Below are 54,867 nucleotides of genomic sequence, written 5' to 3' on the forward strand. Positions count from 1 at the left end.
CAGCCCTTCAGCCCGGAGGTCGCCGCGCCCTCGACCAGATAGCGCTGGAAGGCGAGGAAGAACAGCAGCACCGGCGCCAGCGCCACCATCGACATGGCGACCATGCCGCCGTAGTCCGCGACGGTGTCCTGGTCGATGAACATCTTCAGGGCGAGCGAGACCGTGTACTTGTCCTGGGTGTTCAGATAGAGCAACGGTCCGATGAAGTCGTTCCAGGCCCAGATGAAGCTGAAGATCGCGCTGGTGATCAGAGCCGGGCGGCACAACGGCAGCACGATGTTCCAGTAGATGCGCAGATGGCCGCAGCCGTCGATACGGGCCGCCTCGTCCAGCTCCCTCGGGAGGTTGCGCATGAACTGCATCAGCAGGAAGACGAAGAAGGCGTCCACGGCCAGGTATTTGCCGAGCAGCAACGGCACAAAGGTGTTGATCAGATCCAGCTTCTGGAACAGCACATACTGCGGAATGATCAGTACCTGGAAGGGCAGCAGCAGCGTGGCGATCATGACCGTGAACAGCAGGTTGCGCCCGGCGAAGCGGATCCTGGCGAAGGCGTAGGCCGCCAGGGAGCAGGAGAAGAGCACCCCGATCACCGAACCCACCGCGATGATCAGCGAGTTGTAGAAGAAGCTGGTGATCGGGATGTCGGCGATGCCCTCCGACAGCCGCCGGTAGTTGTCGGTGATGGGGTCGGTGGGCAGCAGCTCCAGGCTGCCGACGATCTTGTCCCCGGGCTTGAAGGAGGCCCCGATCACCCACACCACGGGGTAGAGGATCACGGCCAGCAGCGCGAGCGCGCCCACATGCCAGCCCACGGACCGCACCCTGCGCCGAGCCGCACTGCTCACAGAGCTCACCGGGCATCCTCCTCGTAGTGCACCCAGCCGCGCTGGGTCTTGAACAGCACCACCGTCACCAGCCCGATGCCGAGCATCAGCATCCACGCCATCGCGGAGGCGTAGCCCATGCGCAGATTGCGGAAGCCCTGCTCGTACAGGTACCAGGTGTAGACCAGCAGCGAGTCGGCGGGACCGCCCGCCCCGGAGCCTCCGGTGCCGCCGATGACCACCGCCGAGGTGAAGACCTGGAACGAGTGGATGATCTCCAGCAGCAGATTGAAGAAGAGCACCGGAGAGATCATCGGCAGGGTGATGGAACGGAACCGACGCCAGCGCCCCGCGCCGTCCATCTCCGCTGCCTCGTACAGCTCGCGGGGCACCTGCTTGAGCCCGGCCAGGAAAATCACCATCGGGGCGCCGAACTGCCAGACGGTCAGGGTGATGAGCGTGGGCAGCATCCAGTCCGGGTCGCCGATCCAGCCGCCCACGTCCCAGCCGAAGAGACTCATCGACTTGTCGACGATCGCGTCGTCCTGGAAGATCGACCGCCACACGATGCCGATGCTGACGCTGGCGCCGATCAGGGACGGGGCGTAAAAGGCCGAGCGGTAGAAGCCCTGCCCCTTACGGGGCTTGACCAGCAGCAGCGCCACGCCGAGCGCGAACAACAGCTTCAGCGGGGTGCCGATCAGGACGTATTTCACCGTCACGTCGACCGAGTTCCACCACCGGTCGTCCTGGAACATCTCCCGGAAGTTCTTCAGGCCCACCCACTTGGGCGGGTCGAAGAGGTTGTAGTCGGTGAACGCCAGGTAGAGCGAGACGAGCATCGGGCCGAGGGTGAGCAGCAGGATCCCGATGCACCACGGCGTCAGAAAGAGATACCCGGCCAGCGTCTCCCGCCGCCCCCGCCGCCGCGCGAGGGCGGCGGCGGGGGCGGAGTGCGGGGCCTCGGCCGCCCGCGGCGCGGGGTCCTTGCGTGTGAGATCAGCCGCCGCAGGGGTCTTGGTAGGGGTCACGGGGGATCTCCTCAGGAGCCGAGCGCGGTCTTCGCCTCGCTGAAGAACTGGTCGACGGCGTCGTCCACCGAGGTCTTACCCTGCGAAACCTGGCCGTAGATGCGCAGGAAGGCGGCCTCCGCGACATCCGCGCCGGCCGGGTGCGGAGTGATCGGCTCCAGCTTGCCGGTGACGCTCTCCTCGTACTGGGCGATCTTGGCGTTCACTCCGGTGGGCTTGAACGCGTCGTACTGCGCATTGGTGGGCAGCACCCCTCGGTTGTAGCCCATGATCTTGCCGACCTCGGGGTCATGGGTCATGAAGTCGATGAACTTCGCGACTTCCTTGGGGTGCTGGGTACGCGCGGAGCCGCTCAGCATCAGGGAGGACAGGTACTGCCCGGTCTTCTTCCCGTCCAGGGTCGGGATCGGGCCGAGGTCGAGGTCGGTCTTGGTCTCCGCCGCGAAGCGGACCAGGAAGTTGTCCCAGGTGAACTCTGCGGCGGCGAGGTCGGCGCTGATGGTCGCCTTGGGCTTGACCTGCTCGCTCTTCTTGGCCGGGACCAGCACGCCGTCCTTGTTCTTCCCGTACCAGTCGCCCCACCACTTCTTGAGGTCGTCCTCGGTGAATCCGAGCTTCTTGTCCTCGGTGAAGAAGGCCTTGCCCTCCTGGCGCAGATACAGGTCGTAGAGGTACATCACCCCGGCGTTGTCACTCGCGCCGAAGAGGGATCCCTTGTCCTTCTGGCTGATCTTCTCGACGGCGGAGAAGTACTGGTCCCAGGTCCAGCCGTCCTTGGGGGTCACCCCGACCTTCTTGAACTCGGCGGGGTTGTAGAACAGGGCGAAGGTGTTGGCGCCGACCGGCACGCCGTAGAGCTTGCCGTCGACCTCGCCGGCCTTCTCCAGACCGGCCCGGAAGTCCTTCATGCTGAGGTTTCCGGCCTTCACCTGCTGATTCAGGTCGAGCAGGATGTTCTTCTCGCCGTATTTGCGCAGGAACGCGACCGAGTTCTGGAAGACGTCGGGCGGGTTTCCGCCCGCGGCCTGGGTATTGAACTTGCTCCAGAAGTCGGCGTACTCGGCGAAATCCGTCTTCACCTCGATGTTCGGATACTTCTTCTCAAACAGCTTGACCGTCTTCTGGATCAGCTCGGCGCGGTCCTTCGCGCCCCACCAGGAATAGCGGATGGTCACCTTGCCATCGCCCGAGCCGCTGCTCCCACCGCATCCCGAGGCCAGCAGCCCCAGCCCGAGCAGACCCACCGCGGCCGCTCGCAGCCTTCTACTCCCCCGCACCCATCGAGCACTCATGAGACGCCCCTCCCGGGCAGGTCGTCACGACTGCCCAACGAGCCTTGACACAACGATCCTTGAAACGTTTTAGGCAAGCGCTTGCCGGGCTAAGTTATGGATGTACTCGACGGACGTCAACGGTTCAGACAGGATCGATCGAAGCGCTTCACCAAAAGCGTCTCGATCCAGTCGTCACTGCGCGTAACGACGCCGAGGGCCCGGAGGCATCAAGCCTCCGGGCCCTCGATCAAGGGTGGGCGATACTGGGTTCGAACCAGTGACCTCTTCGGTGTGAACGAAGCGCTCTTCCACTGAGCTAATCGCCCCGGCGCACGCCCAACATTAGCGCATGCCGCACCGTGCCCCCGACCACCCCTGCCCGCCCTCCGGGGGCGGGCGGCCGCTGCCTACTCCTTGATCTTCCAAGGCATGACGATCCCGAACTTCCACAGATACACCGCCACGGCCGCGGCGCAAATCACCAGGGCGATCGTGGTCAGAATGATATTCCGCTTGCGCACCCGGGGGTCCAGGGCGCGCTGCGCCGCCTCCGTGACCTTCCGCTTGGTCCAGCGCAGCACCAACTGGGCCCAGACGAATTCGGTGCCCCAGATCGCCATACCGGCGAAGATCACCAGCCATCCCGGACCCGGCAGCGGCAGCATGATGATGCCGATGACCACCACCGCGAGCCCGATGAGGAACACCCCGACCTGCCAGCTCAGATGCAGCGCCCGGGACCTCTGGATGAACTGCGGCGCCCGTGAGCCGAGAACCGGCTCATCGGAGGCGCCCTCCCCCGCTGCGGCCCGAGGAGCCGCCGATTTGGCGACTTCCTGCCGCTCGTCACTCTCCGCGTTCATGTGACCCAACCTACCTGATCGAAAAGAGTCACCGGAATGGCGGTACCGACCGCCCGGAGGCTCCGCTGCTAGAGCTACTAGAAGGCCCACAAAACGGGCAGAGGGGTTTACAACGGCACCGTAGGTGGCATGTCGATTTCGCCGACGTGCGAATCCCCGAGCGCACACTGAGCGAAAGGCCCTGGCGCTTATGAACACCACGGTCAGCTGCGAGCTGCACCTGCGCCTCGTTGTGTCGAGCGAGTCGTCACTGCCTGTACCCGCGGGCCTGCGGTACGACACGGCCGATCCCTACGCCGTGCACGCTACCTTCCACACCGGAGCCGAAGAGACGGTCGAATGGGTTTTCGCCCGCGACCTGCTCGCCGAGGGCCTGCACCGGCCCACAGGCACCGGCGACGTCCGCGTGTGGCCGTCCCGCAGCCATGGGCAGGGCGTCGTCTGCATCGCCCTGAGCTCCCCCGAAGGAGAGGCTCTACTCGAAGCCCCGGCGCGGGCCCTGGAATCGTTCCTGAAGCGAACCGACGCCGCGGTGCCACCCGGCACCGAGCACCGCCATTTCGACCTCGACACGGAACTCTCCCACATCCTGGCGGAGAGCTGAGCCCCGGCGAGCGCTGAGCGCGGCCGTCCGACTCGGGGAGACGGCGCGAGCCCGGCCGCGGCATGAAGACAGCGACATCAACGGCATCGCGACAACGGCATATGGCAGGCGACGGTGCCGTCGCCGCGGAGTGGTCCGCGGTGACGGCACCGTCGTGTCGTACGGCGTCGCCGGTTGCCAGCCGTCACCGGTTGTCAGTGGTCGTCAGTGGTCAGTGGTCACCAGTTGTCATGGGTGGCTGTCACACGGGCCGTAGTTGTCACACTTGTGGGTTAACGCCGCTAGAGTCGGTCAGATCGAAAGGCAGGCGAGAGCAAGCCGCCGATCCGGCCGGCCAGGGAGCCAACCGTGCTGATCAACCACGACACCCGGTGCGCGCTCGACGCGGTCGTCGCTCTGGTGAACACCACGCCCGAAGGCGAGGGCCAGGACGGCCTCGCGGACGTCGCCACGCTGCGCCGCTTCGTGGCGCAGCACGCCATCAGCGACGTCGGCACGCTCGGGGAGCGGGACCTGGCGGCCGTGCGGGCGGTGCGCGCCCGATTCGCCGAGGTCTTCGCCGCGGCCGATTCCCGGCGCGCCGCCGAGCTGCTCAACACGGTGGTCGCCGCGGCCGGCACCACCCCCCGGCTCACCGACCACGACGGCTACGACTGGCATGTGCACTACTTCGCCCCAGGTGCGTCCCTGGCCGAGCACCTCGCCGCCGACGGCGGCATGGCGCTCGCGTTCCTCGTGGTGGCGGGCGAGCGGGAGCGGCTGCGGCGCTGCGAGGCGCCGGACTGCGGACATGCCTTCGTCGACCTCTCGCGCAATCGCTCACGTCGCTACTGCGACAGCCGCACCTGCGGGAATCGCCTGCATGTGGCCGCCTATCGCGCCCGGCGCCGGGAGGCGGCCACGGGCTGAGGCCGCGCCGGCGGTTGCGGTCACCACCGGTAGAGATCGTGGACGGCGGTGACGAAGAGCAGGGTGCCTATGAACGCGAGGAAAAGCATCAGCGGTGGCTGGGAAAGGGCGAAGAGACAGCCACGCGGCTTCTCGCTCGGCGGTGCGGGGGGTCCTTCGATAGGGGATCGCTCCCCGGGTGATTGCAGCATCTCGCGGAAGATCATGGCGCAGGGCAACCCCGCCTGCGACCAGAGAGCTGTTATTGACCGGTTGGGCGTCAGATTCCGTGCTTTTTGAGAATGGCCTCGATATCCGAGAAGTCGTCCGTGCCCGCGCTGCCTCCGGACTTGGCCGCGCCCCTGGCTCCCCGCGCTCGGCCGCCCACGCCCAGCGCGGGCGCCGCCCCGCCTCGCTCCGCGGCGGCGGCCCCACCCCGCTCCGCGGCAGCGGCGGCGCGCCGCTCCTTGCGGGTGCCACCGCCCCGGCGCTCCACCGCCCGGCTCACCATGAACAGCAGCCAGGACAGGCCGAGCACCCCGAAGCCCAGCCAGACACTCGGCTTGAAGACCAGGTCGGCGATCCAGTCCAGGATGCCCGTCATCGCCAGGCCCACCGGCACCAGCGCGTAGGCGGCGATACGGGTCGCGGCCAGGAAACGCTTGCGGTACGCCGTCACAAAGGCGACAGCGAGGCCCGCCGCGGACGCCGCGGCGCAGACGGTGTCGGTCAGCATCGGGTCCTCCTGGCGATCGGACACCGCGGATCGGGTCCGGGTATCCATCGTGCACCCTCACGGCGGCATACCGACCAACCTGGGACGAGGATCAGGGACATCTCCGGGGAACGGCTCCTCCCCTGGGCCGAGTCGGCCGAGTCCGCCGGCTCGGGTCCGCTGGGTCGAGTCCGCTCCGCGGCTCCCCCGGCCGAGGCGCCCGGTCCTGATTCGGAGGACGCGGCTCCGGCTGGAAGACTGGTCCCATGAGCGACCCCCAGCCTGCCGACCCATCCGTCGGCGCCACTCCCGGCGAAGGCGCCGAGTCCCACCGCCCCGAGCCCGCCGAGCCCGCCGAGCCCGCCGAGCCCATCGTGCTCGATGTGTGGTGCGAGCTCCAGTGCCCCGACTGCCGTAGCTCGCTGACCGATCTGCACGCGCTGCGTGCCCGCTACGGCGACGCCCTGGAGATCCGCATACGGCACTTCCCGCTGGAGAAGCACAAGCACGCCCACGCGGCCGCCCAGGCCCTCGAGGAGGCCATCGTGCAGGCCCGGGGCTGGCCGTACGCCGAGGCCGTCCTGGCCCGCGCCGAGGAGCTGAGCGTGCGCGGCGAGGTGCTGCTGGTGGAGGTCGCGCGGGAGCTGGGGCTGGACGACGAGGAGATGGACACCGCGCTGATCGACGGGCGGCACATCCTGATCGTGGACGCGGACCAGGCCGAGGGGAAGGCGATCGGGGTGACCGGCACCCCGACGTATGTGATCGGCGAGGAGCGGCTGGACGGCGGGAAGAGCCAGGAGGGCCTGCGCGAGCGCATCGAGGCGATCGCCGACCGGCTGCTCGCCGGGTGAGCCCACGCCTGGGCTGGGGTCTGGGGCTCAGAGCAGCTGCTTGAAGAGGTGGTACTGGGTCGGTCGGTAGCCGAGCGACTCGTACAGCCGCAGCGCCGGGGCGTTGCCGCCGAAGACATGCAGCCCGATCGTGCGGGCCCCCGCCGCCAGGCTGTCGCGCTCGGCGGCGAGCATGAGGGTGCGGCCGTGGCCGCGGCCGCGGTGCTCCTCCGCGACCTCGACACCGTAGACATACGCCTCCAGGGCGCCCCCGGCATGCACCGCGTCCCCCGCGTCCTCCGCGTCCTCCGCCTCTTCAGTGGCCTCCTCAGTGGCCTCCTCGGGGCGTATCGCCACCCATAGGGTGCCCACGTCCGTGCCGCCGTGGGCGAGGACGCGCAGCAGGGCGCCGGGCGTCGCGGGGCCGTCCGGCAGCAGGGTCGCGTAGGCGGCGTCCGCCTTGGCCCGGGCCGCTTCCTCGGTCAGCCCCCGGTCCGTCCAGCTGCGGATGTACTCGACCCGCTCGTGCTCGAACCAGGCCGGGTACTCCGCCTCCCCCATGGCCCGCACCTCGCTGCCGGGCGGCAGCTCTGGCGCCTCGGACAGCTCCTTGACCATGTTGCGGCCGCGCTCGCCGAAGCCGAGTGCGCCCGCGAGCCCGAGCCCGGGGGTGGCCTGCGCCGGAATGCTCACCGCCACCTGCGTACAGCCCCAGCCACGCAGCACCTCCTCGGCGGCCAGCGCGGCGACCGTGCCCCGGCCGCGGTGCCGGTCCGGCTCGTCGATGTCCAGCCGCGCGATCCGGCCGACCTCCGGGCCCAGCCGGTCGTCGGTGGCCAGGTGGAGTGAGCCGACGGGGCGGCCGTTGACGCACACCTCGTACGAGCGGGTCCGCCCGCCGGTCTCGGTGCGCTGTTCCGGCCCGGTGGGCCGCAGGGTGGTGGTCACGATGGTGTTGTACCTGCCTCGCGGGCGATCGTCACCATCTTTTCCGTGCGGGCCGCGCGGAAAGCCGCCCGCCGCTCAAGTACCGAGGCCTGCTCAGGGATCGAGGTCGTCGGCCGCCCGCTCGGTGAAGATCCGCGCCGCCTCCGCGGTGACGGGCCCCGGCACGCCCGGCAGCGGCCGGTCGTCCAGCCGGTGGACGGCCTGGACGTCCCGGGTGGTGGAGGTCAGGAAGATCTCTTCCGCCCGTTCCAGTACGCCGAAGGGCAGATCGGTCTCCTTCGCCCCCACCCAGTCGAGCACAAGCTGCCGCGTGATGCCCGCGAGGCAGCCGGAAGCCAGCGGCGGGGTGTGCAACTCCCCGTCCAGGACCACGAAGACATTGGACCCGGTGCCCTCGCACAGCCGCCCGACCGTGTTGCCGAACAGCGCCTCGCTCGCGCCGTGCTCCCGCGCCCGGGCGAGCGCCACGACGTTCTCGCCGTACGAGGTGGTCTTCAGTCCGGCCAGCGCCCCGCGCTCGTTGCGGGTCCACGGGACGGTGACCACCGCCGTCGTATCGGGCCGCCGCTCGGTCTCGACGAACGCGACGACCAGGGTGGGTCCCGCCGTGCCCCGGTCGGAGCCGAGCGGTGAGACCCCTCCCGTGTAGGTGATCCGCAGCCGCCCGAGCGGCGCCGGGCCGGCTTGCAGCACCGCCTCGCAGCCCCGCCGCACCTCGTCCAGGTCCGGTTCCGGCAGCCCGAGGCCGCGGGCCGAGCCGGCCAGCCGGTGCAGATGGCGGGTGAGCGCGAAAGCGCGTCCGTCGACCGCCTTGACCGTCTCGAAGACGCCGTCGCCGACCGTCAGCCCATGGTCGAAGACGGACACCTGTGCGCTGCCGGCCTCGCGCAGCGAACCGTCGAGCCAGATGGCAAGCGTCATCGTGCGGTGCCTCCCGTCGGCTGGTACGCCCCCGACGCTACCTTGAGCAGCCGGGCGGCCTTGAGTTCGGTTTCGTCCCATTCGCGCTCGGGATCGGAGCCCCAGGTGATGCCCGCCCCGGTGCCGAAGCGCAGCGCGGGGCCACCGGCGGCCGTACGGTCGATCCAGAAGGTGCGGATTCCCACCGCCAGCTCACCGGTGCCGCGGTCGGCGTCCACCCAGCCGATGCCTCCGCAGTACGGGCCGCGGGGCGCCGTCTCCAGCTCCTCGATGACGCGCAGCGCGCTGGACTTGGGCGCCCCGGTGACGGACCCGGGCGGAAAGGCCGCCGCGAACAGCTCCGGCCAGCCCGCGCCGGCCGCCAGCTCGCCGCGCACGGTGGAGACGAGGTGGACCAGACCGGGGTGCGGCTCGACCGCGCAGAGCGCGGGGACGGTCACCGTCCCGGTGGCGCAGACCCGTCCCAGGTCGTTGCGGACCAGGTCCACGATCATCACGTTCTCGGCGTGGTCCTTGTCCAGCAGGTCCGCCACCTCGCGCCCGGTGCCCTTGATCGGGCCGGATTCGAGGACCCGCCCATCCCGCCGCAGAAAGAGCTCGGGCGAGGCCGTGGCGACCTCCACGCCATGGGCGGGAAGGCGGACGGTGCCGGCGTACGGGGCGGGGTTGCCCAGAGCCAGCAGCGCGCTCAGCTCGTCCACGTCGGCGCGGTCGGGGTCGGGCAGCGGCGCGGACAGCACCCGGCACAGGTTCGCCTGGTACACCTCGCCCGCCGCTATGTACCGCCGGATGCGCCGTACACCCTCGATGTAGGCGGCGCGGTCCAGCGATGTGGTCCAGTCCGCGGGGGCGGGACCGGCCCAGCGGCCGGGCGTCGGGGCCGGTACGGGCTCGGGCCGTACGTCCGCGAAGCGGGCGCAGACCAGACCGCCTTCGAAGTCAGCGACCACCGCCCAGAAGCCCTCGGAGTCCAGGGCCGCGGGGTCGCTGGTCACATCGCGCAGATCGGTGGCGACGAGGCCGCTGAAGCGGGCCAGAGGGGGCAGCTCGTACACGGTTGCGAGTCTATGGCGGGCGCCTCACCGGTGTGGCGGGAGGGCATGCCGACCGCGGGCTACTGCGGCACGCTGCGGAAACGGAGGGAGCACGGTGCGCAAACGGAATTTGAGCTGGCCCCGGAATCCGCTAGAGTTCAACACGTCGCCGGGACGCGGAAGCGCCCCGGAGAAACGACACCTGCGGACGTGGCTCAGTTGGTAGAGCATCACCTTGCCAAGGTGAGGGTCGCGAGTTCGAATCTCGTCGTCCGCTCGGAGTGGGGGTTTCGGCCCCTGCGTCTGGTGGAGTGGCCGAGAGGCGAGGCAACGGCCTGCAAAGCCGTCTACACGGGTTCAAATCCCGTCTCCACCTCGGACGATTAGCTCAGCGGGAGAGCGCTTCCCTGACACGGAAGAGGTCACTGGTTCAATCCCAGTATCGTCCACTCGGGCCTTCACGGGCCCACTCGCGCGATTAGCTCAGCGGGAGAGCGCTTCCCTGACACGGAAGAGGTCACTGGTTCAATCCCAGTATCGCGCACACTGTGGCTCTGCGATCTTCGTCGCGGATCCCCAGGACGATTAGCTCAGCGGGAGAGCGCTTCCCTGACACGGAAGAGGTCACTGGTTCAATCCCAGTATCGTCCACATGATCGGCCGAGGGCCGGGGCATCTCGCCCCGGCCCTCAGTCGTGTGCGCTCAGGAAGAGAAGAGCATGCGCCCGAAGCTGCGGTGCTGCTTGTGGTGCCCGTGGTGACCGTGCTGCGGGGCACCCCAGGCGGGGGCGGGGGCGGCCGGGTACGCCTGAGCGGCCGGCGGCGCCGGAGGTGCGGGCGGAGCCTGCGTGGACCACTGCGACTCGAGCCGGGTCAGCGCCTCCAGCTCCCCGTAGTCCAGGAAGATCCCCCGGCAGCCGCTGCACTGCTCTATCTGGACACCATTGCGGTTGTACGTGTGCATCGGTGCACCGCACTTGGGACACTGCATGGTCCGCTCAACTCCTCAGCTTTCAGACAAAAGCGCTGCCGGAACGGCCGTCCGGCGGCGTTGACTTCACCCTACGCTCCGGCAAGCCGCGCGATGCGCAGACAGGCCTCCACCATCGACTCCTCCGCCTCGTCCAACGGACGCCCCTCCCGCGCCGCCTTGGCGAGCGCCAGCGCGGAGATCTGCACGGTCAGGGCGCGGGCAGGCACGTCCAGCCGCGCCCACGGGTCCTCTTGACACTCCCGTACGGCCGGGCCGCCCGCCGCGCGGTACGCCCCCAGGAAGCGCCCCCAGTCGTCCGGGGCGAGCAGCCCGGCGGCGAACCAGGCGGCAGGGCGGGCGAGATCCCACGCGGGGTCGCCGAGGCCGAGGTCGTCGACGTCGATGAGCAGCCAGCGGGCGGCGGGGTTGGAGGGTTCGGCTGACCTCACCAACTGGCCCAGGTGGAGATCGCCATGGCACAGCGCACCACCCTGCGGCGCCGCCCCTTCACCCCGCGCCCAGCCCGGCAGCGCGCCCCACGCCCGCAGCACCGCCTCCACGACCGCCTCCGCTCCGGCCCCCGCGCGCCGCAGCCGGGCGACGGCGCGGGCGGCCTTGGCCGGCCCGCGCATCGGCGGCAGCGGGCCGGGCAGCGCAGCGGGCTCCACGGAGTGCAGCCGCGCCAGCAGCGCCCCGGCCTCCGCCCACGGCGCGGCCTCCGGGTGCTCGGGCGACACCGGCTCCCCGTACGGCCACAGGGTCACCGCCCGCCCACCGGGCAGCGCCTCGGGCCCGCCCAGCGGCGGGAGCAGAATGCCGGTACACCTCGGATGCCCGGCCACCCGCACCCTGACGGACAGCTCATCCGGGTCCGTGTCGGGGGCGTGCGCCTTCGCGACGACCGAACCATGGCGTATGACGGTGGCGTCGCGGCGGTCCGCCAGCACGATCGGCTCGCCGACGGGTCCGTGATGCGGCGCGGACCGGCTGCGGACGACGTCGACCAGCTGCGGGACGACGTCCTCCCGTACGGTTCCGCTCACGGCTTCCCATCTCGTATAGCGCGGTAGCCCCTCCGAGCTGGATCCTAGGTCAGGCCGTATCCGCACTTTGCCGGGGCATAGCCCCCAAACGGCGCGATGCCCGGACAGCTCCCCAGCTGTCCGGGCACTCGTGCCGTCCGCCGCACCCCCGTCCCCACGGGGCTGATGACGGGATGTCCCCGCCCGGGCCGCTCTCCCGGGCCTGGGGCGCTCAGCGCCCCAGTATTCCCGCCACGGACGACGCCTGTGTGACGACGGCCTCCCAGCCGCCGAACACGATGGCCAGGAGAGCGGCCAGTGGCAGCGCCATCGCCGCCGCGGCCAAGGGGTGACGCGTGCCGGACCGCTGGCCGCCGAACACCTCCGCCGCGCGGTGTCCGCGCGCTCGGGTGGCCGTCCCTCCAGCCGGGTCCACCATCGTCTCTCTCCTGTCACATCTGGGGCGGCGAGCGTCTGACCTCGGGGGACGAGTGCTGCGCCCGCCGCTTGACCTCAACATTAGGCGCGGGGACCGGGCACGGCGTCATGCCTTCGTATCGATGCCGGGCCTCCCGGAGGATGACGTCCTACGCGGGCGACTACTCCCCTGGGTGGAGACTCGGCGTCAGGACTTGGGGTCTTCCCTGAGGGGGCTCTCCTCGCGCTCCCCGTCGTCGATCCGCGGCACCGGCTGCTCGACCAGCGCCAGCACCCTGGTGGCCATGAAGCGGGCGGTGCGCACCACCGAGCCGCTCCGGGTGACTTCGCTCACTTCCACCACGCCTCGGCGCACCGCCGTCTCCACCCGACGGCCCGCCCGGCTCGCCACCACTTCATAGGTCCGAGTCGTGTCGCCGGCGTCCACGACTATCTCCACACGATCACCCTTCACGGGCTCAATCCCCCTTCTGCGACGGTCCCTTGAGATCTCGCATCGCGGACCGGAGCGCGGATTGCCGCGATTCCGCCCCACTTCTCCAAGGATTCCACCCACCACTGACAATCCATCTGCCGACGCATGCGCGGCCTCTCAGCGCGCCGGGCCGTCAATCCGTAAGCTGTGCACGTCAGACGGCGGCAGCGGATGGGGCCTCCCGGCCAGGGGTACTGGGAACGGGCCTACCCACCGGAGGTAGGGGACGGACATGGCGATGATGCGGCTCCGGCGCGAGGACCCGCGTGTCGTCGGCTCCTTCCGGCTTCACCGGCGGCTCGGCGCGGGCGGCATGGGGGTGGTCTACCTCGGCTCCGACCGGCGCGGGCAGCGCGTGGCGCTGAAGGTGATCCGGCCGGATCTGGCCGAGGACCGCGAGTTCAGATCCCGGTTCGCCCGCGAGGTCTCGGCCGCGCGGCGGATCCGCGGGGGCTGCACGGCGCGGCTGGTGGCCGCCGACCTGGAGGCCGACCGGCCGTGGTTCGCCACGCAGTACGTGCCCGGGCCGTCCCTGCACGACAAGGTGAACGAGGAGGGCCCGCTGCCCGCCGCGCAGGTCGCCGCCATCGGGTCGGCGCTTGCCGAGGGCCTGTTGGCGGTGCACGAGGCGGGCGTGGTGCACCGGGACCTCAAGCCGTCGAACATCCTCCTGTCGCCCAAGGGCCCGCGGATCATCGACTTCGGCATCGCCTGGGCGACCGGGGCCAGCACGCTGACTCACGTCGGCACGGCCGTCGGCTCCCCCGGCTTCCTCGCGCCCGAGCAGGTGCGCGGGGCGACGGTGACCCCCGCGACCGACGTCTTCGCGCTGGGCGCGACGCTCGCGTATTCCTCGATGGCGGACTCCCCGTTCGGGCAGGGGAGTTCCGAGGTGATGCTCTACCGCGTGGTGCACGAGGAGCCGCAGTTGGCCGGGGTGCCGGACGCCCTGGCGCCGCTGCTCCACGCGTGTCTCGCGAAGGACCCCGAGGACCGGCCGAGCACGCTCCAGCTGTCCCTGCGCCTGAAGGAGATCGCGGCGCGGGAGACGCACGGACACGGGGAGCACTCCGGCCTCGGTGGGCACGGGGGGCTCGGCGCCGGTGGGTCCGGGCAGTCCGACGGGCACCACTCCGGAGGTCACCATCCGGGTGGCCAGCATCCGGGAGGCCACGCGTCCGGCGGGAACCACCCCGGGCCGCGGCAGCCGTCGGAGCGGCTGAGCGGCCGACGCGCCGACGAGTACGCACGGCAGCGCACAGAGCGACGTCCCGGTAGTACTCCTGCCCCCGCACCCCGCTCCCAGGCTCCGCGCGCCTCTTCGCCGCGGCCGGGGCCGGGGCCCGGCACGGGGGGCCGTTCCGCCGGGTCCGCCGGTTCCACCGGTTCCGCCGGGTCCGCCGGGTCCACGGGCCGTAACTCCGGCGCCCGCCCGACCCCCGCGCGCCCCTCGGGGCGCAACGGCGCGCGGCCGCCCGTCCGTACGGTCCGTACGCCGCGGAACGGACGCCGGCCCGTCGGGCCGGACCGTCGGCTGATGCGCCAGCGGCTGATCGTCTTCGTTGTGGTGACGCTGCTGGTCGCGCTGGGCATCGCGGCGGCCCAGGGCTGTGAGGGGCCGCCCTATGGGCTGGGGGCGCCGCCGCCCGCGCCTACGGCGCCGGCCCAGGGTGCCGCGCCACCGCTGTTCGGCTGACGGTGTGCGGGTGCCGTCCCGCGGCTCCCCCTCAGTCCTGCGGGCGGCCCGCCGTGACCGCGTAGAAGGCGACCGCCGCCGCCGCGCCCACGTTGAGCGAGTCGACACCGTGCGCCATGGGGATGCGCACCCATTCGTCCGCGGCCATAAGGGCCTGCACGGAGAGCCCGTCCCCCTCCGCGCCCAGCATCAGCGCGACGCGCTCGATGCGGTGGGGGGCGGCGTCGTCGATGGAGGTGGCCTTCTCGTCGGGTGTGAGGGCGAGGATCTTGAAGCCGGTGTGCCGGACCGCCTCCAGACCGCGGGGCCAGGCCTCCAGGCGTGCGTACGGGACAGAGAAGACCGCGCCCATGGAGACCTTGACGGAGCGGCGGTACAGCGGATCGGCGCAGTCCGGCGAGAGCAGCACCGCGTCCATGCCGAGCGCCGCCGCGCTGCGGAAGATCGCGCCGATATTGGTGTGATCGTTGACCGACTCCATGATCGCCACGCGCCGGGTGCCCTCCAGGAGCTGCTCCGCCTCGGGCAGCGGCTTGCGCTGCATGGAGGCGAGGGCGCCCCGGTGGACGTGGTAGCCGGTCACGCGTTCGGCGAGATCGGGGCTGACCGCGTAGACCGGCGCCGGGACGTCTTCGATGACGTCCCGCATGACGTCGACCCACTTCGCCGACAGCAGCATGGAACGCATCTCGTAACCGGCCTGTCTGGCCCGCCGGATGACCTTCTCGCCCTCGGCGATGAACAGGCCCTCGGCGGGCTCGCGCCTGCGCCGCAGCTCCACATCGGTCAGACCCGTGTAGTCACGCAGCCGCGGGTCGTCGGGGTCATCGACGGTGATGAGATCAGCCACAGGGTGATACTGCCTTGTCCTGGAGGTCGTGCCAATGACGCCGACGGGATGCGTTACCGATGGTTACCCGAGGCGAGGGCGGTGACCTCGCCGATCACCACGACCGCGGGCGGCCGCACCCCCTCGGCCGCGACCCGTTCCGCCACCGTGGCCAGGGTCGCGTCGACGCGCCGCTGGGCGGCGGTCGTGCCTTCCTGGACGACGGCGACCGGGGTCCCCGCGTCCCGGCCGTGCTCGATGAGCGTGGCGGAGATGGGCCCTATCTTCTCGACGGCCATCAGCAGGACCAGCGTGCCACGGAGCTTCGCCAGCGCCGCCCAGTCCACGAGCGAGCTGGGGTCGTCGGGCGCGACATGCCCGCTGACCACCGTGAACTCATGAGCGACGCCGCGGTGCGTCACCGGGATCCCGGCCACGGCCGGCACGCTGATCGCGCTGGTGACGCCCGGCACGACGGTATACGGGATGCCCGCCTCGGCGAGCGCGTGGGCTTCTTCCATGCCGCGCCCGAAGACGAAGGAGTCGCCGCCCTTGAGACGGACCACCGCCTTGCCGGCCTTCGCGTGCTCGATCAGCGCGTTGTTGATCGCTTCCTGGGCCATGAAGCGGCCGTAGGGGATCTTCGCCGCGTCGATCACCTCGACGTGTGGCGGGAGTTCGTCGAGCAGATCGCGAGGCCCCAGGCGGTCGGCCACGACCACGTCCGCCTCGGCGAGCAGACGACGGCCGCGCACCGTGATCAGGTCCGGGTCGCCGGGGCCGCCGCCGACCAGCGCGACGTGGGGCCCGCGGGCGCGGTGCCGGGGCGCGGCGAGGGTGCCGTCGCGCAGCCCCTCGACGACGGCGTCCCGCACGGCGGCGGAGCGGCGCGGGTCGCGGCCGGTGAGCACGGCGACGGTGACGCCCTCGCTGCGCCCCGTGGCCGGGGTCCAGGCGGTGGACGCCTCGGCGTCATCGCTGCGTACGCACCACACCCGGCGGGCCTCGGCCTCCGCCGACGCGGCGGCGTTGGCCTCCGGGTCGTCGGTGGTGATCAGGGCGTACCAGGCGCCCTCGAAGTCGCCGTCCTGGTACGTGCGGCGCTCCCAGCGCACCTCGCCGGCCTCGGCCATCGCCTCGACTGAGGCCGTGGCGGACGGCGAGATCAGCACGATGTCCGCGCCCGCCCCGATCAGCGCCGGCAGCCGACGCTGGGCGACCTGGCCGGCCCCGAGGACGACGACCCGACGCCCGGACAGGCGCAGCCCCACAGGGTATGCAAAGTTCTCGGACATGGCGATGCGGCTCTCCTCGTGCGAATGCGCTGCCGCTGCGGCGCTGGAGCGGCTGATCGGCTGCTGACCGGCTGCTGATCGGCTGATCGGGGCTGATCGGCTGTGGGATGTGCCCCCGCGCACACTTTACGTGGCGGGGGCGGACATCAGCTCTTCTCCGTGACTCCGGCGGAATCGAAGGTCGCCACCTCGTGCATGGCCCGGGCGGCGCTCTGCACCACCGGCAGGGCCAGCAGCGCGCCCGTCCCTTCCCCCAGACGCAGATCGAGGTCGACCAGCGGCCGCAGTCCCAGCTTGTTCAGTGCGGCCACATGTCCCGGCTCGGCGCTGCGGTGCCCGGCGATGCAGGCGGCCAGCACCTCGGGCGCGATGGCCCGGGCGACCAGCGCCGCCGCGCCCGCGCTCACCCCGTCCAGGATGACGGGGGTACGCAGGGACGCGCCGCCCAGCAGCAGCCCGGCGATGGCGGCGTGCTCCAGGCCGCCGAGCGCGGAGAGGACACCGATGGGGTCGGCCGGATCGGGCTGGTGCAGCTCCAGACCGCGCCGTACGACATCGATCTTGCGGGCGTGCATCTCGTCGTTGATGCCGGTGCCGCGCCCGGTGACCTCGGCCGGGTCCGCGTCGGTGTAGACGGAGATCAGAGCGGCCGACACGGTGGTGTTGGCGATGCCCATCTCGCCCGTGAGCAGCGCCTTGTTCCCGGCGGCCACCAGGTCGCGCGCCGTCTCGATGCCCACCTCGATGGCGCGCAGCACCTCCTCGCGGGTCAGCGCGGGGCCGACGGTGAAGTCGCCGGTGCCCGCCCGCACCTTGCGCGGCAGCAGCCCCGGGGTGCTGGGCAGCTCGCTCGCCACGCCCACGTCCACGACACACACCTCGGCGCCCACCTGGCTCGCGAAGGCGTTGCAGACCGCCCCGCCGCCCAGGAAGTTGGCGACCATCTGGCCGGTGACCTCCTGCGGCCAGGCGGTGACGCCCTGCGCGTGCACCCCGTGGTCGCCGGCGAAGATCGCGACCGCGGCGGGCTCGGGGATCGGCGGCGGGCACTTCCGCGACAGTCCGCTCAGCTGCGCCGAGATGATCTCCAGCATGCCCAGCGCGCCGGACGGCTTCGTCATGCGCTTCTGCCGCTCCCACGCCTCGCCGAGCGCCTTCGCGTCCAGCGGACGGATGCCCCGGAGGGTCTCCTGAAGCAGGTTCGCCGGGTCCTCGCCGGGCAGCGCGCGCCGCCCGTACGCCTCCTCGTGCACGACCCACGACAGCGGGCGGCGCTTGGACCACCCCGTCTTCATCAACTCCGGCTCCTCGGGGAACTCGTCGACGTACCCGACGCACAGATACGCCACGACCTCCAGATGCTCGGGCAGCCCGAGCGCACGCACCATCTCGCGCTCGTCGAAGAAACTGACCCAGCCGACACCGAGCCCCTCGGCCCGCGCGGCGAGCCACAGATTCTCCACGGCGAGCGCGGAGGAGTACGGCGCCATCTGCGGCTGGGTGTGCCGGCCGAGAGTGTGCCGGCCGCCACGGGTCGGGTCGGCGGTCACCACGATGTTGACCGGGGTCTCGAGGATCGCCTCGACCTTGAGCTGCTTGAACTGCTTGGCCCGCCCCTTGGGGAGCGACTTGGCGTACGCGTCGCGCTGGCGCGTGGCCAGCTCGTGCATGGTGCGGCGGGTCTCTTCGGAGCGGATGACGACGAAGTCCCACGGCTGGGACTGCCCGACGCTGGGCGCGGTGTGCGCGGCCTCGAGCACGCGCAGCAGCACCTCGTGCGGGATGGGGTCGGAGCGGAAGCCGTTGCGGATGTCACGACGGTCGCGGATGACCCGGTGGACGGCGGCGCGCTCGGCCTCCGCGTAGCCCTCGGCTGCGGGGGCGGCTTGGGGGGTGCGCTCGGGGGGTGCGGCTTGCGAGGTTGCGGCTTCGGGCCCGGCGGTTTCGGGAGCTCCGGTTTCGGGGGCAGGCGCGGCAACCGGTTCGGTCGCGGCCGCGTCGGCGGTTGCCGCCTGGCCCGCGGCTTCAGGGGTTGGAGGCGCTTCGCCGACGGACGCCTCGGCGCCCTCGGCGTCCGGGGCAGTGGGCGTCGCGTCGGTAGCGGACTCGTCGGTCGCGGGCGCGTTGCCGGTGCCACCGTCGGCGGCGGGCGCGGCGTCGACCAGTTCGGTGGCGGACGCGTCGGTCGCGGGCCCTTCACCGGCAGTCGGCGCGGCGGCCGAGTCGTCAGCCGAGGTCTCAGCGAGCGCGGCGGCAGCCGCTTGGGCAGCGGGATCCGTCGCCTCGGCGGGGGCTGCCTCCTGAGGCGCGGCATCGGGTGCCTGCGATTCGGCCGCAGCGGCGACGGCAGGCGCGTCCGGCGTTGCGGTCGCCGGGGCCGGGGCCGCGTCGGTCGTCGCGTCGGCGGCGTTGCCTGCGCCGGGCTCGGCGCCCGCTGACGCGGCAACAGGCTCGTCAGCCGTGGGCGTGGCGGTGGCCGTGTCACCCGCAGGGGCGGCGGCTTCCCCATCCGGCACGTCAGCAGCCGCGGGCGATACACCGGACGCGACGGCAGCGTTGCCATCCGACGCGTCTCCCTCGGCCACAGCAGGAACGGCGCCAGAGTCCCCGCCGGCTACGTCGCCAGCCGACACACCGGCAGGCGCAACAACGGCAGCACCGCCACCCGGCACGCCCCCCTCAGCCACAGCTGGAGCGGCGGCAGAGTCCCCATCGGGCACGTCAGTCGGCGGCACAGCGGTCACGCCCTCCGCCGCGTCCGTGACCGCACCGTCGGCGGCGTCCTCGTCGGCCGCAGCGGCAGACTCGGCTCCGGCTGCGTCACCTACAGCCCCCGCACCGGAACCGGCGGCCGCAGGCTCGGCCGTGGCCGCATCACCGCCCGGCACTTCGGCCACGGCGGCCGACTCCTCCCCGTCTGCCTCAATCGGGCCACCAGCCAACGCCGTAGCGGCAGGCGCATCAGCCGTCGGCGCGGCCATGGCGGCGTCGCCGCCCTGTGCATCGGCCGCAGGCCCGGCAGTGGCCGCATCACCGCCCGGCACTTCGGCCACGGCGGCCGACTCCTCCCCGTCTGCCTCAATCGGGCCACCAGCCGACGCCGTAGCGGCAGGCGCATCAGCCGTCAGCGCGGCCATGGCGGCGTCGCCGCCCTGTGCATCGGCCGCAGGCCCGGCAGTGGCCGCATCACCGCCCGGCACTTCGGCCACGGCGGCCGACTCCTCCCCGTCTGCCTCAATCGGGCCACCGGCCAACGCCGTAGCGGCAGGCGCATCAGCCGTCAGCGCGGCCGTGACGGCGTCGCCGCCCTGTGCATCGGCCGCAGGCCCGGCAGTCGCATCCCCAGCCGACACCGCAGCACCGGCAGGCGCGGCATCAGCGGCAGTTTCCACGACGGCGGCAGCGTCGCCACCCGGCGCGCCCCCCTCAGCCACGGCCGCACCGGCGGCAGGGTCCTCATCAGCTACGTCGCCAGCCAACGCGGCGGCAGGCGCGGCACCGGACGCGGCAGCAGTTGCCGCAGCGGTAGCAGCGGGACCACCCTGCGCATCCCCTCCGGCCGCAGCCGCAGCCTCAGCGGCAGCAGAGTCCTCGCCGGGCACGTCAGCCGTCGGCGCATCGGCGCCCGCGCCGCCGGGCGCCGGGGCAGACACGGCTCCAGCTACATCATCAGACGACGCGGTAGCCGCAGACCCCACGCCGGAACCGGCGGCCGCAGGCGCGGCAGTCGTCGGCGGGGCGCTCGCGGCGTCCGCAGAAGCATCGCCATCAGCAGCGGACTCGGCTGCCGCGGCGTTGCCAGCCACCGCGGCGACCGCAGGCGAAGCCGCAGCCGCGTCAGCCGTCGGCGCGGCGGTCGCGCCATCCCCAACCGACGCATCGACAACCGCGCCCTCGGCCACGGCAGAGGCGTCTTCTCCGGGCGCAACAGCAGGCTCAGCGCCCGCGGGCGCCCCAGCGTCTACGCCGGGCGCGGCGACAGCCGCAGACCCGGCCGAGGCCGTGGCGGCAGGCTCCGCGCCGGACTCATCAGCCTCAGGCTCGGCAGTCGCCCCCTCCCCGACCGACGCATCTGCGACCGCGCCCTCGGCCGAAGTCGCAGCGGCGGCCCCAGCCGCGTCACCAGACGACGCCGTGGCAGCAGACTCCGCGCCGGACGCGTCAACCGAAGGTGCAGCGGGCGCGCCCTCGGCCACAGCCCCGGGCTCGGGCCCGGCTGCGCCCGCTGAGCCATCAGCCGGCGCGGGTGTGGCCGCGCTCCCATCCGACGGATCGCCAACTGCCGCGGGCGGTGCGGCAACAGCCGCCTCAGCCGCCCCCCGACTCTGCGTCCGCTGTCCCTGCTGGCCCTGGCCCCGTGCGGCACGGCGCCGCGAGGCCCGTCCCTGCGGGGTCGGCGCCGCAGGCGCCTCCGGCGTGGCGGCCGGGCCGGCGACGGGCTCGGCCGGAGCCTCGCCCGCTGTGGACGCGCCTTGCGCGGCGGGCCGACCCCGGGCCGCGCGGCGGCGGGCGGCGCGCCCCTGCGTGGCTTGCGTCGCGGGAGCCTCCGGCGCGGCGGCGGCCGTAGCCTCCGCGGCCGCCTCCACCGCCTCCTGAGGCTGCTCGGGCTGGGCCTGCGCGGGGTCGTCGGGCGAGGGGGCCTCAGCGACTATGGCGTGGCCCGGGGCCACGAGTACGGGCTGCGGGGCGGGCTCGGCCGGGGCCGCGGCGCCGTCCGCCTGGGCCGGGATGGTGATGCCCGGCGACGGCTGCGCCGATGGCTCGGCCTGCGGGGGGCTCTGGGCCGGGATGCCCGCCACGGGGCCCGTGAAGCCCTCCGCGGCGGCTCCCGGCGCGGTGTCCGCGCCGGGGGCGTACTCCGGGTCCTGCTGCGGCGGGACCGCGTCCGGGTGGACCTGCGCGGGAATGCCGACGGCCTGGTCCACGCCCTGGAATTCGGCCACCGCGGGGATGGCCTCGGCGACGGCGGCCTGCTCCGCCGCGGGCTCGGCGAACTGCTGCGGCTCGTACGGGCCCGGCTCTTGAAGCTCCTCGGCGGGGTCGGCCACATCCTCCGCCGCGGGCACGGCCTGCGGAGCCTGGGCGTCCCAGGGGCTGCCGGGCTGCGGGCCGGGGAGCGGTCCGGCGTCGTCGTGGGGCGGATCGATGTACTGGGGTCCGGCGGCGAGCGGCTCGGCCTGGCGGTCGGGCGCGACGTGGGTGGGGGTGGGGGCGGGGGCAGGAACTCCGGCCGGGCCGCGGTCGGCGAGGGAACGCACGACGCCGTTGGTCGGGTCGGGCACCGGCGGGCCCATGTGCAGCGGGCGCCGCGGCGGGGCGGGGACGGCGTGGGCGAGCGGCCTGGGCGACGGGGTGGTGGTCTGGGCAGGGGCGGAGTAGGCGGAAGCAGCCTGGGCGGGCGTCAGCTGAGCAGGCGCGGGCTGAGCGGGCACGGGCTGGGGTTCGGGCGGCCGTACGTCCCCGTACTCGGCCGATCCCACGTCCACGTACTCAGCCGATCCCGCGTCCTCGTACTCTGCCGATACGGCGTCCCCGTACTCGGCCGATCCCACGTCCACGTACTCAGCCGATCCCGCGTCCTCGTACTCTGCCGATACGGCGTCCTGGTGCTCGGCCTGGCCCGCGTTCCCGTACTCGGCCGCCTGGCCCGCGTCCACGTACTCGGCCGATCCCGAGTCTCCGTACTCAGCCGGTCCCGTGTCCCCGAACTCGGCGGGCCTCGCGTCCACGTACTCGGCCTGTCCCGCGTTCTCGTACTCAGCCGGTCCCGCGTCCACGTACTCGACCGGTCCCGCGTCGTAGCCCCCGCCCGGGACCTGGGCATAGGTCCCGCCGGGCATCTGGTCATAGGGCCCGCCCGGTCCCTGGTCATAGGGCTCGGCCTGCCCCTGGCCGTACGGTCCGGCCTGCGCCGGGGCATAGCCCTGGGCCGGCACCGCGTCGTAGCCCGCCGTTTCGTACCCGCCGGGCAGGTGGGTCATGGGCTGCTGGTACGGGGCCTGCGGGGGCTGGTACTGCGGCTGGTGCTCGCTCCACGCGCCCTGCGCGCCGGGCATGAGGAGCAGGTCGTCCTCCTCGCCTCCGGCGTCGTGCGGGTCGAGGAAGGTGTACGCGGACTGCGGCTGCTCGATGAAGCCGGCGTCGGCAGGGGGGGTGTGGACATCCGCGGGATGCGGCTGTCCGAGTCGTCCGCCTGCGTTCTCCGGCAGCCCCTCGCCCGGGACCTGGCCGGTGTCGGTCATGCGTACCCCTCGCCCATCGCTAGTGCTCCTTCCAACCGCCTACCGCCTAGAGCAAGCCTCAGAGGCAAGAACGAGCGCACGCGGTGCGCGGCACGTAGCACGCCCGAGGCATTGCCAACCGCGGCCCGCCAAGAGGGGAGCGCATTCCGGCCATTGGCCGATAAAGCGCCGAACGCCGGGCAGCGGCACAGGCAGTACAACGATCCGCCAGCCTACCTCGGGCGCCGCCCGGCGACGCTCATAGGGGCGAGGGTCGGGGCGAACGTCACAGGGCGAAAATCACAGGTGCGGGCGGTGACCGCACACCAGGAAGGCGACCGCCCGCTCACGTTCGGCCCACACCCTGGTGTCCAGCTCCACCGACTGCACGAGGGCGCATTCGACCGCGTAGCCGCCGTCCTCCAGCGCCCGGCAGACGGCTTCCGCCTCGTCCCGTGTCGCGGCATGTGTGACGATCCGCTCGGGGCGGCGGTCGGCGCACGCGGCGACGACGGCGGGGCCTCCGGCGCCGATGCGCACCACGTCCGGCTCGGGCAGGTCTTCGAGGACCTGCGGCGCGGTGCCGTGGACGACCTGGAGCTGTACACCGAAGCGGCGGGCGAGGGCGGCCGCGCGCCCGCAGGCGTCCGGGTCGCGGTCCACGGCGATGACGGCGGCGCCGAAGCCGGCCGTCTCCACCGCCGCCGCGCCACTGCCCACGCCGATGTCCCAGACCAGGTCGCCGACGCGAGGGCCGAGGCGGGCCAGTTGGGCGGCGCGCAGCTGGGAGGACTCGCTGTCGCCGAGGACGGTCGCGTAGGCGGCGGCGGGCAGCGCCCAGCCGCGTACGGCGCCCGGGTAGCCCGGCTCGCGGCCGGCAAGCCACCCTCCGCCCTGAAGTGCGCCGCGCGCGGCGCCCGCGGCCGGGGCGCTGCGCGCCGTGGCAGCGCCGGAGCCGCCGATGACGATGACGACGTTGGGGTCGCGCCAGGTGTGGTCGACGGCCTTGTCCGAGGTCAGCACGGTGACCCGTTCGTGCCGGGTGCCCAGGGCCTCGCAGATGACGAAGGTGCGGTGCACCGGGCCGAGCAGCAGTGCGAGTTCGGCGGGGCCGGCGCCGGGCGAGGTGAGCACGGCGACCTTGGGGTGGGCGCGGCAGACGTTGACGGCGCGGCGCAGGTCGCGGCTGTGGGCAACGACGACCTGGGCGTCGTCCCAGGGCATCCCGGCCCGGGCGAAGGCGGCGGCGACGGAGGAGACCGCGGGGACGACCTCGACCTCCAGGCCGTGCTCGGGCGCGCGCAGGGCGCGTACGACGCCGAAGTATCCGGGGTCGCCGTCGGCCAGGACCACGGCGGAGCCGCGGTGCTGGGCGATACGGCGGGCAGCGAGGTCCACGCTGCCGAGCCTGATCCGCTCGGCGCCCGGCGGGACTTCGGGCAGCGCCAGGTGGTGGGCGGCGCCGGCCACGAGGGTGGCCGCGCCGAGAGCGGAGCGGGCCACGTCCGTGAGCGGGGAGCCGTCCCAACCGATCACCGTGACGCGGTCGGCCATCGTCGTGTGTCTCCCAGGGTGTCGCGGGCGGGCGGCGGGTGGCCGCGGAGATGGGTGGCGCCGGTGCGCTCGCCACGGCGCGGGGGCGCACGGTACTGCTCGGGCGAGGTGCTCGGGCGAGGTGCTCCTGCTCAGTGCTCGGGCGCGGTGCTCGGGCCTGGAGAGATTATCCCGCCTGGTCCGGACCTCCGGACGCAGGGCGCGTGCGCCCGGGGGCGGGCGGCGCGGACGAGCGGCGTGGGGCGTGAGGTCGGGGCGCGCCGGGGCCCGGGTGCGCCGAGGCCGGGGCGGGCCGAGGCCGGGGCGGGCCAGAGGCGAGGCGTGGGTTCGGGGCACGCCAGAGGCCAGGCGCGCCCGGGGCGGGGCGCGCCGGGGCGGTCAGTTCCAGTCGGAGTACGTGGGGTAGGCGCTGAAGCCGTCCGTGTCCGTCATCGGGTCGCCGTGCACGCCGTCGAGGTCTTCGGGCAGCAGGCTCCACACGATGAGGTCGGTGCGCACGTCGATCCAGCCGCCGTCCTCCGTCTGGGCGCGCGCTATCCAGGCGTGGCGCAAAACGCCCTCGCTGATGCAGCCGATCTTCTGGGCGACCTGCTGGGAAGCGGTGTTGTCGGCGGCGGTGCGCAGCTCGAGCCGTTCGAACTTCTGGTCCTGGAAGAGCCAGCGGGCGACGGCCAGCACGGATTCCGACGCGTAGCCCTCGCCGCGCGCCCAGGGGGCGGTGACATAGCCGACCTCGGTGGCCAGCACGCGCCAGTCGGTGTCGCGCAGGTGCACGATGCCGACGAGTCGCTGGGTGAGGAACTCGGCGACGGCGAAGACGATGCCACGGCCCTCGGTGCGCTCGGCGGGCGCCATGCGCAGCGCCCATTCGCGGGCGTCCCGGGTGGTGTAGGGGTGGGGCATCGAGGTCCAGGCGGTGACGAGTTCGTCGTTCATCATCTCCGTGAGCGCGGGCACGTCCGCTTCCTCGAACGGGCGCAGCACCAGCCGTTCCGTGCTGATGGAGATGTCCGGGAAGGTGGATGTCATGCGCCGCTCCATAACCGGGGGTCCAAGGTTTCGGGAAGAGCCCAGCATGCAGCATCGCCTGAGAGAAATGCAGCACGGGGTGGCCAAGCGGAAGGCTCCGTATCCATTTGTGGCGTTCGGATACGGAGCCTTCACGGGGTGTCGGCTAACCCCCGGTGACCGGAAGCACCGACCCCTTGTACTTCTCTTGGATGAATTTACGCACTTCGGGCGAGGTGAGGAGCTTGGCCAGTTTCTTCACCCGCGGGTCGTCCTCATTGCCCTTCTTCACGGCGAGGACGTTGGCGTATTCGTTTCCCTTCACCGACTCCAGCAGCACCGAGTCCTTCGCCGGGTCGAGTCCGGCGTCGAGCGCGTAATTGCTGTTGATGACGGCCAGGTCGACATCGTCGAGAGAGCGCGGCAGCTGGGCCGGCTCCAGCTCCTTGAAGGTGAGCTTCTTCGGGTTGGCGATGATATCGGCGGGGCTCGCGGTCACCCCCGCGTCCTTCTTCAGCTCGATGAGCCCCTTGGCGGCGAGCAGTTTGAGGGCGCGTCCCTCGTTGGTGGTTTCGTTGGGCACCGCGACGGTCGCCCCGGCCTTGAGGCCGGAGACGTCCTTGATGTGCTTGGAGTAGGCACCCATGGGGGGCAGATAGGCGTCCACCACGGACACCAGGTCGGTGCCCTTCGTCTTGTTGAAGTTCTCCAGGAATGGGACGTTCTGGTACAGGTTGGCGTCCAGCGAGCCTTCCTGGAGGGCGGTGTTCGGCAGGACGTAGTCGGTGAACTCCTTGACCTCGAGCTTGAGGCCTTCCTTCTCCGCCAGGTTCTTCTTGATGTAGTCCAGCACCTCGCCCGCCGGGACGGCGGTGGCCCCGACGACGAGCGTGTCGTCGTCCGAGCCGCCGCCGGAGCCCGCGCCGCACGCGGTCAGCCCGAGGGCGAGTGCGGCGGCGGCGAGAGGGACCGCGATCTTGCGCATGGTGTGGTTTCCTCCGGGGTCACGCAGTCCGGGTCCGTGGTCAGAACGAGGCGATGACGGAGCCGTCGTACTTGTCCTTGATGAACTTCTTCACCTCGGGGGAGGTGAGGAGCTTCGCGAGCTTCTTGACGCGCGGGTCGTCCTCGTTGCCCTTCTTCACGGCGAGGAAATTGCCGTACGGGTTGTTCTTGGGCGACTCCAGGACGAGGGCGTCCTTGGCGGGCTTGAGGTCGGCCTCGATGGCGTAGTTGCCGTTGATGACCGCGGCGTCCACGTCGTCCAGGGAGCGCGGCAGCTGCGCGGCCTCCAGCTCCTTGAACTTCAGGCCCTTGGGGTTGTCGGCGATGTCCTTGGGGGTGGCCTCGTTGCCGACGCCGCTCTTGAGCTTGATGACGCCGTTGGCGTCCAGGAGCTTGAGCGCGCGGGCCTCGTTGACGGTGTCGTTGGGGATCGCCACGGTCCCGCCGCTCTTGAGCTCTTCGGCCTTCTTCACCTTGTGCGAGTACAGGCCGAGCGGCTCCAGGTGGACCGTGACGACGGGCACGATGTGGGTGCCCTTCTTCTTATTGAAGTCGTCGAGGAACGGCTGGTTCTGGAAGTAGTTGGCGTCCACCGACCCGTCTTCGGTCGCCGTGTTGGGCGTGTTGTAGTCGGTGAACTCCTTGACCTCGAGCTTGAGGCCGGCCTTCTCGGCGAGATTGTCCTTGATGTAGTTCAGGATCTCGGCGTGCGGGACGGGGCTCGCGGCGACGACGAGCGCGCCGTTCTTGTCGCCGGAGCCGGAGTCCGAGCCGCAGGCGGCGAGGCCCAGGGTGAGGGCGCCGGCGGTGAGGGCGATGGCGAGGGTCTTTGTGGTGTTACGCACGAAAAGTGCCTTTCTTTTTGGGCGTACGAGACCGCTGCGGGTGCGGGACGCTCTGAGGTGAGGAGTGCTGAGGGAAGTCGAACGAGAGGGCCGGGAGGGGCTGGGAGGGGGCCGGGGCTCAGGGGACCTCGGGGGCTTCGGCGACCTTGGTCACCGGGCCGGGCTCCGCGGCCCGCCTCGGGGCGCGCGCCGGCCGCAGCCGCGAGGTGGCCGAGGAGCGGCCGCGATGCGACAGGGCGCGGGCGGCGAAGTCACCGGCGAACTGGATGATGGCGATCACCACCGCGAGGATCGCCACGGTGATCCACATCAGCTCGGTCTCGAAGCGCTGGTAGCCGTAGCGGATGGCGAGGTCGCCCAGGCCGCCGGCGCCGACCGTGCCGGCCATCGCCGAGTAGCCGATGAGCGCGACGATCGTGGTGGTGGCGCTGGAGATCAGCGAGGGCAGCGCCTCGGGCAGCAGCACCTTGCGTACGACGGTCCAGGTGGAACCGCCCATCGACTGCACCGCCTCGACGAGCCCGCCGTCCACCTCGCGCACCGAGGTCTCCACGAGCCGGGCGAAGAAGGGGATGGCGCCGATCGCCAGCGGCACGATCGCGGCCTCGGGGCCGATCGTGGTGCCCACGATCCAGCGGGTGAAGGAGATCAGCGCGACCATGAGGATGATGAACGGCATGGAGCGGCCGATGTTCACGATCTGGCCGACGAGCTTGTTCACCACGACGTTCTGGAGCACCCCGCCTCGGTCGGTGAGCACCAGCAGCACCCCGAGGGGCAGTCCGCCGACGACCGCGATCAGGGCCGACCAGCCGACCATGTAGAGCGTGTCCCAACAGGCCTGCTCCAGCAGGGGCTGCATCTCGGACCAGGTCACTTGGCACCTTCCTTGGTCAGCTTGACGTCATCCGCCCCGCGGAGCGTCGCCTCGGCGCCGCTCGCCACCTCGATCTGCAGCCCCTGCTCGCGCAGGAACCCGATCGGCACGACGTTCTCCTCGAACGGACCGGGCAGTTCGATCCGCATCCGGCCGACCTGCCGACCGCCGACGGTGTCCATGGCGGCGCCGAGGATCGAGATGTCGATGTTGTAGGTGCGCGCCAGCTGGGAGATGACCGGCTTGGTCGCGGCCTCACCGTGAAACGTGACGTCCACCACGGTCCGGGCGGTGCCCGGCAGTTCCCCGCCGACCGGGAAGAGCTCCCGCGCCAGCTCGGAGCCGGGCGTGGCGAGCAGATCGGCGACCGTGCCGGACTCCACGATCCGCCCGCCGCGCATCAGCGCGGCCGAATCGCAGATGGACTTGACGACGTCCATCTCATGGGTGATCAGCAGCACGGTCAGTCCGAGCTGCCGGTTCAGGTCGCGCAGCAGTTGGAGGATCGAGCGGGTGGTCTCCGGGTCGAGGGCGGAGGTCGCCTCGTCCGAGAGCAGCACCTTGGGGTCGCCGGCCAGCGCCCGGGCGATGCCGACGCGCTGCTTCTGGCCACCGGACAGCTGTGCCGGGTACGCCTTCGCCTTGTCGTCGAGGCCGACCAGGTCCAGCAGCTCCAGGGCCTTGCGGGTGCGCTCCTTGCCGGACACGCCGAGGATCTCCAGCGGCAGCTCGACGTTGTCCCGGACGGTGCGCGAGGAGAGCAGGTTGAAGTGCTGGAAGACCATCCCGATCCCGGTGCGGGCCTTGCGCAGCGCCGAGCCGGCCCTCGGTCCGCGTCCGGCGAGCGCGGTGAGGTCCTGGCCGGCCACGGTGACCGTGCCGGAGGTGGGGCGCTCCAGGAGGTTCACACAGCGGATGAGGGTGGACTTGCCGGCGCCGCTCTGTCCGACGACGCCGTACACCTCACCCTCGCGGACGTGGAGGTCGACGCCGTCGAGGGCGGTGACCTCTCGGCCTCGTGAGCGGTAGACCTTGGTCAGGCCTGTCGTGGTGATCACAGGGGTTTCCATCACTGTTGAGTGCACGGCGGATGGTGCCGCCGTGCACGGTTCGTTCATTGCGGAACGCGGCGTGGAATGCCCGAGGCGCACGCGAGCGCGGGCGCGGCTTCGGGGTCCGGTGACGCGGGGCGGCGCGGTCCGGCACGGATCGGTGCGGACGCGGCTCAGCTCAGCGGGTCTCGCTTCGGGGCGCGAGGCTCAGGCAGGGGCCCTCAGCGGTCACACATTCGACACATACAGCGAGCACCGGGCGTCTGGATCGCCTCGGTCGCGGTGGCGCGGCTGCTCGTCGTGGTCATGGGCGTAAGTAAAGCAGACACATGTACGGGCCGATCAAACTTGTCCGAATAGCGGACTTGTCAGATCAGTCTGTGGACAGTACGGGGCCGGCTCACTCCCCCGCCGTGATCTCCAGTCCGCCCTCGGTGGCCTGGACGGACACGGCCGACAGGTCCTTGACGACGACATCGGCGACCAGCTGCTCCCGGCCGGTCGTTGTGGTCAACGCCACGGTCCGCATCCCGGCGGCCCGGCCCGCCGCGAGCCCGGCCGGGGCGTCCTCGAAGACCACACAACGGGCCGGGTCGAAGCCGAGCTTGTCGGCGGCCAGCAGGAAGGGCTCGGGGTCCGGCTTGCCGCGTGTGATGTCGTCCGCGCTGATCAGCAGCCCCGGGGAGATCCCGACCGCGGCGAGGCGGGCCTCGGCCAGTTGGCGGTTGGCGGAGGTCACCACGGCCCAGCGGTCCAAGGGAAGCCGCCCCAGCAGCTCGACCGTGCCGGGCAGCGCCACCACCCCGCCGCCCGGTACGTCCGCCAGCTCCAGCTCGTCGATGCGGGCGCGGGCCTCGGGGATGCGGTGCGCGGGGAGCAGATCGCCGATGATGTCGGAGGCGGGGCGGCCGTGCAGCTCGACCCGCGCGAAGTCCTCCGCCGGGATTCCGTACTCCCGCGCCCAGCGGCTCCAGCAACGGTGGACCGACTCCAGGGACGAGATGAGGGTTCCGTCGTTGTCGAACAGCAGGGCGTCAGCGGAGATCTCCATGTCGGGTCAGCGTACAAAGACCCTCTTGGGGGCGGACGCGGAGGGCCCTCCCCGGCCGATTACCCTCGTCCCCATGCTTGCCACCCCCTGTGTGCGCCGCCGCACCGCGCGGAGGTCCCGTTGATCGACGCGCTGACGGTCGCGCTCGGTGTGACCGCCCTCGCACTCGCCGCGTGGTGCGGTTTCGCCACCTACCGCGACCAGCCCACCAAGGACTGGCACTTCATCGGCATGGCCGTGGTGACCCTGCTGGGCCTCGTCCAGCTGGTCATCGGGGTCGTGCAGCTGGCGCGCGGGCAGCGGCCCGACGACAGCGTGGCGATCTTTGTGGCGTATCTGGTCGGCTCGGGGCTTGCCGTGCCGATCGCGGCGTTCATGTCGCTGGCGGAGCGGACCCGGTGGGGGTCGGCGACGGTCGCCGCTGCCGCCGTGGTGCTGGCCGTGCTCGAGGTGCGGCTGTACGACATCTGGGGAGGCACCGGTGCCTGAGTCAGCGCCCGAATCCGGCACGGCCGGCCAGGCCAACCAGCCGGGTCGGGTCGGGCAGGCCCGCCCGGCCGGGCTCGGTCAGGGTCCGGGCCGGCTGCTGGTGTTGCTGTACGGGGTGTTCACCGTCGCGGCCGCGTCCCGCTCGATCTACCAGCTGGCCGCGCAGTACCACGAGGCCCCGCTCGCGTACATCCTCTCCGCGGTCTCGGCGGTCGTGTACGCGTTCATCACCGTCTCGCTCGTACGCGGCGGGGAGGGGGCGCGCAAGGCGGCGTTCGTCTGCTGCGCCGCCGAGCTGCTCGGCGTGCTGACCATCGGCACCTGGACGCTTGCGGACCGCTCCGCCTTCCCCGACCAGACGGTGTGGTCGGACTACGGCATGGGCTATCTCTTCATCCCGATCTTCCTGCCGGTCACCGGGCTGATCTGGCTGCGCAAGGCCCGCCAGGGCTGATCCCGGCGGGCCTGCGGGCGGAGCGACGACCGGCTTCAGGCGCTGCCTCGGGCGACCGACGTAGGTCAGGCGCTCGCCGCGTACGCCGAGGGCGTGGCCTCCTTCTCCAGGGTGACCAGGCTCAGTCGGCGGTTGACCTCTTCGGTGCCCACCTGCGCATAGCCGTACCGCCGGTACAGGCGCAGATTGCCCTCGCTGCGGTGGCCGGTGAACAGCCGGTACCGCTTGGCGTCCCGCTCCTCGGCCAGCCGCTCCTCGATCGCCGCGAGCAGCCTCCCGCCCAGGCCGTGCCGCTGCATCCGCGGGTGCACGATGAGCTTGCCGATGGCGGCGGTGCCCTTGTCGTCGACCATGCCGCGGACCGACCCGACGACCTCCGCGCCGAGCCGGGCCACGAGCACACAGCCCTCGCCCAGTTCGGCACGGAGGTCGTCGAGGGACTGGGTCAGCGGCTCGATCGAGTAGTCCCCGTAGAGCTCGGCTTCCCGCTGGTAGCACAAGTACTGCAACTTGAGGATCTGCTCGGCGTCGTCCGCGGTCGCCGCAGAGATGGTCACGCTCATGCCCATGTGCGCATGCCTCCCCTTGTATCGGTCCACCGGCCGCGCTGAGGGTAAGGATGCGACCGGGGTGTTGGCCTGGCTGGAGCCGTCGCGAGGATGCACGTCCGCCTCCGAGGCGCCGATTGTCTAACGCTCCTTTCCCCAGAGTTCAGGAGCCGCAATCTCCGCCGTGAGCATTCTGCGCAGGCAACCCAGACATCGGGAACGTACCGGGCCCAGGCTGCCCTGTGACATTCCCAACTCCCCCGCGATCTCGCGGTACGTCAGGTCGGAGCCGGACAGCAGCGCGCCCAGTAAAAGGGGACAGCGGCCGGGCAGCCGGCGCACCGCCGCGCGCAGCGCCCGGCCCGCCTCCGCCCTGAGCACGGCGTGCTCGGCGGGCCGGGGATCGGGGCCGCAGGGCGGGCCGTCGCCCACCGGGTCGTACGGCACCTCCCGCCGGGCGCGGCGCCTGGCCCCGCGCACCTCGGCCCTGACCGCGCCGCGCAGCCAGGCCACGGGCTCGGGCGGCGGCCCGTCCGCGCGGGTGCGCTCCAGCAGCCGCAGCCACACCGCCTGTTCGAGCTCGGCGGGCTCGATGCCCGCGCCGTAGGCCTCGGCCGCCGCCTCGGCGGCGAGCAGCGGGCGGAGTCTCTCCAGAAGGTCCATACCCGGCGGGACGTGGGCGGGTCGGGGCCGGTTTCCGGTACGCCGGTCTCTCACCCGACGGGGCGACCGCGCGGACGCGGGTTGACGGCGCGGACGCGGGTTGACGGAACCGGCCCGGGTTCACGGAAGCGCCGCGGGTGCGCGGAAACGCCGCGGCGCGCGGTGGTGTCCCCCGTGGACAGGCAGGGCACCGCCGCGCGCCGGGGCGAGGGGTCAGCGGCTCTTGCGGAAGTCTGCCGCGGCGAGCAGCGCGGTGTCCGGGTTGTCGGAGAAGATCCCGTCGATGCCCGTCTCGAAGTACTTCTTGAAGGCGCCGAAGGCGTCCCCGTAGGCGTTGGGGTCGGTGCCGCGCCGGAAGTCGGCCGGCAGGAAGGAGTTCTCGTTGCGCATGGTGTAGGGGTGCAGCACGAGACCGGCCGCGTGCGCGTCCTTGACCAGCGTGGTGGGCGTGGTGAGCTTGCCGCCGGCGTCGCGCGGGATGATCAGCGACAGGTCGGGGCCGATGCCGTCGGCGTAGCCCGCGATCCACGCCAGTCCCTCGGGCTTGACCAGATCCGCGACCGTGCGCGGGTCACCGGCCTCGACGAAGTCCCAGGGCCGGCTGTTCGCGGTGGACAGCAGCACGACTGCCGGGGTGGCGACCAGCTTGCGCAGCCGCTGGATGCTGCTCGGCTCGAACGACTGAAGGTAGGTCGGCGAGTCCTTGCGGTGGCGCCCGTAGGCGCGCAGCAGCTTGGCCAGCCGCTCCTCCAGGCCGAGCCCCAGCTTGCGGAAGTAGGTGGGGTGCTTGGTCTCGACGTACAGCCAGACGCGGCGGCCCCGCTTGCGGCCCTCCCGCTCGGCCCACTGGAGCACCTCCTCGAAGGTGGGCACCTCCCAGCGGCCGTCGTAGAGCGTGTTGCGCTGGCGGTTGCCGGGGATGCGCTCCTTGGCGCGCAGGGTCTTCAGCTCGGCGAGCGTGAAGTCCTCGGTGAACCAGCCGGTGAGCGCGGTGCCGTCGACGGTCTTGGTGGTCTTGCGGTCGGCGAACTCCGGGTGCGCCGAGACATCCGTGGTGGCCGTGATGTCGTTCTCGTGGCGGCAGACAAGGTGGCCGTCCTTGGTGGGGACCAGGTCCTGCTCGATGATGTCGGCGCCCATGTCGAGGGCGAGCTGGTACGAGCCCAGCGTGTGCTCGGGCCGGTATCCGCTGGCCCCGCGGTGCCCGATGACGGTGGGCACCGGCAGGCCGTGGCCCTTCCCGGACGCCTCCGCCGCCGTGGCCGTGCCCGCCCCGCCCAGCGCCATCGCTCCCGCGCCGAGGGCCGCGGCCCCCAGGATGGTGCGCCGTCCAGGCTGTTGCTCCCGCTCCATGACCACTCCTCGCTGTGGCGTCCGGTACCCGCCAAAACCTGATCAAATGACGGCCCGATCGTAGGGTGGAGCGGCTTTCGTACGGGAGACGTTGGACGGAACGCGTGGGAAACGTGGGTCAACAGTGCGTATCAGGTGGGTGAACCCGGTGTGCGCGGGGGCGTGACCGGCGAGTATCGTCTCACCGGCGCAAGTGTGCGGTATCGGGTTGACTCACCCTAGGTCGACCTCCCGTACCCGAGCGCTTCAGACCATGACCCCGCCCGGAGGGCCCGTTGTCCCGATTCGTGTTCCTGAAGGCAGTGCTCGGTCCGCTGATGCGCCTGATGTTCCACCCGCAGGTCGAGGGGGCGGAGCGGATCCCGGGCTCCGGCCCGGTCATTTTGGCCGGGAACCATCTCACCTTCATCGACTCGATGATCCTGCCACTGGTCTGCGACCGTCAGGTCGTCTTCATCGGCAAGGACGAGTACGTCACGGGCAAGGGGCTCAAGGGCCGGCTGATGGCCTGGTTCTTCACCGGTGTCGGCATGGTCCCGGTGGACCGGGACGGCGGGCACGGCGGCGTGGCCGCGCTGATGACCGGCCGCCGGGTGCTGGAGGAGGGCAGGATGTTCGGCATCTACCCCGAGGGCACCCGCTCCCCCGACGGCCGCCTCTACCGCGGCCGCACCGGCATCGCCCGGCTCACCCTGATGACGGGCGCCCCCGTGGTGCCGTTCGCGGTGATCGGCACGGACCGGCTCCAGCCGGGCGGCAAGGGTCTGCCGCGGCCGGGCCGGGTGACGGTCCGCTTCGGCGAGCCGCTGGAGTTCACCCGCTACGAGGGCATGGACCGGGACCGCTTTGTGCTGCGGGCGGTGACGGATGAGGTCATGAGCGAGGTCATGCGGCTGTCCGGCCAGGAGTACGTGGACATGTACGCCACCAAGGCGAAGGCCGCCTGAAGCCTCGGTTCTTCGTGAGCGAAGGCCGCCTGACGATTGCTCAGGCGGCCTCTTCGCGGTGTGTTACGCGGTAACGCGGTGTGTGACGCGGATCTTCGACTGCCGGTGGGGCAGTTCCTCCCAGTCGTCCATGAACCGCGCGGCGAGCCCGTGGTCCGCCGCGAGCCGCACCAGGGTGGCCGTGCGGTAGTAGAAGTCCTCGCGCAGCACGTGGTGCTCGGGCCCCTCGGTGCGGTTGAAGGTGAAGTCGAAGTATCCGCCCGGGGCGAGCACGCGCCCGACATGGGCCAGGCACTCGTCGATGACGTCCCGGGGCGAGTGGGAGAAGACGCTGTGCGCGTGCACCACGGTGAAGTGCGCCTCGGGCAGGGCCGCCAGGCGCAGATCGCGCACCAGACTCAGAAAGGGCAGCTTGGCCTGGAGGCCACGGCCCGCCACGACCTCCTGGGCCGCGAGGAGGATGTCGGGCGATATGTCGATGCCGTGGTAGTGGCCCGCGTCGAGATAGTCGATAAAGCGCCACCCGGCGCGCAGATTGCCGCACCCGATGTCCAGCAGCCGGTCGTCGCGCCGCAGACCGTGCCGCAGGAGGTAGTCGTGCTGCATCTTCCCCAGGGCGAGCCAACGCTCGTGGGAGGCGCTGCCGACGGCCGCCTCGGGATTCCTGGCGGTGTCGTCCCGCATCACCGCCCGGTAGTAGGCGACATGATCGCGGGTGGAGACGCGCAGCCGCAGATCCCGGGCCAGCCGCCGCACATAGCGTGGCACCCGTTCGGGATGGCGTACGGCGTACCGGACCTTGTGCAGGGCGCTCGCGCGGTTCTTGGTGCCGGGCTCCGTGGTGCTCACGGCCGTGGTGGTGCGTATGGGCATGCGGACCTCGCCTGACGGCAGGGGTTACGTCATGGTCGGCCCCATCCTCGCCGCCCCTGCGCGCCCTCGCCAGCCGCGTGTGGCGTCCGGGCTCCGCCCGCGAAATCCGGTGGTCGCCCCGGTCGGCGCGGCACTAGCGTTCGGCGGATGACCACTCCCGTTCCCGGCCTCCTCCCGTTACACGGGCGCCGCGTCGCCTGTCTGGACTTCGGCGGGCCGGGCGCCCCGGTGCTCGCCCTGCACGGCCACTTCGGCCGCGGCCGGCTGTACGCGCCGCTGGCCGCGGCCCTCGCCCCGGGCCATCGGGTGATCGCCCCCGATCTGCGAGGGCATGGGCTGACCGGGGGCGGCGGGCCGTTCTCCCTGGACGCGTACGTGGCCGACGCCGCCGCCCTGCTGCGCGCTCTGCGGCTGGGCCCGGTCCCGGTCGTCGCCCACTCCACCGGCGGGGTGATCGCCTACACCCTGGCCGCCCGCCACCCGGAGCTGGTGAGCGCGCTCGTCATCGAGGACATCGGGGCCGTGACCGACCGACCGGTGGTCGACCACCCCGTCCTCGACGTCTCCGACTGGCCCTCGCGCGCCGCGGACCGGGAGACGCTGCGCCAGGAGATCGAGTCGCGCGGGATCCCCGACGCCACGTACTTCCTGGACAGCGCGGAGCCGGATCCCGAGGGCGACGGCTGGCGGCTGCTGTTCTCGCCGCGCGAGCTGATGGAGTCGCAGCGGGCCATGTGCGGCGACTTCTGGGCTCAATGGCTGGGCTCCGACTGCCCCGCGCTGCTGCTGCGCGGCGAACACAGCACCATGCTCCCGGCCGCCCACGCGCGCGAGATGACGGCCCGCCGGGCGGGGACGGTGCTGCGGGAGTTTGCCGGGTGCGGGCACTGGATCCACGACGACGCTCCGGAGGCGTACGCGGGGGCGGTGCGGGAGTTTCTGGCGGGGCGGTAGGGGGGCGGTAGGGGGGCGGGGCCTGGGCTCGGCGTCGGCCGGGGACCGAGGGGGCTCTCAGGCCCAGGGCAGCTGCGCGCGGTGGCGCCAGTACTCCTCCGGGGACTCGGCCAGGGCCCCCAGGGCCTCCCGCTGTCCCTCGTCCAGCCGCAGGGTCGCCGCCGCCAGGTTGGAGTCCAGCTGGGCGGTGGTCGCCGCGCCCGACAGGACGACGCTCACCCACGGCTGGCGCAGCACCGCCGCGAGGGCGACCGCGTCGGGGCCCGCGCCCGTCTCCTCCGCGACGCGGCGCAGCGCCTCCGGGAGCCGGTCCGGCGCCGCGAGGCGGCCGTTGGCGACGGCCTCCTTGACGATCACCGCCCGCCCCGCCTCGTGCGCCTCGGCCAGGGCCGCCCCCGCCGAGGGCTCGAGCAGGTTGTACGTGGACTGGACCGTACGGAACAGCGGCTCCCCGTCCACGGTGACCTCGAGCGCGGCGCGGATCGCCGCCGCCTGGGCGGGCCCGCTGGTCGACAGCCCGACCGTGACGCCCTCGGCCGCGAGCCGGGCCAGCCGGCCGTGCAGCTCGGGGTCGGTGAGGGCGGGGCTGCCGGGGGTGACGGAGTGCACCTGGTAGAGGTCGAGCCGGTCGCCGAGCAGGGCGCGGCTCTCCGCGCTCTGGCGCTCGTACGTCGCGACGCCGTGGTCCTTGACCTCGTGCGTCTCGGCGTCCGTGCGCCAGTCGGCGACGTAGGTGTAGCCCCACTTGCTGCCGACCACCACGTCCCGCACCTCGGGACGGCGGTCCAGCCAGCCGACGAGGAACTCCTCGGCCCGCCCGTACGAGCGCGCGGCGTCCAGATAGCGCACGCCCCGCGCGTACGCCGCGTCCAGCACCTCGTACGTGCGGTCGCGCATCGCCTCGACGCTGCGCTCGGCCGGCAGATCCCGACGCCGGCCGAGGTTGATGTAGCCGGGACGGCCCACGGCGGCCAGGCCGAGGCCGATCCGGGCCGTGGGGGTGGTGACTTCCGCGAGGCGCGCGAACGCCATGGTCTGTCTGCCTCCTTGTGTCGGTGGCCGTCCCGGCCAGTGTGCCGTGTGTCAGCGCTCGGCGGTCAGCGCCGAGCCTGTGCCGAGTGGCCCGTCAGCGCTGGGCGTCCGCCCACTCCCGCTGCGCCGCCAGGTCCGCCTTCACCTCGGCGAGCTGCGCGGCCACCGCGGACGGGGCCGTGCCGCCGCGGCCGCTGCGGGAGGCGAGCGCGCCCGGCACGTTGAGGACGGTGCGGACCTCGGGCGTCAGGTGCGGCGAGATCTTCGCGAACTGCTCGTCGGTGAGCTGGTCCAGCTCGATGCCGGTCAGCTCGCACTCCTTGACGCACTCCCCCGCCGTCTCATGCGCCACACGGAACGGCACGCCCTGCTTGACCAGCCATTCGGCGATGTCGGTGGCCAGCGAGAACCCGGCCGGGGCCAGCTCCTCCATGCGCTCGCGGTTGACGGTGAGCGTGGCCATCATGCCGGTGAAGGCGGGGAGCAGGACCTCCAGCTGGTCGCAGGAGTCGAAGACCGGCTCCTTGTCCTCCTGTAGGTCGCGGTTGTACGCGAGGGGCAGGGCCTTGAGGGTGGCGAGCAGGCCGGTGAGGTTGCCGATCAGCCGGCCGGACTTGCCGCGGGCGAGCTCGGCGATGTCCGGGTTCTTCTTCTGCGGCATGATCGACGAGCCAGTGGAGAAGGCGTCGTGAAGGGTGACGAAGGAGAACTCCTTCGTGTTCCAGATGATGACCTCCTCCGCGATCCGCGAGAGGTCGATACCGATCATCGCGGTGATGAAGGCGAACTCGGCGACGAAGTCGCGGGAGGCCGTGCCGTCGATGGAGTTGGCCGAGGAGCCGCCCTCGAAGCCCAGGTCGGCGGCGACCGCCTGCGGGTCCAGGCCCAGCGAGGACCCGGCCAGCGCACCCGATCCGTACGGCGAGACGGCCGTGCGCACGTCCCACTGCCGCAGCCGCTCCGCGTCCCGGGACAGCGCCTGGACATGGGCCAGGACGTGGTGGGCGAAGAGGACCGGCTGGGCGTGCTGGAGGTGGGTGCGGCCGGGCATGGCGACATCCGGGTGGGCCTCGGCCAGCCCGACCAGCGCGCCCTGGAGGTCGGCGATCAGGCCGCCGATGGTCCGGGCGTGGTCGCGCAGATACATCCGGAAGAGCGTGGCGACCTGGTCGTTGCGGGAGCGCCCGGCCCGCAGCTTGCCGCCGAGGTCGGGGCCGAGCCGCTCCAGGAGGCCGCGCTCGAGCGCGGAGTGCACGTCCTCGTCGGCGATGGTGCCGGTGAACTCGCCGGAGGCGACGTCGGCCTCCAGCCGGTCGAGCCCCGCCAGCATCCGCTCCAGCTCGTCCGCGGTGAGCAGCCCGGCCCCGTGCAGGACGCGGGCGTGGGCGCGGGAGCCGGCGATGTCGTACGGCGCCAGACGCCAGTCGAAGTGCACGGAGGCGCTGAGCTTCTCCAGTGCCTCGGACGGCCCGTCGGCGAAGCGCCCGCCCCACAGGCGTACGTCACCGTTGTTGCCGTTGCTCACGCTGTTGCTCCTTGAAGGGTGTGGGTGTGCGAGCGCCTCCCCGCCGCGGCGGGGAGGCGGCCATGACATGCAGGCTACTGGCTGCCGCGGTCAGCTCTGCTCGAGATCCCGCCCGGCCGCGATCTTGCTGGACAGGCCGAAGATCTCGATGAAGCCCTTCGACAGCGACTGGTCGAAGGTGTCGCCGGTGTCGTAGGTCGCCAGGTTGAAGTCGTACAGCGACTGGTCGGACCTGCGGCCGGTGACCACCGCGCGGCCGCCGTGCAGGGTCATCCGGATGTCGCCGGAGACATGCTCGTTGGCCTCGGCGATGAAGCCGTCCAGGGCCCGCTTGAGCGGGGAGAACCACAGCCCGTCGTAGACGAGCTCGCTCCACCGCTGCTCGACCTGGCGCTTGTAGCGGGCCAGCTCGCGCTCGACGGTGACGTTCTCCAGCTCCTGGTGGGCGGTGATCAGCGCGATGGCGCCGGGGGCCTCGTAGACCTCCCGGGACTTGATCCCGACGAGCCGGTCCTCGACCATGTCGATCCGCCCGACGCCCTGGGCCCCGGCCCGCTCGTTGAGCTGCTGGATGGCCTGGAGGACGGTGACCGGCTTCCCGTCGAGGGCGACCGGGACGCCCTTCTCGAAGGTGATGATCACCTCGTCGGCCTCGCGCGGGGTGGCCGGGTTCGAGGTGTACTCGTACACGTCCTCGATCGGCGCGTTCCAGATGTCCTCCAGGAAGCCGGTCTCCACGGCCCGCCCGAAGACGTTCTGGTCGATGGAGTACGGGGACTTCTTGGTGGTCGCGATCGGAAGCTTCTTCGCCTCACAGAAGGCGATGGCCTTGTCCCGCGTCATCGCGTAGTCCCGGACCGGGGCGATGCACGTCAGGCCGGGGGCGAGCGAGGAGATTCCGGCCTCGAAGCGGACCTGGTCGTTGCCCTTGCCGGTGCAGCCGTGGGCGACCGTCGTCGCGCCGTGCTTCTTCGCGGCGGCGACCAGGTGCTTCACGATCGTGGGCCGGGAGAGCGCCGAGACCAGCGGGTAGCGGTCCATGTACAGCGCGTTTGCCTTGATCGCCGGGAGGCAGTACTCCTCGGCGAACTCGTCCCTGGCGTCCGCGACCTCCGCCTCGACCGCCCCGCAGGCGAGCGCCCGCTTGCGGATGACGTCCAGGTCCTCGCCGCCCTGGCCGACGTCCACGGCGACGGCGATGACCTCGGCACCCGTCTCCTCGGCGATCCAGCCGATGGCGACGGAGGTGTCAAGGCCGCCTGAGTAGGCGAGTACGACGCGCTCGGTCACGGGGCTCTCCTTCGGATTCATGCACTAGCTGGCATAAGTATGCACTCCTCCGTATGTTTCGTCAACGCGACCCGGCCCCCCTCACCTGGAGTCACAGGTCGGCAGTGGCGAGGATTCGATACATCCGGGTGGGTCGCAGCGCGGAGCTGGCAGCGGCCTCGTCGGCGACCTCGGGGTCCGGGTCCGACAGCAGCCGCTCCAGCAGCGCGTCCGTGACGTTGGAGTGACGGGCGACCCCGCAGCGCAGGAAGGGCTCGGCAGCGGCGGCGAGTTGCCGAAGGGCCGTTATGGGTAGTTCTGGGTCTTGCAGGGCGACGTAGCGCGCGTTCGGGCTCGGTTCGTCGACGAACGTGCGCAGCGTGTGACGGGGGAAGTTGGGGTGGTCGACGAGTAGCGGCCGGAGGTGGAATACGTCGCCGTGGGCGCGGACCAGCCGTTCCAGGACTTCCGGTGGTGCGTCCGGCCGGCGGGCGGCGGCACGGCGGACCGTGAGTTCCGGGTCGTTGTCCAGCCGATGCCATGCCTCGTCAGGCAGGTCGTGGCAGGAGGCCAGTACGCGCCGGAATGTCGTGTGCCGGCAGTCGAGGTAGGTCATCCGCTCGTCCAGGGGCGCTTCGCGCAGCCAGTCGGGTTCGGCGAAGTTCCAGTTCAGAGCGACCTCAGCCGCGATGCTTCCGTCCGCGGCTTCGGCTTCCACGAGCGCATACAGCCGGTCCCGGGTTTCGGCGTCGACGTGGCGACTCTGCGCCACCGCGACGCGCACGAGCGGGTCGTCGATGTCCAGTAGCCGGACAACCATCTCGGCCGACAGATGCGGGTTTCCGGCGACAGCCTGATTGACCTCCTCGTCCTCGCTCCGCATGAGCTGTGTGAACTGGCCCCACGTGAGCGGGGCGTAGCATGCGACGTTGACGCGCACGGCAGGGTCGGCAAGACAACGGGCCCTCCATTCCGGCGGGACACCCGGCTGCCGGTGCTCGGTGGCGGCCGCACGGACCTGTGGATCCGGGTCGGCCAGTAGCCCCACTTGCACGGCGAGAGGCCGGTCGTACCAGGCTCGCGCGACCGCGGCGCGCAGCCTCGGACCCGGCGCGCCGACGAGTGCCGTCCGAGGCCGACCGTAGGCTTCCTCCAGGTCCTTGATGCCGATCGTCACCCCGCGGTCCACCATGTCGCGGACGAAGTCCGCGTGCGCGTCACGGATCGCCGGATCGGGATGCTCGGCGATCCTGCGGCGCATCGCCGGGGAGAGCCGGTCCCCGTGAAGGCTCACCGCGGTGTTGTCGTCGCCGTGTGTCAACAGAGCCTCGACAACGGCGTCCGCCAGCCGCCCGCGACGACGCAGCGATATCCCGTGCCGGCCGGCCGCGTGTGCGGCCAGGCGCACCAGGATGTCCTGAGGGGCTGCCGGGTTTCGCCCCAGCCCGGACAATTGCGGATGATCGAGGCTCGTCATGCGCCCAACTTAGTCGGCCCCTGCGCGCCGGCCTTCCGTTGCGTTCCCCTACACCCGGGCACCGCGCTGTTCGCCTGCGGAGAGTGGCATCTCCCCCTGAAAATCCGCGAATCCTGGCCGACGTTGAGACACCCGCGCCCCCGAGCCGTACTCCTGGTCACCGGAGCCGTCCGGTGACGCGCGGACGCGTGCGGAAAGGGGACAGGCCGTTGACGACGGTGACGAACAGACCGACCGACCGGCGGGAGGTGATGCGGCGCATCCGTCCCCGCCGCTCTCCCGCGGTGCCGCTGATCCTGCTGAGCTGGGCGGGGGCCGCGGCGGTGGTCACGCTGTGGTGGCAGAACACCCCCAATGTGGTCGGCAACGCCGCGTGGCTGGTCGGCGGGGGGCGGCTGACCGGGCTGCTCAGCGGGTACTCCATCGCGCTGGTCGTGCTGCTGATGGCGCGGGTTCCGGCGCTGGAGCGGCGCGTGGGGTCGGACCGGGTCGCGCGGTGGCACGCCATGGCCGGCCGGTACACGCTGTGCCTGATCATCGCCCATATCGTGCTGATCATCTGGGGGTACGCGGCCCAGGCGCAGACGAGCGTCGTCGACCAGACCGTGACGGTGGTGACCGAGTACCCGGACATGATCAAGGCGGTGGTCGGCACCGGGCTGCTGCTGCTGATCGGGCTGATCTCGGCGGGCATGGTGCGCCGCCGAATGCCGTACGAGGCCTGGTACTACCTGCACCTGATGACGTACGCGGGCGTGTTTCTGACCTTCTGGCACCAGCTGGCCGCCGGCGCCGAGTTCGTCGCCGACGAGATGGCGCGCACCGCCTGGTACGCGCTGTACGGCACCGTCGGCGCCGCCGTGGTGTGCTACCGGGTGCTGGTCCCGGTGGGGCTGAACCTGCGCCACCGGATGCGGGTGCTGGCCGTGGTCCCCGAGGCACCCGGCATGGTGTCGGTGGTGATCGGCGGGCGGAATCTCGACCGCCTGGGCGCGGAGCCGGGACAGTTCTTCCGCTGGCGGTTCCTGGCGCCGGGGCTGCGGTGGGGATCGCACCCCTACTCGCTGTCCGCGCCCCCGCAGCCGGAGCGCCTGCGGATCACGGTGAAGGCGGTGGGCGGGCACAGCACGGCGCTCGCCACGCTGGAGCCGGGGACGCGGGTGTGGGCCGAGGGGCCGTACGGGTCGATGACCACCGGGCGGCGCAGCCGCAGCAAGGTGCTGATGATCGCGGGCGGGGCGGGGATCACCCCGTTGCGGGCGCTGTTCGAGACGCTGCCCGGCCGCGGCAGTGACATCACGCTTCTCTACCGGGCCCGCAGCATGGAGGACCTGGCGCTGTGGGACGAGCTCCAGCGGATCGCCGAGGCGCGCGGGGCCCGGCTGCTGTACGCCGTGAACGGGCCGGACGGGGCGCGCCCCGAGATCACCTCCGAGCGGCTGCGCTCGGTGCTGCCCGACATCGACCGGCACGACGTCTTTGTATGCGGGCCCCCGGGCCTGGCCGAGCACGCCTACGCGGCGCTGCGCGAGGCCGGGGTGCCCGACCGCCGTATCCATCACGAGTCCTTCGAAATGTAGTCCTTCGACATGTAGGGAGGCGGAATCATGAAGAGGAAACATCCGCTGCGCCGGATCATGCTGGGCACCGCGGCCACCGTCTCCGGGGTCGTGCTGCTGCTCGCCCTGAAGCAGCCCGGGTCGGAGCCGGTCGCCGCGGCCGGTCCGCAAAACCCCGCACAGGCGCCACAGGCGCCCGCAACCGCACCGGCCGCACCCGGCGGGGGCGGCGGCGGTGGTGGCGGTGGTGGTGGTGGTGGCGGCGGCGGGCGTACGGTCACCGGCGACGTGGCCAAGACCCAGTACGGCCCGGTCCAGGTGAGCGTCACCGTCAACGGCGGCAAGATCACCGGCGCCACGGCCGTCAAGACCCCCGACTCCGGCCCGCAGAGCGACCAGATCGCCGCCGATTCGGTGCCCAAGCTGAACCAGGCCGCGCTGACCGCCCAGAGCGCGAAGATCGACACCGTCTCCGGCGCCACGTACACCAGCGAGGGCTACCGCAAGTCCCTGCAGAGCGCGCTGGACAAGGCCGGTCTGTGATGGACGGCGAGCCGCGGCGGATGCTGCATGTCGAGGAGGCCATGGGCACGGTCTTCTCCCTCGACGTCCGTGAGGTGCCCGACGCCGACGGGCCCCGGGTGCGGGCCGCGCTGGACGGGGCGGCGGCCTGGCTGCACCGGGTCGACGAGCTCTTCTCCACCTGGCGGGCGGACAGCCAGATCAGCCGGTTGCACCGCGGCGAGCTGGACCTGTCGCGGTGCGAAGCGGACGTACGGGACGTGCTGCGGCTGTGCGAGGAGGCCGAGCGGCTCAGCGACGGCTGGTTCAGCACCCGCTACGCCGGTTGGCTGGATCCGACCGGCCTGGTCAAGGGCTGGGCGGTGGAGCGCGCCGCCCAGATGCTGGCCTCGGCGGGGGCCGGGTCGGTGTGTGTCAACGGCGGCGGGGACATCCAGACGCACGGCGGGCCGTGGCGCGTGGGGATCGCCGATCCGCTGCGCCCCGGGGAGCTGGCCGCCGTGGTGGAGACCTGCGACGAACTGGCCGTGGCGACCTCGGGCCCGGCCGAGCGCGGCTGCCACATCCTGGACCCGACCACCGGCGCGCCCCCCGCGGATCCGCTCGCCTCGGTCACCGTGGTGTGCCGGAGCCTGACGGACGCGGACGCCTGGGCCACCGCGGCGTGCGCGATGGGCGCCGAGCGGGCCCGGCCCTGGCTACAGCGGCTGCCGGGCGCGGCGGCGTTCGCCGTCACGGCCGACGGCACGACCTGGCAGACGAGCGGCTTCGCACGGTATGACGCGGCGATGTGTGTTTAGCAGCGGCGGCCGGGCTCAGCCGTCGTTTACCGCCTCGGCCAGCAGGGGCAGGTGGCTCTGGGACGGGTCCTTGGTCGCCGTGAGCAGGGTCAGCGGCCCGGTGGCCGCCAGCTCGCGCAGATGGTCCACGGCCGCCCGGCGCTCCGGGTCGGCCAGCTCGGCGCGGTAGCGCCGGCCGAACTCCGCGGACCGCTCCGGGGCGTGCCCGTACCAGCGGCGCAGTTCGGTGGAGGGGGCGGCGGCCTTGAGCCACTCGTCCAGCCGCGCCTCGTCCTTGGCGAGGCCGCGCGGCCAGATCCGGTCGACCAGGACGCGCGTGCCGTCGTCCGGGTCCGGGGCCTCGTAGACCCGCCGGATCCGGATCCCGTTCCCGATGTCGTCCCGCGTGTCCCGTGTGTCCCGCATGTCCCCATGAAAACATCGGCCGCGGCGTCCCGCCGCCCGGATAATGCGCCTCATGGGAAAGGTCCACGAACGCATTGACGGCAGGCTGCGCGCCTTCATCGACGAGCAGAAGATCTTCTTCACCGCCACCGCCCCGCTCGCCGGGGACGGCACGGTGAATCTCTCCCCGAAGGGGCTGACCGGCTCCTTCGCCGTCCTCGACGAGCTGACAGTGGCCTATCTGGACTTCGCCGGGAGCAACGCGGAGACCATCGCCCATCTGCGGGAGAACGGCCGCATCACCTTGATGTGGTGCGCCTTCACCGGCCCGCCGAACATCGTGCGGGTGCATGGCCACGGCGAGCCCGTCTTCCGTGACGACCCGCGCTTCCCGGGCCTGCTGGAGCACTTCCCGGACATCGACGTGGCCGCGCACGGGCTGCGGGCGATCATCGTCGTGACGGCGGAGCTGATCCGGGACACCTGTGGGTTCGCGGTCCCCTTCATGGACTACCAGGAGGACCGCACGCTGCACGGCGACCGCTTCCAGCGTGAGACCGACGACACGCTCAGCACGTACTTCGAGAAGAAGGAGCACGTGGCCTCGAGCCTCGACGGGCTGCCCGGCCTGCCACTCCCGCTGCCGCCCCGTACGGCCTGAGGGACCGGCTACATGTAGCGACCACATAACGAGACGGTGTTGCGCGGCGCCCCGCCGAGGGCGTTCGATCACGCGGTGCGATCCGAAGATACGAGCCGCAGGGCGGACGCCACAGCGCCGCCGACACCGCCGCAGTCCGCCACCGCCGACCGGGCGGCCAGACGGGCCGTCACCGTCTTCCCCGTCCTTGTCCTCGCCGCGGGCGCGGCGGGCCTGGCCACGCCCGGCACCTTCAGCGGGTGGGCGCCGAACGTGCCCTACCTGCTGGGAACAATCATGTTCTGCATGGGCTTGACCATGACCACGCATGACTTCACCGGCGTCGTCAAGCGTCCCTGGGCGGTGGCGCTCGGCCTGGTGGCGCACTATGTGATCATGCCGGGCCTGGGGTGGCTCATCGCCCACGCCCTCGGCCTGTCACCGCAGTTGGCGGCCGGTGTGATCCTCGTCGGCTGCGCCCCGAGCGGTACGGCCTCGAACGTGGTGACATACCTGGCGCGCGGCGACGTGGCGCTGTCCGTCTCGGTGGCGACCGTCTCCACGGTGCTCGCCCCGCTGGTCACCCCGCCGCTGACGCTGCTGCTGGCCGGGGAGTACCTGCCGGTGGACGCCGGGTCGATGGTCACCGACATCCTCAAGACGGTGCTGCTGCCGGTCATCGGCGGCCTGGTCGTACGGCTGCTGGCGGGGCGTTACCTCGCCCGGGTGCTGGGCCTGCTCCCCTGGCTGTCGGCCGCCACCATCGCCGTGATCGTGGCGGTCGTGGTGGCGGCCAGCGCGGACGCCATCAAGTCGGCGGCCGGGCTGGTGCTGCTGGCCGTCGTGCTGCACAACGGCCTCGGGCTCGCGCTCGGTTACGCGGCGGGCCGGGCCGCCCGGCTCGGCGAGCCCGCCGGGCGGGCGATGGCCTTCGAGGTCGGCATGCAGAACTCGGGCCTCGCGGCGTCGCTGGCGTCCGCGCACTTCAGCCCGTTGGCCGCGCTCCCGGCCGCCATCTTCTCCGTCTGGCACAACATCTCGGGCGCGCTGGTCGCCGCCTGGATGTCCCACCGCTCGCGCCGGGTGGCGGAGAGCTGACTGCGGGTGTCACAGGACGACCGGGTCCTCCCAGGCCCGGTCGACCACCCGCACCAGCCCCAGGTCCGTCAGCTTGATCTGGGGCGACACCGGCAGGGTCATGGTGGACACGCTCATGAAGGCGTTGCGGTGGAGCCAGCCCCAACCGTGCAGCGCCTCCCGTACGGCGCCCGCGCCGGCCGCGACCTCGGGCGCGGGCGCGGTGGACATCACCCCGCCCACGGGCAGCGGCAGATGGACGTCCGGCCGCCCGTTCACCGTCACGCAGATCCCGCCGCCCGAGCCGATGACGCGGTTCGCCGCCCGGCGTAGCGCCCCCGCGTCGGTGGCCACCACGGTGAGGTTGTGGCTGTCGTGCGCGTAGGTGGTGGCGGTGGCGCCCTCGGCGAGGTCGAAGCCCACCACGGGCGCCATCGTCCGGCGGCCGGTGCCGTGGTGGCGCTCGTGCACCGCGAGCACGGCCGTCCTGCCCTCCCAGTGCACGACGCCGCCCCGGACGGGCAGCACGACCTCGGCCGGCTCGGTGAAGGTGTCGACGGGGTTGACCCGCAGGGCCCGGAAGGTGTGGTCCCCGTCGGGGAGGTCGGCGCGCCACACGCAGTCGGCCTCCTCCAGCGGGGCGAGGCGTACGGAGTCGGCGAAGGGGTTGTCCGGCACCGCCCTGGCAGGCACCGCCCCGGCGGTGTCGTCCTCGGCCACGACCCGGCCCCCGCAGACCACCGTCGCCGGCGTCGGGTCGTCGAGGGCGCGCAGCAGGACGAGGTCCGCCCGCTTGCCGGGGGCCACCACGCCCCGGTCGTCCAGGCCCAGGCGGCGGGCCGGGTGCAGGGTCAGGGCGCGCAGTACGGTGGCCGGGCTCATCCCGGCGTCGAGCGCGACGCGGGCGATGTGGTCCAGGTGGCCGCGGGCGAGGATGGCGTCGGCCGCCAGGTCGTCGGTGACCAGGCAGAAGTCGGGCAGCACGGGGAGCTCGTGGAGGCGGCGCACCAGTTCGGGGCTCAGGCACTTCTCCTGGAGCATCAGGAGCATGCCGAGCCGCGCCTTCTCGATCGCGACCTCGGGGGTGTTCTTGGTGTGGTCGGAGTCGATCCCGGCCCACAGGTACTCGCCGAGGTCGTCGCCGGTCAGGTTGGGGCAGTGGCCGTCCAGGCGGACGCCCTTGCGCCGGGCCGCGTCGACGATCGAGCGCATCCGCGGCGAGCCCGCGACCACGGCGCGGTAGTCCATCACCTCGCCGAGGGTGGTCACCCCGTCCCAGTCCAGCATCTCGGCGATGTCCTCGACGGTCAGCCGGCTGCCCGCGGTCTCGAAGCCCTCCAGCGCGGGCACGCACGAGGGCACGGCCCACAGCATGGTCTGGGCGGCCCCGCGGCCCTGCTCGATCATCCACGCCATGGCCTCGCGCCCCGCGACGTTGACGATCTCGTGCGGGTCGGCGAGGACCGTGGTGGTGCCCCGGGGCAAGGTGATCCGGGCGAACTCGGCGGGGGTGAGCAGCGAGCTCTCGATGTGCATATGGGCGTCGATGTAGCCGGGCGCGACGATCAGCCCGTCGGCGTCCAGCACGCGCTCGGCCTCGATCCGCACACCTGGGGCGGCGACGGCGCGGATGAGGTCGCCGGTCACCACCACGTCGGCCGGCCGGATCTCTCCGGTGTGCACCGAGAAGACGCCGGCGCCACGGATGAGGAGGTCGCAGCGGCTTGGCATCGGCATGGGTCTCCCTGCTCGCTTCCTGCTCTGGGGGGGGTTGGATGAGGGGGTGTGGCCGTTACGGCGCGGGGGCGGTAGCGGCGCCGTAACGGCCGCGCAGCCGGGACATCAGGAAGGCGCGGAACGCCTCCGCGTCCACGCCGGTCGCCACGCGGGCGTTGGGCGGCAGGCCGGTGCGCCCGTGCACATCGGCCACGAGGGCGCCGCGGGTGAACTCGCCCGCGCACTCGACGGTCACCCACGCGTCCGTCCACTCCAGCAGCTCCGGGCGGACGGCGGCGGCCACGGCGAGCGCGTCGTGCACGGCGCAGGCGCGCACCTGGTGGCGGCGGGCGTAGCGGTCGATGAGGTGGCGCAGCATCTGCCCGGCCGCCGTGGTGACGGGCGCGCCGTCGGCGACGAGGGCGTCGGCGTCGGCGAGCGGGGTGAGCGCCTTGCGGGTGACGTCGAGGCCGACGATGTGCAGCGGGACGCCGGACTCGGTGACGTAGCGGGCGGCCTCCGGGTCGGCGTGGAAGTTGAACTCGGCGGCGGGGGTGGTGTTGCCCGGCGCGAACGCCGCGCCGCCCATGACCACGATCTCCTTGAGCAACCCGCGGGTGTCGGGATGGGTGTGCAGCAGCGCGGCCACGTTGGTGAGCGGCGCGGTGGCGATGAGGGTGATCTCCCCGGGGCCGGCGCCGCGCACCTGGTCGGCCATCCAGTCCACGGCGTGGCCGGGGTGGGCGGCGCGGGCGGCCGCGGGGAGTTCGACGCCGCCGAGGCCGTACGCGCCGTGCACCGGCTCGTCGGGGTGGCGCGGCACCCGGGCCAGCGGCCCGGCGTGGCCGCGGAGCACCGGGGTGGCGGCGGCGGGCCCGCCGATCAGGTCGCACAGCCGCAGGGCGTTGTCGACGACCTGGTCGAGGCCGACGTTGCCCGCGACGGTGGTCACGCCCGCGACCTCGAGCTCCGGCGACGCGTACGCCAGGAAGAGGGCGATGGCGTCGTCGATGCCCGGGTCGCAGTCGATCACGACCCGTCTGGGGGCCTGGCTCATCCGGAGACCTCGCGCTGGAAGCGGTCCACCCACGCGTCGTTGTGTTCGACGGAGTACCCCAGGTCGGGCGAGGTGAACCCGGCGGCGGCCGGGTCGCTCGCGGCCTTGCCGGACACCTTGGTGATGGTGGCGGGGACCTGGGCGTCCTTGTTGACCGGCTTGTCGCTGAAGGAGGCGGCCGCCTTCTCCTGGACGTCGGCGGACAGCAGGTAGTCGAGGAACTTCTCGGCGCCCGCCTTGTTCTTGGCGCCCTTGACGATCTGGGCCGTGTTGGCGGCGACGTAGCGGCCCTTGTCGAACGGCACCCAGCCGATGGGCTTGCCGGCCTTGGCCGGGTCCACGGCGAACAGGTCGAGGCCGGGGGCCATCTCGACCTCACCGCGGTCGAGGAGGCTGACCAGTTCGGTGGAGCGGTTGAAGAACTTCAGCACGTTGGGCTTGAGCTCGGAGAGCTTCTTGAAGCCGGTGTCGGTGTCCTTGGGGCCGGAGCCGTACGTGGCGGAGACGGCCTGGAGGAACGGGGCGCCGGCGCTGGTGGACATGTCGGGGACGGCGACCTTGCCCTTGTACTTGGCGTCCCACAGGGTCTCCAGCGTGGGCGGCTGCTTGACCTTGTCGGTGCGGTAGAGCATCCCGAGCAGCTGGTAGGTGTAGGCCGGGCCGTAGCCGTCCGCGCTCTTGGCGAAGTCGTAGATCTTCGCCATGTTGGGGACCTTCTTGGCGTCGACCTTGTCGAAGAGGCCCTGCTTCTGGCCCATGGCGGCGAACAGGTCGGAGATCATCACGACGTCGACGGTGGGGTCGTTCTTGTTGACCCGCAGCTTGGTCAGCCGGTCGGCGTTGGCGCCCGTCTCCAGGGTGACGTCGATCCCGGTCTTCTTCTCGAACGGCTTGATCACCGTCTCCTCGAAGCGGTCCGCGCCGAAGCCGAAGGTGCTCACGGTCAGCTTCTTCGGGTCGGCCTTGGCGCTCTCGGCGCAGCCGGAGAGGGCGAAGGCGATCAGGGACGCGGCCAGGGCGCCGGTCGTGAGTCTGGCGATGCGGGTCATGCGGGACACTCCTGATGAGGGGTTTTGCCGAGCCGAGCGGCGCCGTCGTCGCCGGGCAGGGGGATGGCCTGCCCCAGGGGCAGGTGGAGCCGTACGGACGCACCCGCGCGCAGGCTCTCGTCGGTGGTGATGGCGTGCAGGGTGCGGTCGCCGACGGTGGCGGTGACCGCGAAGTCCGTGCCGCGGAAGCGGACCGCCGTGACGGTCGCCTCGACCACCTCGCCGTCCGCGGGCGGCTCGGCGCCCGGGCCGAGGACGCCGATGTGCTCGGGACGGATGGTGACCGGGCCGCGCCCGGGGAGGTCGAGGAAGTTCTCGTAGCCGAGGAACTCGGCGACGAAGCGGGTCGCGGGCGCCCGGAACACCTCGCGCGGCGGGCCCTGCTGCACGATCCGCCCCCGGTCGAGGATCACCATGTTGTCGGCCAGTTCCAGCGCCTCTTCCTGGTCGTGGGTCACCAGGATGGCCGTCAGCCCGGTCTCGCGCTGGACCCGCAGCAGCTCCTGGCGCATCTGCACCCGCAGCCGCGCGTCCAGGTTGGACAGCGGCTCGTCGAGCAGCAGCACCGAGGGGCGGATGGCCACCGCGCGGGCCAGCGCGACCCGCTGCTGCTGGCCGCCGGACAGCTCCTTGGGCTTGCGCCCGGCCAGATGGGCCAGGCCGACCAGGTCGAGGACCTCGGCCACGCGGGTGCGGATCTCGGCGCTGGGCACGCCCCGCATCCGCAGCCCGAAGGCGACGTTCTTCTCGACGGTCAGATGCGGGAAGAGCGCGTACGACTGGAACACCATGCCGATGTTGCGGCGCTCGGGCGGCAGGGTGGTGGCGTCCTTGCCGTCGAGGAGGATCGTGCCGCTGCTGGGCGGCAGAAAACCGGCGATCATCCGCAGGGTGGTGGTCTTGCCGCAGCCGCTGGGGCCGAGCAGCGCGGTGAACTCCCCGCGGCGCACCGTCAGATCGATGGAGTCGACCGCCACCGAGCCCGAGAACTCCCGGGTGATGGACTGGAGTTGGACCACGGGCGTCGTCGTTGTCGTCGCCGCCGTCGTTGTCATCGTCGTCACGGGAATCCCTACTTACCGAAGACCTTGTTGAAGCCGACGAGCCGCTCGGTCACCAGGGCGACGGCCACCGTGGCCGCCAGCAGCAGGGTGGACACCGCCGCGACGACCGGGTCGAAGGAGAACTCGACGTAATTGAGCATCTGAACCGGGAGGGTGGTCACGCCGGGGCCGTTGAGCAGCAGCGACAGCGGCACGTTGTTGAAGGAGGTGAGGAAGGACAGCACGGCCGCGGAGACGATCCCGGGCGTCATCACCGGCAGGGTGATGTGGAAGAAGGTCCGCAGCGGGCCCGCGCCGAGGCCCCGCCCCGCCTCCTCCAGCGCGGGGTCGGCCATGGCGAGCGAGGCCCCGGTCACCCGCACCGCGTAGGGCAGCAGCAGCACGGTGTGGCCGATCAGCAGCGCCCCGAGGGCGGTGATCCGCAGCGTGACCATCAGCTGCTGGAACAGCGCGAAACCCAGGACCAGTTCGGGGACGATCGCCGGGGACAGGAACAGCGCCTCGGCCGCCTTGCGGCCGCGGAACCGCCGCCGCTGGATCGCCAGCGCGGCGGGGATGCCGACGAGCAGCGCGAGGAGGGTCGCCCCGGCGGCCACCAGCGCGCTGGTGGCCAGCGCCTCGTGGAAGGGCTGGTACGCCAGCGCCTTGCTGAACCACTTGCCCGACAGGCCGGGCGGGGGGAACTCCACCGTGTCGCCGGAGGAGAACGCGATGGCCACGACCAGCAGGATGGGCCCGAGGAGGAAGACCAGGGCCAGCGCGGCCACGGCGGTCAGGAAGGGACGCCCGCGCATCAGACGGCACCCACCTTCGACAGCCGGCCGGAGATCCAGCCCGCGACGAGCACCAGCGCGGTCATGATCAGGGCCACCGCGCTGGCCGCGCCCCAGTCGAGCTTCACATTGGCGTAGTCGTACAGGAGGGTGGCCAGCGTGCGGTTGCGGGTGCCGCCCAGCAGCAGCGGGGTGGTGAACGCGGTGACCGCGCCGGCGAACACCAGCATCGCGCCGACCAGCACACCGGGCAGCGCGATCGGCAGCACCACGCGGCGGAAGGCCCGGCCCGGGCTCGCCCCGAGGCCGCGGGCGGCCTCCTCCAGCTTGACGTCGATGTGCGAGAGCGAGCTGTACGAGGTCAGGATCATGATCGGAGTGAAGAGCTGGGTGAGCCCGGCGATCAGGGCGAACTCGGTGTACAGCAGCTGGGTGCCGCCGTCGGCGAGGCCGAGGGCGGTCAGCAGGTCGCTGATCAGCCCGTTGCGGCCCAGGATGACCAGCCAGGAGAAGGTCCGTACGACGGTGCTGAGCAGCAGCGGGAAGACGGCGAGGGCGAGCAGCAGCCCCTGGCGGCGGCGGGGCGCGCGGGCGATCAGATACGCCACCGGGAAGCCGAGCAGCAGACAGATGGCCGTGGTGAGGGCGGCGACCCGGATGGTGCGGGCCGCGACCTCGAGGACGTACGGGTCGCCGAGCATGCCGCCGAGCTTGCCGAGGACGTCGGGGTCCTCGGCGGCGGGCGGCGCGAACAGCGTGACGCCGAAGGGATAGAGAAAGCCGAAGGCGAGAAGTGCCACGCCCGGCAGGAGCAAGAGGCCAGAAGCCGCTCTGCGTGACACGAGCCGGACCCTCCTTGATGTTACTGATACGTCATCTGCAACCGGTTGCGGCAACCGGTTGCAGGCAAGCTACGCTGGACCCGGCGAGCCCGTCAACGGCTGCCGGTAAAGAACGTGTAACCAACAACGGGCCGGAAACCGGCAACGGCTCGACAAGATTCGACAGAATTCGACAGAGGCAGGGGCGGATGGTTCGACTGGCAGATGTCGCACGCGCCGCGGGCGTGTCCACGTCCACCGCGTCGCGCGCCCTCAGCAGGCCCGACATGGTGGCGGCGGAGACCCGCGAGCGGGTCGCCAAGGCGGCCGCCGAGATGGGTTTCACCCTCAACGCCACCGCGCGGGCCCTGACCACCGGCCACACCGGGCTGGTCGGCGTCATCGTCCCCACCCTCGCCAACCCGTTCTTCCCGCCCATCGTCACCGGCGTCCAGGAGTCACTGGCCGAGGCGGGCGGCAACGTCCTGCTCGGGGTCTCCGACCGGTCCGAGGAGCGCGAGCGGGAACTGGCGGCGCAGCTGGGCTCGCGGGTCGACGGGCTCGTGCTCGTCGCCCCGGTCAGCGGCGACGCGACACTGCGCGAACTCGCCGAGCGGCTGCCGGTGGCGACGGTCGACCGCACCACCCCGGGCCTGCCCGGAGTGGTGGTGGACACCCCCGGCGGGGTGCGGGAGCTGATGGCGCATCTGCTCGGCCTCGGCCACCGGCACATCGCCTACCTCGGCGGCCCGCCCGGCTCGTGGATGGACCGGCAGCGCACCAAGGCCGCCCGCAAGGCGGTCGAGGACAGTGGCGGCGAGCTGACCGTACTGGACCCCGTGCCACCCCAGGTCGACGCCGGCCTGGCCGCGGCCGAGCACCTGGTACGGGGTGCGGAGCGGGTCACCGCGGTCATGGCGTACAGCAGCTATGTGCTGCTCGGCCTGCTCATGGGGTTGCGCGGCGCGGGGCTGCGGGTGCCCGAGGACATCAGCCTCGCGGCGTCCGACGACCTGACCGTCATCGGGATGACCCAGCCCGGCAGCACCGCGCTGCACGTCCCCCTCCAGGAGGCGGGCGCCGCGGCCTGCCGACTGGTACGGGAGGCCCCGCACACCGGCGAGCGGCCGCCGCGCGTGCGCATCCCCACCCGCCTGGTCGTCCGCGGCTCCACCGCCGCGCCGCCGGGCAGGAGCTAGCGTTCCTTCTGGGCCAGGCGGAGCAGGTGGTCGGCGAGTGCCTGGCCGCCGGTCGACTCGCGGCTGATCAGCAGCACCGTGTCGTCGCCCGCGATCGAGCCCAGGATCGCGTGGAGCTCCGCCGAGTCGATGGCCGAGGCCAGGAACTGGGCGGCGCCGGGCGGGGTGCGCAGCACCACGAGGTTGGCGGACGCCTCCGCCGAGATCAGCAGCTCACCCGCCAGCCGCGCCATCCGGGCCTCGCTCGCCGACTCGCCGAGCGGGGCCCGGGGCGTGCGGTCGCCGCCCTCGGCCGGCACCGCGTAGATCAGCTCGCCCCCGGTGTTACGGATCTTCACCGCGC

52 protein-coding genes and 6 tRNA genes (2 of these 58 running past the window's edge) are annotated in these 54,867 nt (G+C 72.0%); 19 read left to right on the forward strand and 39 right to left on the reverse strand.

Going from position 1 to position 54,867, the window contains the following annotated elements; genetic code table 11:
* The 5 genes from ACWY4P_RS10365 to ACWY4P_RS10385 all read right to left on the reverse strand — a co-directional run.
* Positions 1-857: the 5' portion of a carbohydrate ABC transporter permease gene (locus ACWY4P_RS10365; RefSeq protein WP_456210053.1), read on the reverse strand. It extends 1 nt beyond the left edge of the window; 857 of the gene's 858 nt are visible here — the first part of the coding sequence; it begins with the start codon at positions 855-857; only part of the stop codon is in view: it crosses the left edge, with 2 bases visible at positions 1-2.
* Positions 854-1,858, reverse strand: a complete 1,005-nt coding sequence (locus ACWY4P_RS10370; protein ID WP_456210054.1) for a carbohydrate ABC transporter permease — start codon at positions 1,856-1,858, stop codon at positions 854-856. The genes ACWY4P_RS10365 and ACWY4P_RS10370 overlap by 4 nt, the downstream gene beginning before the upstream one ends.
* 11 nt (positions 1,859-1,869) lie before the next feature.
* Positions 1,870-3,150, reverse strand: coding sequence for an ABC transporter substrate-binding protein (locus ACWY4P_RS10375; RefSeq protein WP_456210055.1), 1,281 nt, complete (start codon positions 3,148-3,150; stop codon positions 1,870-1,872).
* A gap of 236 nt (positions 3,151-3,386) precedes the next feature.
* Positions 3,387-3,458: transfer RNA gene (locus tag ACWY4P_RS10380), tRNA-Val, on the reverse strand.
* 81 nt (positions 3,459-3,539) lie between these two features.
* Positions 3,540-3,995, reverse strand: coding sequence for a TIGR02611 family protein (locus ACWY4P_RS10385; protein WP_456210056.1), 456 nt, complete (start codon positions 3,993-3,995; stop codon positions 3,540-3,542).
* A gap of 190 nt (positions 3,996-4,185) precedes the next feature.
* Between ACWY4P_RS10385 and ACWY4P_RS10390 the strand changes: the two genes are divergently transcribed.
* Together ACWY4P_RS10390 and ACWY4P_RS10395 are read left to right on the forward strand one after the other, a co-directional pair.
* Positions 4,186-4,599, forward strand: coding sequence for an SsgA family sporulation/cell division regulator (locus tag ACWY4P_RS10390; RefSeq protein WP_003959770.1), 414 nt, complete (start codon positions 4,186-4,188; stop codon positions 4,597-4,599).
* Positions 4,600-4,947: 348 nt separating this feature from the next.
* Positions 4,948-5,508, forward strand: a complete 561-nt coding sequence (locus ACWY4P_RS10395; protein WP_456210057.1) for a CGNR zinc finger domain-containing protein — start codon at positions 4,948-4,950, stop codon at positions 5,506-5,508.
* Between the two features lie 259 nt (positions 5,509-5,767).
* On the opposite strand, the gene ACWY4P_RS10400 is transcribed toward ACWY4P_RS10395, so the two are convergent.
* The gene (locus tag ACWY4P_RS10400) at positions 5,768-6,223 is read right to left on the reverse strand and encodes a hypothetical protein (protein WP_456210058.1); all 456 of its coding nucleotides are present in this window, start codon (positions 6,221-6,223) and stop codon (positions 5,768-5,770) included.
* A gap of 245 nt (positions 6,224-6,468) precedes the next feature.
* On the opposite strand from ACWY4P_RS10400, the gene ACWY4P_RS10405 reads away from it, so the two are divergent.
* Positions 6,469-7,056, forward strand: coding sequence for a DsbA family protein (locus ACWY4P_RS10405; protein ID WP_456210059.1), 588 nt, complete (start codon positions 6,469-6,471; stop codon positions 7,054-7,056).
* 27 nt (positions 7,057-7,083) lie between these two features.
* On the opposite strand, the gene ACWY4P_RS10410 is transcribed toward ACWY4P_RS10405, so the two are convergent.
* From ACWY4P_RS10410 to ACWY4P_RS10420, 3 genes are all read right to left on the reverse strand, one after another.
* Positions 7,084-7,983 carry a GNAT family N-acetyltransferase gene (locus ACWY4P_RS10410; RefSeq protein ID WP_456210060.1) on the reverse strand — a complete coding sequence of 300 codons (900 nt, stop codon included), beginning with the start codon at positions 7,981-7,983 and terminating at the stop codon, positions 7,084-7,086.
* Between the two features lie 93 nt (positions 7,984-8,076).
* Positions 8,077-8,904: an aminotransferase class IV gene (locus tag ACWY4P_RS10415; protein ID WP_456210061.1), complete on the reverse strand. Its 828-nt coding sequence runs from the start codon at positions 8,902-8,904 to the stop codon at positions 8,077-8,079.
* Positions 8,901-9,959 (reverse strand): chorismate-binding protein, encoded by a 1,059-nt coding sequence (locus ACWY4P_RS10420; protein WP_456210062.1) that lies wholly within the window; start codon positions 9,957-9,959, stop codon positions 8,901-8,903. Before ACWY4P_RS10420 ends, ACWY4P_RS10415 begins: the two co-directional genes overlap by 4 nt.
* Before the next feature lie 183 nt (positions 9,960-10,142).
* Here ACWY4P_RS10420 and ACWY4P_RS10425 point away from each other — a divergent pair.
* The 5 genes from ACWY4P_RS10425 (at position 10,143) to ACWY4P_RS10445 (ending at position 10,589) form a co-directional block, all read left to right on the forward strand.
* Positions 10,143-10,215 (forward strand) — tRNA-Gly (locus ACWY4P_RS10425).
* A 28-nt stretch (positions 10,216-10,243) separates the two neighbouring features.
* A tRNA-Cys gene (locus tag ACWY4P_RS10430) sits at positions 10,244-10,314 on the forward strand.
* 1 nt (position 10,315) lies between these two features.
* Positions 10,316-10,387, forward strand: a tRNA-Val gene (locus tag ACWY4P_RS10435).
* 23 nt (positions 10,388-10,410) lie between these two features.
* Positions 10,411-10,482 (forward strand) — tRNA-Val (locus tag ACWY4P_RS10440).
* A 35-nt stretch (positions 10,483-10,517) separates the two neighbouring features.
* Positions 10,518-10,589 (forward strand) — tRNA-Val (locus ACWY4P_RS10445).
* A gap of 52 nt (positions 10,590-10,641) precedes the next feature.
* Here ACWY4P_RS10445 and ACWY4P_RS10450 read toward each other — a convergent pair.
* From ACWY4P_RS10450 to ACWY4P_RS10465, 4 genes are all read right to left on the reverse strand, one after another.
* On the reverse strand, positions 10,642-10,929 hold the full coding sequence (locus ACWY4P_RS10450; RefSeq protein ID WP_358644162.1) for a TFIIB-type zinc ribbon-containing protein: 288 nt from the start codon (positions 10,927-10,929) through the stop codon (positions 10,642-10,644).
* A 71-nt stretch (positions 10,930-11,000) separates the two neighbouring features.
* Positions 11,001-11,954, reverse strand: a complete 954-nt coding sequence (locus ACWY4P_RS10455) for a phosphotransferase family protein (RefSeq protein ID WP_456210063.1) — start codon at positions 11,952-11,954, stop codon at positions 11,001-11,003.
* Between the two features lie 211 nt (positions 11,955-12,165).
* Positions 12,166-12,372: a hypothetical protein gene (locus tag ACWY4P_RS10460; RefSeq protein WP_456210064.1), complete on the reverse strand. Its 207-nt coding sequence runs from the start codon at positions 12,370-12,372 to the stop codon at positions 12,166-12,168.
* 186 nt (positions 12,373-12,558) lie between these two features.
* The gene (locus ACWY4P_RS10465) at positions 12,559-12,825 is read right to left on the reverse strand and encodes a hypothetical protein (protein WP_456210065.1); all 267 of its coding nucleotides are present in this window, start codon (positions 12,823-12,825) and stop codon (positions 12,559-12,561) included.
* A gap of 253 nt (positions 12,826-13,078) precedes the next feature.
* Between ACWY4P_RS10465 and ACWY4P_RS10470 the strand changes: the two genes are divergently transcribed.
* The gene (locus ACWY4P_RS10470) at positions 13,079-14,542 is read left to right on the forward strand and encodes a serine/threonine-protein kinase (RefSeq protein ID WP_456210066.1); all 1,464 of its coding nucleotides are present in this window, start codon (positions 13,079-13,081) and stop codon (positions 14,540-14,542) included.
* A 31-nt stretch (positions 14,543-14,573) separates the two neighbouring features.
* On the opposite strand, the gene ACWY4P_RS10475 is transcribed toward ACWY4P_RS10470, so the two are convergent.
* The 10 genes from ACWY4P_RS10475 to ACWY4P_RS10520 form a co-directional block, all read right to left on the reverse strand.
* Entirely contained in the window at positions 14,574-15,392 is an 819-nt protein-coding gene (locus ACWY4P_RS10475; protein WP_456210067.1) for a TrmH family RNA methyltransferase, read from the reverse strand.
* A 53-nt stretch (positions 15,393-15,445) separates the two neighbouring features.
* Positions 15,446-16,666, reverse strand: a complete 1,221-nt coding sequence (gene cobA / locus ACWY4P_RS10480; RefSeq protein WP_456210068.1) for a uroporphyrinogen-III C-methyltransferase — start codon at positions 16,664-16,666, stop codon at positions 15,446-15,448.
* Positions 16,667-16,812: 146 nt separating this feature from the next.
* Positions 16,813-22,908: a nicotinate-nucleotide--dimethylbenzimidazole phosphoribosyltransferase gene (gene cobT / locus ACWY4P_RS10485; RefSeq protein ID WP_456210069.1), complete on the reverse strand. Its 6,096-nt coding sequence runs from the start codon at positions 22,906-22,908 to the stop codon at positions 16,813-16,815.
* Between the two features lie 279 nt (positions 22,909-23,187).
* Positions 23,188-24,441, reverse strand: coding sequence for a precorrin-6y C5,15-methyltransferase (decarboxylating) subunit CbiE (gene cbiE / locus ACWY4P_RS10490; protein WP_456210070.1), 1,254 nt, complete (start codon positions 24,439-24,441; stop codon positions 23,188-23,190).
* Between the two features lie 378 nt (positions 24,442-24,819).
* Positions 24,820-25,470, reverse strand: coding sequence for a GNAT family N-acetyltransferase (locus tag ACWY4P_RS10495; RefSeq protein WP_456210071.1), 651 nt, complete (start codon positions 25,468-25,470; stop codon positions 24,820-24,822).
* 145 nt (positions 25,471-25,615) lie between these two features.
* Positions 25,616-26,434: a MetQ/NlpA family ABC transporter substrate-binding protein gene (locus ACWY4P_RS10500; RefSeq protein WP_456210072.1), complete on the reverse strand. Its 819-nt coding sequence runs from the start codon at positions 26,432-26,434 to the stop codon at positions 25,616-25,618.
* 40 nt (positions 26,435-26,474) lie between these two features.
* Positions 26,475-27,299 carry a MetQ/NlpA family ABC transporter substrate-binding protein gene (locus ACWY4P_RS10505; RefSeq protein WP_456210073.1) on the reverse strand — a complete coding sequence of 275 codons (825 nt, stop codon included), beginning with the start codon at positions 27,297-27,299 and terminating at the stop codon, positions 26,475-26,477.
* Between the two features lie 118 nt (positions 27,300-27,417).
* The gene (locus ACWY4P_RS10510; protein ID WP_456210074.1) at positions 27,418-28,176 is read right to left on the reverse strand and encodes a methionine ABC transporter permease; all 759 of its coding nucleotides are present in this window, start codon (positions 28,174-28,176) and stop codon (positions 27,418-27,420) included.
* The gene (locus tag ACWY4P_RS10515; RefSeq protein WP_456210075.1) at positions 28,173-29,234 is read right to left on the reverse strand and encodes a methionine ABC transporter ATP-binding protein; all 1,062 of its coding nucleotides are present in this window, start codon (positions 29,232-29,234) and stop codon (positions 28,173-28,175) included. The genes ACWY4P_RS10510 and ACWY4P_RS10515 overlap by 4 nt, the downstream gene beginning before the upstream one ends.
* Positions 29,235-29,628: 394 nt before the next feature.
* Positions 29,629-30,279, reverse strand: coding sequence for an HAD-IA family hydrolase (locus ACWY4P_RS10520; RefSeq protein WP_456210076.1), 651 nt, complete (start codon positions 30,277-30,279; stop codon positions 29,629-29,631).
* A 120-nt stretch (positions 30,280-30,399) separates the two neighbouring features.
* Between ACWY4P_RS10520 and ACWY4P_RS10525 the strand changes: the two genes are divergently transcribed.
* Positions 30,400-30,768, forward strand: a complete 369-nt coding sequence (locus ACWY4P_RS10525; RefSeq protein ID WP_456210077.1) for a hypothetical protein — start codon at positions 30,400-30,402, stop codon at positions 30,766-30,768.
* Complete coding sequence (locus ACWY4P_RS10530) at positions 30,761-31,222, forward strand: hypothetical protein (RefSeq protein ID WP_456210078.1); 462 nt, start codon at positions 30,761-30,763, stop codon at positions 31,220-31,222. The genes ACWY4P_RS10525 and ACWY4P_RS10530 overlap by 8 nt, the downstream gene beginning before the upstream one ends.
* 65 nt (positions 31,223-31,287) lie before the next feature.
* Here the strand turns inward: ACWY4P_RS10530 and ACWY4P_RS10535 are convergent, their stop codons facing one another.
* The 3 genes from ACWY4P_RS10535 to ACWY4P_RS10545 all read right to left on the reverse strand — a co-directional run bounded on the left by ACWY4P_RS10535 (position 31,288) and on the right by ACWY4P_RS10545 (position 33,786).
* Entirely contained in the window at positions 31,288-31,791 is a 504-nt protein-coding gene (locus tag ACWY4P_RS10535) for a GNAT family N-acetyltransferase (protein WP_352139721.1), read from the reverse strand.
* Between the two features lie 120 nt (positions 31,792-31,911).
* Positions 31,912-32,433, reverse strand: coding sequence for an RNA polymerase sigma factor (locus ACWY4P_RS10540; RefSeq protein ID WP_456210079.1), 522 nt, complete (start codon positions 32,431-32,433; stop codon positions 31,912-31,914).
* A gap of 213 nt (positions 32,434-32,646) precedes the next feature.
* Positions 32,647-33,786, reverse strand: coding sequence for a glycerophosphodiester phosphodiesterase (locus ACWY4P_RS10545; protein WP_456210080.1), 1,140 nt, complete (start codon positions 33,784-33,786; stop codon positions 32,647-32,649).
* 275 nt (positions 33,787-34,061) lie between these two features.
* On the opposite strand from ACWY4P_RS10545, the gene ACWY4P_RS10550 reads away from it, so the two are divergent.
* Complete coding sequence (locus tag ACWY4P_RS10550; RefSeq protein ID WP_456210081.1) at positions 34,062-34,733, forward strand: lysophospholipid acyltransferase family protein; 672 nt, start codon at positions 34,062-34,064, stop codon at positions 34,731-34,733.
* A 63-nt stretch (positions 34,734-34,796) separates the two neighbouring features.
* Here ACWY4P_RS10550 and ACWY4P_RS10555 read toward each other — a convergent pair whose 3' ends face one another.
* Positions 34,797-35,606 (reverse strand): class I SAM-dependent DNA methyltransferase, encoded by an 810-nt coding sequence (locus tag ACWY4P_RS10555; protein WP_456210082.1) that lies wholly within the window; start codon positions 35,604-35,606, stop codon positions 34,797-34,799.
* Positions 35,607-35,753: 147 nt separating this feature from the next.
* On the opposite strand from ACWY4P_RS10555, the gene ACWY4P_RS10560 reads away from it, so the two are divergent.
* A complete protein-coding gene (locus tag ACWY4P_RS10560; protein ID WP_456210083.1) occupies positions 35,754-36,560 on the forward strand; it encodes an alpha/beta fold hydrolase in 807 nt (268 codons plus the stop codon).
* A 57-nt stretch (positions 36,561-36,617) separates the two neighbouring features.
* On the opposite strand, the gene ACWY4P_RS10565 is transcribed toward ACWY4P_RS10560, so the two are convergent.
* From ACWY4P_RS10565 to ACWY4P_RS10580, 4 genes are all read right to left on the reverse strand, one after another.
* Positions 36,618-37,592 carry an aldo/keto reductase gene (locus tag ACWY4P_RS10565; RefSeq protein ID WP_456210084.1) on the reverse strand — a complete coding sequence of 325 codons (975 nt, stop codon included), beginning with the start codon at positions 37,590-37,592 and terminating at the stop codon, positions 36,618-36,620.
* A 94-nt stretch (positions 37,593-37,686) separates the two neighbouring features.
* A complete protein-coding gene (gene argH, locus ACWY4P_RS10570) occupies positions 37,687-39,117 on the reverse strand; it encodes an argininosuccinate lyase (protein WP_456210085.1) in 1,431 nt (476 codons plus the stop codon).
* Between the two features lie 90 nt (positions 39,118-39,207).
* A complete protein-coding gene (locus tag ACWY4P_RS10575; protein ID WP_456210086.1) occupies positions 39,208-40,407 on the reverse strand; it encodes an argininosuccinate synthase in 1,200 nt (399 codons plus the stop codon).
* 91 nt (positions 40,408-40,498) lie between these two features.
* Positions 40,499-41,863 carry a hypothetical protein gene (locus ACWY4P_RS10580; RefSeq protein WP_456210087.1) on the reverse strand — a complete coding sequence of 455 codons (1,365 nt, stop codon included), beginning with the start codon at positions 41,861-41,863 and terminating at the stop codon, positions 40,499-40,501.
* Between the two features lie 251 nt (positions 41,864-42,114).
* Here ACWY4P_RS10580 and ACWY4P_RS10585 point away from each other — a divergent pair, with 251 nt between their 5' ends.
* From ACWY4P_RS10585 to ACWY4P_RS10595, 3 genes are read left to right on the forward strand one after another with little or no spacing between them, the layout of a single operon-like run.
* Positions 42,115-43,443 (forward strand): ferredoxin reductase family protein, encoded by a 1,329-nt coding sequence (locus ACWY4P_RS10585; protein ID WP_456212875.1) that lies wholly within the window; start codon positions 42,115-42,117, stop codon positions 43,441-43,443.
* Positions 43,444-43,470: 27 nt separating this feature from the next.
* Entirely contained in the window at positions 43,471-43,965 is a 495-nt protein-coding gene (locus ACWY4P_RS10590; protein ID WP_456210088.1) for an FMN-binding protein, read from the forward strand.
* Entirely contained in the window at positions 43,965-44,744 is a 780-nt protein-coding gene (locus ACWY4P_RS10595; protein ID WP_456210089.1) for an FAD:protein FMN transferase, read from the forward strand. The genes ACWY4P_RS10590 and ACWY4P_RS10595 overlap by 1 nt, the downstream gene beginning before the upstream one ends.
* Positions 44,745-44,759: 15 nt before the next feature.
* Here ACWY4P_RS10595 and ACWY4P_RS10600 read toward each other — a convergent pair whose 3' ends face one another.
* Complete coding sequence (locus tag ACWY4P_RS10600) at positions 44,760-45,149, reverse strand: DUF488 domain-containing protein (protein WP_456210090.1); 390 nt, start codon at positions 45,147-45,149, stop codon at positions 44,760-44,762.
* Between the two features lie 52 nt (positions 45,150-45,201).
* Here ACWY4P_RS10600 and ACWY4P_RS10605 point away from each other — a divergent pair, with 52 nt between their 5' ends.
* Together ACWY4P_RS10605 and ACWY4P_RS10610 are read left to right on the forward strand one after the other, a co-directional pair.
* Entirely contained in the window at positions 45,202-45,789 is a 588-nt protein-coding gene (locus ACWY4P_RS10605; protein ID WP_456210091.1) for a pyridoxamine 5'-phosphate oxidase family protein, read from the forward strand.
* A gap of 75 nt (positions 45,790-45,864) precedes the next feature.
* On the forward strand, positions 45,865-46,866 hold the full coding sequence (locus ACWY4P_RS10610; RefSeq protein WP_456210092.1) for a bile acid:sodium symporter family protein: 1,002 nt from the start codon (positions 45,865-45,867) through the stop codon (positions 46,864-46,866).
* 9 nt (positions 46,867-46,875) lie between these two features.
* Here ACWY4P_RS10610 and ACWY4P_RS10615 read toward each other — a convergent pair whose 3' ends face one another.
* From ACWY4P_RS10615 to ACWY4P_RS10640, 6 genes are read right to left on the reverse strand one after another with little or no spacing between them, the layout of a single operon-like run.
* Complete coding sequence (locus tag ACWY4P_RS10615; RefSeq protein WP_456210093.1) at positions 46,876-48,582, reverse strand: adenine deaminase; 1,707 nt, start codon at positions 48,580-48,582, stop codon at positions 46,876-46,878.
* 55 nt (positions 48,583-48,637) lie between these two features.
* A complete protein-coding gene (locus tag ACWY4P_RS10620) occupies positions 48,638-49,618 on the reverse strand; it encodes a nucleoside hydrolase (RefSeq protein ID WP_456210094.1) in 981 nt (326 codons plus the stop codon).
* Positions 49,615-50,667, reverse strand: a complete 1,053-nt coding sequence (locus ACWY4P_RS10625) for an ABC transporter substrate-binding protein (RefSeq protein ID WP_456210095.1) — start codon at positions 50,665-50,667, stop codon at positions 49,615-49,617. Before ACWY4P_RS10625 ends, ACWY4P_RS10620 begins: the two co-directional genes overlap by 4 nt.
* Positions 50,664-51,722, reverse strand: a complete 1,059-nt coding sequence (locus ACWY4P_RS10630; protein ID WP_456212876.1) for an ABC transporter ATP-binding protein — start codon at positions 51,720-51,722, stop codon at positions 50,664-50,666. Before ACWY4P_RS10630 ends, ACWY4P_RS10625 begins: the two co-directional genes overlap by 4 nt.
* Positions 51,723-51,739: 17 nt before the next feature.
* Entirely contained in the window at positions 51,740-52,525 is a 786-nt protein-coding gene (locus ACWY4P_RS10635) for an ABC transporter permease (protein ID WP_456210096.1), read from the reverse strand.
* A complete protein-coding gene (locus ACWY4P_RS10640) occupies positions 52,525-53,304 on the reverse strand; it encodes an ABC transporter permease (RefSeq protein ID WP_456210097.1) in 780 nt (259 codons plus the stop codon). The genes ACWY4P_RS10635 and ACWY4P_RS10640 overlap by 1 nt, the downstream gene beginning before the upstream one ends.
* Before the next feature lie 266 nt (positions 53,305-53,570).
* On the opposite strand from ACWY4P_RS10640, the gene ACWY4P_RS10645 reads away from it, so the two are divergent.
* Positions 53,571-54,524, forward strand: coding sequence for a LacI family DNA-binding transcriptional regulator (locus tag ACWY4P_RS10645; protein ID WP_456210098.1), 954 nt, complete (start codon positions 53,571-53,573; stop codon positions 54,522-54,524).
* Here the strand turns inward: ACWY4P_RS10645 and ACWY4P_RS10650 are convergent.
* On the reverse strand, positions 54,521-54,867 hold the 3' portion of the coding sequence (locus ACWY4P_RS10650; RefSeq protein ID WP_456210099.1) for an arginine repressor. 214 nt of this gene lie beyond the right edge of the window; 347 of the gene's 561 nt are visible here — the last part of the coding sequence; its start codon lies beyond the right edge, outside the window — the gene reads right to left on this strand; the stop codon is at positions 54,521-54,523. The two genes, ACWY4P_RS10645 and ACWY4P_RS10650, sit on opposite strands and share 4 nt — an antisense overlap.

The organism is Streptomyces sp. LZ34, from assembly GCF_053890475.1.

Excerpts from the sequence above, each read along its gene's own strand:
- ACWY4P_RS10375 (WP_456210055.1), bottom strand. The coding sequence starts at position 3,150 with ATGAGTGCTCGATGGGTGCGGGGGAGTAGAAGGCTGCGAGCGGCCGCG.
- ACWY4P_RS10385 (WP_456210056.1), bottom strand. The coding sequence starts at position 3,995 with ATGAACGCGGAGAGTGACGAGCGGCAGGAAGTCGCCAAATCGGCGGCT.
- ACWY4P_RS10390 (WP_003959770.1), top strand. The coding sequence starts at position 4,186 with ATGAACACCACGGTCAGCTGCGAGCTGCACCTGCGCCTCGTTGTGTCG.
- ACWY4P_RS10400 (WP_456210058.1), bottom strand. The coding sequence starts at position 6,223 with ATGCTGACCGACACCGTCTGCGCCGCGGCGTCCGCGGCGGGCCTCGCT.
- ACWY4P_RS10405 (WP_456210059.1), top strand. The coding sequence starts at position 6,469 with ATGAGCGACCCCCAGCCTGCCGACCCATCCGTCGGCGCCACTCCCGGC.
- ACWY4P_RS10415 (WP_456210061.1), bottom strand. The coding sequence starts at position 8,904 with ATGACGCTTGCCATCTGGCTCGACGGTTCGCTGCGCGAGGCCGGCAGC.
- ACWY4P_RS10450 (WP_358644162.1), bottom strand. The coding sequence starts at position 10,929 with ATGCAGTGTCCCAAGTGCGGTGCACCGATGCACACGTACAACCGCAAT.
- ACWY4P_RS10460 (WP_456210064.1), bottom strand. The coding sequence starts at position 12,372 with ATGGTGGACCCGGCTGGAGGGACGGCCACCCGAGCGCGCGGACACCGC.
- ACWY4P_RS10470 (WP_456210066.1), top strand. The coding sequence starts at position 13,079 with ATGGCGATGATGCGGCTCCGGCGCGAGGACCCGCGTGTCGTCGGCTCC.
- cobA (WP_456210068.1), bottom strand. The coding sequence starts at position 16,666 with ATGTCCGAGAACTTTGCATACCCTGTGGGGCTGCGCCTGTCCGGGCGT.
- cobT (WP_456210069.1), bottom strand. The coding sequence starts at position 22,908 with ATGACCGACACCGGCCAGGTCCCGGGCGAGGGGCTGCCGGAGAACGCA.
- cbiE (WP_456210070.1), bottom strand. The coding sequence starts at position 24,441 with ATGGCCGACCGCGTCACGGTGATCGGTTGGGACGGCTCCCCGCTCACG.
- ACWY4P_RS10495 (WP_456210071.1), bottom strand. The coding sequence starts at position 25,470 with ATGACATCCACCTTCCCGGACATCTCCATCAGCACGGAACGGCTGGTG.
- ACWY4P_RS10500 (WP_456210072.1), bottom strand. The coding sequence starts at position 26,434 with ATGCGCAAGATCGCGGTCCCTCTCGCCGCCGCCGCACTCGCCCTCGGG.
- ACWY4P_RS10520 (WP_456210076.1), bottom strand. The coding sequence starts at position 30,279 with ATGGAGATCTCCGCTGACGCCCTGCTGTTCGACAACGACGGAACCCTC.
- ACWY4P_RS10535 (WP_352139721.1), bottom strand. The coding sequence starts at position 31,791 with ATGGGCATGAGCGTGACCATCTCTGCGGCGACCGCGGACGACGCCGAG.
- ACWY4P_RS10540 (WP_456210079.1), bottom strand. The coding sequence starts at position 32,433 with ATGGACCTTCTGGAGAGACTCCGCCCGCTGCTCGCCGCCGAGGCGGCG.
- ACWY4P_RS10545 (WP_456210080.1), bottom strand. The coding sequence starts at position 33,786 with ATGGAGCGGGAGCAACAGCCTGGACGGCGCACCATCCTGGGGGCCGCG.
- ACWY4P_RS10555 (WP_456210082.1), bottom strand. The coding sequence starts at position 35,606 with ATGCCCATACGCACCACCACGGCCGTGAGCACCACGGAGCCCGGCACC.
- ACWY4P_RS10560 (WP_456210083.1), top strand. The coding sequence starts at position 35,754 with ATGACCACTCCCGTTCCCGGCCTCCTCCCGTTACACGGGCGCCGCGTC.
- ACWY4P_RS10565 (WP_456210084.1), bottom strand. The coding sequence starts at position 37,592 with ATGGCGTTCGCGCGCCTCGCGGAAGTCACCACCCCCACGGCCCGGATC.
- ACWY4P_RS10580 (WP_456210087.1), bottom strand. The coding sequence starts at position 41,863 with ATGACGAGCCTCGATCATCCGCAATTGTCCGGGCTGGGGCGAAACCCG.
- ACWY4P_RS10585 (WP_456212875.1), top strand. The coding sequence starts at position 42,115 with ATGCGGCGCATCCGTCCCCGCCGCTCTCCCGCGGTGCCGCTGATCCTG.
- ACWY4P_RS10590 (WP_456210088.1), top strand. The coding sequence starts at position 43,471 with ATGAAGAGGAAACATCCGCTGCGCCGGATCATGCTGGGCACCGCGGCC.
- ACWY4P_RS10595 (WP_456210089.1), top strand. The coding sequence starts at position 43,965 with ATGGACGGCGAGCCGCGGCGGATGCTGCATGTCGAGGAGGCCATGGGC.
- ACWY4P_RS10600 (WP_456210090.1), bottom strand. The coding sequence starts at position 45,149 with ATGCGGGACACACGGGACACGCGGGACGACATCGGGAACGGGATCCGG.
- ACWY4P_RS10605 (WP_456210091.1), top strand. The coding sequence starts at position 45,202 with ATGGGAAAGGTCCACGAACGCATTGACGGCAGGCTGCGCGCCTTCATC.
- ACWY4P_RS10615 (WP_456210093.1), bottom strand. The coding sequence starts at position 48,582 with ATGCCGATGCCAAGCCGCTGCGACCTCCTCATCCGTGGCGCCGGCGTC.
- ACWY4P_RS10620 (WP_456210094.1), bottom strand. The coding sequence starts at position 49,618 with ATGAGCCAGGCCCCCAGACGGGTCGTGATCGACTGCGACCCGGGCATC.
- ACWY4P_RS10625 (WP_456210095.1), bottom strand. The coding sequence starts at position 50,667 with ATGACCCGCATCGCCAGACTCACGACCGGCGCCCTGGCCGCGTCCCTG.
- ACWY4P_RS10630 (WP_456212876.1), bottom strand. The coding sequence starts at position 51,722 with ATGACAACGACGGCGGCGACGACAACGACGACGCCCGTGGTCCAACTC.
- ACWY4P_RS10635 (WP_456210096.1), bottom strand. The coding sequence starts at position 52,525 with ATGCGCGGGCGTCCCTTCCTGACCGCCGTGGCCGCGCTGGCCCTGGTC.